Source organism: Nitrospirota bacterium (assembly GCA_016212215.1).
In the GTDB taxonomy this organism is placed as follows: Bacteria; Nitrospirota; 9FT-COMBO-42-15; order HDB-SIOI813; family HDB-SIOI813; genus JACRGV01.
This window is the reverse complement of the sequence record JACRGV010000047.1, coordinates 1-57,671: the sequence shown is the minus strand read 5'-3', so window position 1 is coordinate 57,671 and position 57,671 is coordinate 1. Positions and strand designations below refer to the sequence as shown.

47 protein-coding genes are annotated in these 57,671 nt (G+C 41.8%); 19 read left to right on the top strand and 28 right to left on the bottom strand.

Annotated features, from left to right (window positions below; translation table 11 throughout):
* Positions 1–35 precede the first annotated feature (35 nt).
* The 11 genes from HZA08_04445 to HZA08_04395 all read right to left on the bottom strand — a co-directional run bounded on the left by HZA08_04445 (position 36) and on the right by HZA08_04395 (position 22,518).
* Complete coding sequence (locus tag HZA08_04445) at positions 36–776, bottom strand: tetratricopeptide repeat protein (GenBank protein MBI5192679.1); 741 nt, start codon at positions 774–776, stop codon at positions 36–38.
* A gap of 20 nt (positions 777–796) precedes the next feature.
* Positions 797–2,923, bottom strand: coding sequence for a tetratricopeptide repeat protein (locus HZA08_04440; protein MBI5192678.1), 2,127 nt, complete (start codon positions 2,921–2,923; stop codon positions 797–799).
* Positions 2,924–3,045: 122 nt separating this feature from the next.
* The gene (locus HZA08_04435) at positions 3,046–5,106 is read right to left on the bottom strand and encodes a tetratricopeptide repeat protein (protein MBI5192677.1); all 2,061 of its coding nucleotides are present in this window, start codon (positions 5,104–5,106) and stop codon (positions 3,046–3,048) included.
* Between the two features lie 533 nt (positions 5,107–5,639).
* Positions 5,640–7,865: a tetratricopeptide repeat protein gene (locus tag HZA08_04430; protein ID MBI5192676.1), complete on the bottom strand. Its 2,226-nt coding sequence runs from the start codon at positions 7,863–7,865 to the stop codon at positions 5,640–5,642.
* A 10-nt stretch (positions 7,866–7,875) separates the two neighbouring features.
* A complete protein-coding gene (locus tag HZA08_04425; GenBank protein MBI5192675.1) occupies positions 7,876–10,116 on the bottom strand; it encodes a tetratricopeptide repeat protein in 2,241 nt (746 codons plus the stop codon).
* Between the two features lie 745 nt (positions 10,117–10,861).
* Entirely contained in the window at positions 10,862–14,032 is a 3,171-nt protein-coding gene (locus HZA08_04420) for a tetratricopeptide repeat protein (GenBank protein ID MBI5192674.1), read from the bottom strand.
* 186 nt (positions 14,033–14,218) lie between these two features.
* Entirely contained in the window at positions 14,219–15,496 is a 1,278-nt protein-coding gene (locus HZA08_04415; protein MBI5192673.1) for a hypothetical protein, read from the bottom strand.
* A gap of 463 nt (positions 15,497–15,959) precedes the next feature.
* Positions 15,960–17,042 carry a hypothetical protein gene (locus HZA08_04410; GenBank protein ID MBI5192672.1) on the bottom strand — a complete coding sequence of 361 codons (1,083 nt, stop codon included), beginning with the start codon at positions 17,040–17,042 and terminating at the stop codon, positions 15,960–15,962.
* The gene (locus HZA08_04405; protein MBI5192671.1) at positions 17,011–17,319 is read right to left on the bottom strand and encodes a four helix bundle protein; all 309 of its coding nucleotides are present in this window, start codon (positions 17,317–17,319) and stop codon (positions 17,011–17,013) included. The genes HZA08_04410 and HZA08_04405 overlap by 32 nt, the downstream gene beginning before the upstream one ends.
* Positions 17,320–17,513: 194 nt before the next feature.
* Positions 17,514–20,765, bottom strand: a complete 3,252-nt coding sequence (locus HZA08_04400; protein ID MBI5192670.1) for an MMPL family transporter — start codon at positions 20,763–20,765, stop codon at positions 17,514–17,516.
* Between the two features lie 124 nt (positions 20,766–20,889).
* Positions 20,890–22,518 (bottom strand): hypothetical protein, encoded by a 1,629-nt coding sequence (locus tag HZA08_04395; protein ID MBI5192669.1) that lies wholly within the window; start codon positions 22,516–22,518, stop codon positions 20,890–20,892.
* On the opposite strand from HZA08_04395, the gene HZA08_04390 reads away from it, so the two are divergent.
* Positions 22,517–22,801, top strand: coding sequence for a hypothetical protein (locus HZA08_04390; protein ID MBI5192668.1), 285 nt, complete (start codon positions 22,517–22,519; stop codon positions 22,799–22,801). The two genes, HZA08_04395 and HZA08_04390, sit on opposite strands and share 2 nt — an antisense overlap.
* Here HZA08_04390 and HZA08_04385 read toward each other — a convergent pair.
* The 11 genes from HZA08_04385 to moaA form a co-directional block, all read right to left on the bottom strand.
* Positions 22,702–23,508, bottom strand: coding sequence for an outer membrane lipoprotein-sorting protein (locus HZA08_04385; GenBank protein ID MBI5192667.1), 807 nt, complete (start codon positions 23,506–23,508; stop codon positions 22,702–22,704). The genes HZA08_04390 and HZA08_04385 overlap by 100 nt on opposite strands.
* Before the next feature lie 87 nt (positions 23,509–23,595).
* Positions 23,596–24,621, bottom strand: a complete 1,026-nt coding sequence (locus tag HZA08_04380) for a hypothetical protein (protein ID MBI5192666.1) — start codon at positions 24,619–24,621, stop codon at positions 23,596–23,598.
* A gap of 132 nt (positions 24,622–24,753) precedes the next feature.
* Positions 24,754–25,107: a hypothetical protein gene (locus HZA08_04375; protein ID MBI5192665.1), complete on the bottom strand. Its 354-nt coding sequence runs from the start codon at positions 25,105–25,107 to the stop codon at positions 24,754–24,756.
* 117 nt (positions 25,108–25,224) lie between these two features.
* Positions 25,225–25,854, bottom strand: a complete 630-nt coding sequence (locus HZA08_04370) for a histidine phosphatase family protein (protein MBI5192664.1) — start codon at positions 25,852–25,854, stop codon at positions 25,225–25,227.
* Positions 25,844–26,479, bottom strand: coding sequence for a TraR/DksA C4-type zinc finger protein (locus HZA08_04365; protein ID MBI5192663.1), 636 nt, complete (start codon positions 26,477–26,479; stop codon positions 25,844–25,846). Before HZA08_04365 ends, HZA08_04370 begins: the two co-directional genes overlap by 11 nt.
* An 89-nt stretch (positions 26,480–26,568) precedes the next feature.
* Positions 26,569–27,348, bottom strand: coding sequence for a hypothetical protein (locus tag HZA08_04360; protein MBI5192662.1), 780 nt, complete (start codon positions 27,346–27,348; stop codon positions 26,569–26,571).
* A 64-nt stretch (positions 27,349–27,412) separates the two neighbouring features.
* Positions 27,413–28,090 carry a MoaD family protein gene (locus HZA08_04355; GenBank protein ID MBI5192661.1) on the bottom strand — a complete coding sequence of 226 codons (678 nt, stop codon included), beginning with the start codon at positions 28,088–28,090 and terminating at the stop codon, positions 27,413–27,415.
* 79 nt (positions 28,091–28,169) lie between these two features.
* Positions 28,170–28,937: an ABC transporter permease gene (locus HZA08_04350; protein MBI5192660.1), complete on the bottom strand. Its 768-nt coding sequence runs from the start codon at positions 28,935–28,937 to the stop codon at positions 28,170–28,172.
* Positions 28,934–30,346, bottom strand: a complete 1,413-nt coding sequence (locus HZA08_04345) for an ATP-binding cassette domain-containing protein (GenBank protein ID MBI5192659.1) — start codon at positions 30,344–30,346, stop codon at positions 28,934–28,936. The genes HZA08_04350 and HZA08_04345 overlap by 4 nt, the downstream gene beginning before the upstream one ends.
* A 31-nt stretch (positions 30,347–30,377) precedes the next feature.
* Complete coding sequence (gene moaC, locus HZA08_04340; GenBank protein MBI5192658.1) at positions 30,378–30,872, bottom strand: cyclic pyranopterin monophosphate synthase MoaC; 495 nt, start codon at positions 30,870–30,872, stop codon at positions 30,378–30,380.
* Between the two features lie 220 nt (positions 30,873–31,092).
* On the bottom strand, positions 31,093–32,106 hold the full coding sequence (gene moaA / locus HZA08_04335) for a GTP 3',8-cyclase MoaA (protein MBI5192657.1): 1,014 nt from the start codon (positions 32,104–32,106) through the stop codon (positions 31,093–31,095).
* Positions 32,107–32,617: 511 nt separating this feature from the next.
* Between moaA and HZA08_04330 the strand changes: the two genes are divergently transcribed.
* The 18 genes from HZA08_04330 (at position 32,618) to gspN (ending at position 52,065) form a co-directional block, all read left to right on the top strand.
* A complete protein-coding gene (locus HZA08_04330) occupies positions 32,618–33,049 on the top strand; it encodes a hypothetical protein (GenBank protein MBI5192656.1) in 432 nt (143 codons plus the stop codon).
* A 24-nt stretch (positions 33,050–33,073) separates the two neighbouring features.
* Complete coding sequence (locus tag HZA08_04325; protein ID MBI5192655.1) at positions 33,074–33,739, top strand: rhomboid family intramembrane serine protease; 666 nt, start codon at positions 33,074–33,076, stop codon at positions 33,737–33,739.
* Between the two features lie 133 nt (positions 33,740–33,872).
* Entirely contained in the window at positions 33,873–34,739 is an 867-nt protein-coding gene (locus HZA08_04320; protein MBI5192654.1) for a hypothetical protein, read from the top strand.
* Positions 34,740–34,810: 71 nt separating this feature from the next.
* A complete protein-coding gene (locus HZA08_04315) occupies positions 34,811–35,896 on the top strand; it encodes a hypothetical protein (protein MBI5192653.1) in 1,086 nt (361 codons plus the stop codon).
* Between the two features lie 271 nt (positions 35,897–36,167).
* Positions 36,168–37,070, top strand: a complete 903-nt coding sequence (locus HZA08_04310) for a hypothetical protein (protein ID MBI5192652.1) — start codon at positions 36,168–36,170, stop codon at positions 37,068–37,070.
* Between the two features lie 139 nt (positions 37,071–37,209).
* Positions 37,210–39,201 carry a type II secretion system secretin GspD gene (gene gspD / locus HZA08_04305; protein ID MBI5192651.1) on the top strand — a complete coding sequence of 664 codons (1,992 nt, stop codon included), beginning with the start codon at positions 37,210–37,212 and terminating at the stop codon, positions 39,199–39,201.
* Positions 39,198–40,910, top strand: a complete 1,713-nt coding sequence (gspE, locus tag HZA08_04300) for a type II secretion system ATPase GspE (protein ID MBI5192650.1) — start codon at positions 39,198–39,200, stop codon at positions 40,908–40,910. The genes gspD and gspE overlap by 4 nt, the downstream gene beginning before the upstream one ends.
* 127 nt (positions 40,911–41,037) lie before the next feature.
* Positions 41,038–42,258 carry a type II secretion system inner membrane protein GspF gene (gene gspF / locus HZA08_04295; GenBank protein MBI5192649.1) on the top strand — a complete coding sequence of 407 codons (1,221 nt, stop codon included), beginning with the start codon at positions 41,038–41,040 and terminating at the stop codon, positions 42,256–42,258.
* Positions 42,259–42,508: 250 nt separating this feature from the next.
* Entirely contained in the window at positions 42,509–42,934 is a 426-nt protein-coding gene (gspG, locus tag HZA08_04290) for a type II secretion system major pseudopilin GspG (protein MBI5192648.1), read from the top strand.
* Complete coding sequence (locus tag HZA08_04285) at positions 42,903–43,487, top strand: hypothetical protein (protein MBI5192647.1); 585 nt, start codon at positions 42,903–42,905, stop codon at positions 43,485–43,487. Before gspG ends, HZA08_04285 begins: the two co-directional genes overlap by 32 nt.
* On the top strand, positions 43,465–43,932 hold the full coding sequence (gene gspI / locus HZA08_04280) for a type II secretion system minor pseudopilin GspI (GenBank protein ID MBI5192646.1): 468 nt from the start codon (positions 43,465–43,467) through the stop codon (positions 43,930–43,932). The genes HZA08_04285 and gspI overlap by 23 nt, the downstream gene beginning before the upstream one ends.
* Positions 43,929–44,588 carry a prepilin-type N-terminal cleavage/methylation domain-containing protein gene (locus HZA08_04275; GenBank protein ID MBI5192645.1) on the top strand — a complete coding sequence of 220 codons (660 nt, stop codon included), beginning with the start codon at positions 43,929–43,931 and terminating at the stop codon, positions 44,586–44,588. The genes gspI and HZA08_04275 overlap by 4 nt, the downstream gene beginning before the upstream one ends.
* Before the next feature lie 132 nt (positions 44,589–44,720).
* Positions 44,721–45,683 (top strand): type II secretion system minor pseudopilin GspK, encoded by a 963-nt coding sequence (gene gspK / locus HZA08_04270; protein MBI5192644.1) that lies wholly within the window; start codon positions 44,721–44,723, stop codon positions 45,681–45,683.
* Positions 45,684–45,796: 113 nt separating this feature from the next.
* A complete protein-coding gene (locus HZA08_04265) occupies positions 45,797–46,465 on the top strand; it encodes a carboxypeptidase regulatory-like domain-containing protein (protein ID MBI5192643.1) in 669 nt (222 codons plus the stop codon).
* Positions 46,465–48,825, top strand: a complete 2,361-nt coding sequence (locus tag HZA08_04260) for a hypothetical protein (GenBank protein MBI5192642.1) — start codon at positions 46,465–46,467, stop codon at positions 48,823–48,825. Before HZA08_04265 ends, HZA08_04260 begins: the two co-directional genes overlap by 1 nt.
* 6 nt (positions 48,826–48,831) lie before the next feature.
* Entirely contained in the window at positions 48,832–50,466 is a 1,635-nt protein-coding gene (gene pilM, locus HZA08_04255; protein ID MBI5192641.1) for a pilus assembly protein PilM, read from the top strand.
* Between the two features lie 39 nt (positions 50,467–50,505).
* Positions 50,506–51,072, top strand: a complete 567-nt coding sequence (locus HZA08_04250) for a hypothetical protein (GenBank protein MBI5192640.1) — start codon at positions 50,506–50,508, stop codon at positions 51,070–51,072.
* Positions 51,073–51,192: 120 nt separating this feature from the next.
* Positions 51,193–52,065 carry a type II secretion system protein GspN gene (gspN, locus tag HZA08_04245; protein ID MBI5192639.1) on the top strand — a complete coding sequence of 291 codons (873 nt, stop codon included), beginning with the start codon at positions 51,193–51,195 and terminating at the stop codon, positions 52,063–52,065.
* Between the two features lie 429 nt (positions 52,066–52,494).
* Here the strand turns inward: gspN and HZA08_04240 are convergent, their stop codons facing one another.
* From HZA08_04240 to HZA08_04215, 6 genes are all read right to left on the bottom strand, one after another.
* Entirely contained in the window at positions 52,495–53,862 is a 1,368-nt protein-coding gene (locus tag HZA08_04240) for an RtcB family protein (GenBank protein ID MBI5192638.1), read from the bottom strand.
* A gap of 272 nt (positions 53,863–54,134) precedes the next feature.
* The gene (locus tag HZA08_04235; GenBank protein MBI5192637.1) at positions 54,135–54,548 is read right to left on the bottom strand and encodes an archease; all 414 of its coding nucleotides are present in this window, start codon (positions 54,546–54,548) and stop codon (positions 54,135–54,137) included.
* Entirely contained in the window at positions 54,535–55,569 is a 1,035-nt protein-coding gene (gene amrS / locus HZA08_04230) for an AmmeMemoRadiSam system radical SAM enzyme (protein ID MBI5192636.1), read from the bottom strand. The genes HZA08_04235 and amrS overlap by 14 nt, the downstream gene beginning before the upstream one ends.
* A 129-nt stretch (positions 55,570–55,698) precedes the next feature.
* Entirely contained in the window at positions 55,699–55,911 is a 213-nt protein-coding gene (locus HZA08_04225; GenBank protein MBI5192635.1) for a type II toxin-antitoxin system HicA family toxin, read from the bottom strand.
* Positions 55,908–56,153 carry a type II toxin-antitoxin system HicB family antitoxin gene (locus HZA08_04220; GenBank protein ID MBI5192634.1) on the bottom strand — a complete coding sequence of 82 codons (246 nt, stop codon included), beginning with the start codon at positions 56,151–56,153 and terminating at the stop codon, positions 55,908–55,910. The genes HZA08_04225 and HZA08_04220 overlap by 4 nt, the downstream gene beginning before the upstream one ends.
* Positions 56,154–56,401: 248 nt before the next feature.
* The coding region (locus HZA08_04215) for a hypothetical protein (protein MBI5192633.1) at positions 56,402–57,671 on the bottom strand (1,270 nt) is incomplete at its 5' end.

Genomic DNA, 57,671 nt, shown 5'->3' with positions numbered 1-57,671 from the left:
TATATAGTTAATATAGCAATTTACATGCCATATTATTACTTCTTAATATTTTTTAATTGTGCTATCCGCTGTTGAGCAGCTTCGGCTACCCCGCTTGTGTCATGCTGTTTCACAGCAATATCTTTCAGATGCTGCAACTCAATTATTGCAAGGTTTATTTTACCTTGCGTTTCATAAGCCTTCGCAAGGTTAAAGTATGCCGGATAGTAATCGGGTTTTATCTTAATGGCATACTGTAAAGACTGATATGCCTTATCAAAGTTTCCCATTTTAACATGAACAACACCAACATTGCTGAACACCTGAACTGCGTTAGGGTCCTTTTTACCTATTATATAATATATCTCTAATGCCTTTTCCAGCCTGCCCATGCGTTGATATGCCACGCCGAGTGAATATAAAATATCCACCCGCTCCGGCCTTATTGTTACAGCTTTTTTCAGATAGGTAGTTGCTTCATCTAACTTTTTGACCTTTAAATAAGTCAGTCCCATACCATAGTATGGTTCAAAACTATCAGGCCGTGCCTTCATAGATTTTGTAAACTCTTCAATAGCCAGGTCAAACATTGCATTATTATAAAACTGTATCCCTGTACTGTAATGTTTCATGTAATATTTAGGGTCAGACCTCTCTAAATAATTCTTTAGATAAAACCCACCTATAATGAGTACACATAACACGCCTATAGCTATTACAATAAGTTTCCATGAAAACCTCTGCTTTTTTGATGAGTTTTGCTGCTGATAGCCGCCTGATTGGCTGTTCTCTCCCATAATCTTTCTCCCCCTAATGTTTATAATTTCATGAGGTTAGCCAGTCTTAGCCCTGCCTCATGTGTTAGTTCTCTATCTTCACTCCCTTTTTGTTTTACTATATAACTGTAATATTCCCGTGCCCCTGCCTTATCTCCAAGTTCTTCTAATAATTCTGCAAGATTAAATCTGGCCTTCACATAATCAGGATATAAAGCGATTGATATATTATATTCCTTTACTGCCTCTTTCAGCATCCCCTTCTCTGTGTATAAAACTCCCAGGTTAAAATGAGGCAGGTAGTCAAGATGGTCAAGCTGTTGTGCCCTTTTATATTGCACCTCTGCAAGGTCTAATTTCCCGATGTTAAAGTATATTGCACCTAAGTCATTACGAAACCCGGAATAATCCGGACGTACCTGAATCATTTTCTCATATTCTATTGCTGCAAGGTCCCATTTTTTCTGAACAATATATATTTTTCCAAGTGCTTCATGGAGAGCAGGGTCTTTACCCCCGCCTAAATCAAAAGCCTTATTTAATGCATCAAGTGCATCATTATACATATTAGCCCTTGTGTAAGCAACCCCTAAGGCTATGTAGAGTTTTGACGATTCAGGATACTTATCAATGGTATCTTTCCATAACCCTACCTCACTATTCCATACCCGATTCCGTGCAACCGTCCCTCCAAAGTAAACCCCAATCAGTATTATCAATATTACAAATGCCGGCTTAGCGGATAGTTTGTTTAAAAAGGTGCTGATCACTATCCCTGTCAGAACAGCAAAACTCACTATAGCAAGATACCCCCGGTTTTCCTGAAAAATCACGTTTAAGGGAATAATAGTGGTAGGTATAATTACAATCAGAAACCAGAACATGAAAAATGAAGATATTCTTGCAAATAATTCATTACGAAGAAAAAGATATACAGCCAATATAAGGTATACAATGACGAAACATGCAGAGAGGACTATTTCGAATGACCAGAGATTATTTCGGACTCCTATAACGTCGCCGAATGTAAGCCCGGTTGGGAAAAGAAAAAGTCTCCAGTGTTTTACAAGTACAGGCAGTTCAGTATACAACTGTGTCATTACATCTCTCTTGAATGGCGTCAGGACCCCTCCAAGTGAAAAAAACCGCATTAAAAAATATGGGATTACTACTATAAGGATAAAGGGGAGATACGGTATGTATGTCCGCCAGTTTAATATATACCCCGCATTAAGAGGTGAGCGGTGAGCAGTATTGTTATCTGTCTTATCTTCTTGCATCTGACTTCTTACTTCTTGCTTCTTGCTTCTATTGGGCCAATAAATATCATACAACCAGAACACGATTGGCAGTGTAATCACAACCTCTTTGCTCAACATACCTGCGAGAAAGGCAAGGAAGGAAGCAATATAGAAGTAAGAAGTAAGAGGTAAGAAGTTAGAAGAACCTCGCAGGTCTTCTCCTATCTTACTTCTTGCTTCTAACTTCTTGCTTCTTTCTTCTGTCTGTTGGCTTCTAACTTCTGACTTCTGACTTCTAAACTTCACCCAACAGTAAAATCCCAGCAGATAAAAGAATCCGCTCATTACGCTTGACCTTGCTGTAATATAGTTTACAGCCTCGGAATTGAAAGGATGAACAAGGAAAATAAGACCAGAAGCCACGGAGGCAACAAACATCGGGGTTAGAAAACCCCGACTATCTATAGGAGGGACATTCTTGTCCCGCTGGATATCTGCTGACGTCCGACTTCTTGCTTCTAACTTCTTGCTTCTGACTTCTGCCCCAAGCCCCATGCCTTCCAACATGGTCTTCACTATAAGAAATAGCAAAAATGCTGTACCTATATGAAAGATGAGATTTGTCAGATGATAACCAAAGGTATCAAGGCCGCCAAGGGCATAATTAATAGCATAGCTCAACAATACAAGCGGCCGGTAATGACCTGCCTGATGGTCTGAAATAAGTAATCTTGGATTTGTAAAAAACTGAGGCAGATTATTTAATGACCTTATGCTCTTGTTGTAGGTGACGTAAAAATAATCATCATACTGAAACATATTATGCAGGCTATTAAGATATGCCGCTGTACCAAGAAGAACGAACAAACAAAGGACTAATGTCTTACTGCAAATTATAGTTGAGAACCATGAACCCTTTGTATTCATCCGAAAATCCCTTCCGGCAGGGTAAGAAAACCCCGCCTATCCATTTCTACGAGGATAGGCGGGACATTCTTGTCCCGTCATTATCATCATCCTTTGTGAGCGGTACGCTCATGGATGTTTCATTATCTTGCTGCCCTCATCTTCTCAAGCCTGTCAATAGCCTCACGTGCCTCCTGGGCTACGTCTTGTTCATCCTTTGCAGTTACCTGAACTGCCCTGTTGTAATATCTTAATGCCTCATCCTTGTTGCCCATTTCTTCCATCAATGACCCTAAATTAAACCACGATTTCGAATGTGCCGGATTTAATGAAATTACAGTCTTAAAATAATTTATAGCCTCAGAAGATTTTCCACCCCGCCTGCTCAAGATCCCTAGATTATAATAAGGTCTGGAGAATTTTGGATCGTACTTAATAGCCTCCTTAAGCTCCTTTTCCGCTAACTCTATTTTGCCCATTATAAAATAGGCATGACCTAATTCATTATGAGTATCCGATTTATAGGGATACAGTTTTACTGCCTGTTCAAACTCCTTTATAGCAAGGTCATACTTTTCCTGCATAGAATAGATTCTCCCAAGATTGTCATGGATAAAGAAATTATCATTGCCCCCCAGTAAAATAGCCTTATTTGATGCATCTATAGCCATGTTAAACTTTCTTGCCCTTTTGTATTCAACAGCTAATGCTGTGTAAACTGCCGGAGACCTTGGAGACTTCTTCAATGCATCGGTCCAGAGGGCCATCTCACTTTTCCAAACCTTATTCCTTTGTACTGTACAGCCGGCGTAAAAAATAATTAAACCGACCAGAACTGCCATTGAAACCCATTTAATCTTTATCCTCCCCAACTCGCCTATTACTACACCGGCGAGGACTGCAAAACTTACCATTGCAAGGTAACCGCGGTTTTCCTGAAAAATATCATTTAAAGGGATTATAGTTGTGGGTAAGAGAACTATAAAAAACCAGAACATAAAAAAGGAGATAATGCGTAAAGTCCGCCTCTGAACCCGTGAAAGAATAAATGCGATAATTAAATATGCTGTGATAATGACCGTGGATAATAATACAGGGAAAGACCAATAAGTCCTGTATATTTCCACTAAATGAAGGGGAGTGAGGTCAACAGGTATAAAAAACATCTGCCAGTGTTTGACCAGAACCGGAAGCTCTGTAAACAACTGAGTCCATATATCCCTCTGAAAATGGTCAAGCACCTTCCCAAGTGAAAATAATCTTATTAATAAATAAGGCACCGCTACGAGAAGGACAAAAGGAATATATGGGATATAAGTTCGCCAGTTTAAAAGATAGTCAGCAGTAAGCGGTGAGCGGTAAGCAGTTTTATCAGCTAACTGTTCATTGCTAACTGCTGACTGCTTACTGCTTACTGACCTAAACCCATACATATCATACAGCCATAACACGACTATAAGTGTAATCACTACCTCTTTGCTTAACATACCTGCGATAAAGGCGAGGAGGGAAGCTATATAGAAGCAAGAAGCAAGAGGTAAGAAGTTAGAAAAACCTTGCCGGTCTTCCCCTATCTTACTTCTTACTTCTTGCTTCTGACTTCTAAAAAGCACCCAGCAATAAAATGCCAGAAGGTAAAAGAACCCGCTCATTACGCTGGAGAGGGCAGTAACATAGTTCACAGCCTCTGAGTTAAACGGATGGACAAGAAAAATCAGACCGGAAGCCATTGAGGCAACAAACATCGGGGTTAGAAAACCCCGGCTATCTACAAACGTAGGCGTTAGAAAAACCCGGCTATCTATAGGCGGGACATTCTTGTCCCGATGGGCGTCATCTGACTGCTGAATGCTGCCTAACATAGCCTTCACTATAAGAAATATCAAAAACGCCGACCCCACGTGGAAGAAAAAGTTGAATAGATGATAGGCTACAGGATTTAATTGAGTGAACGCATAGCTGACAGCATAAGAAGTAAGCACAAGAGGACGATAATGCCCACCCGGCATCAGATCCGAAAACATCATCTTAGGATTTATAAAGAAATACGGGATATTTTTTAGAGAGGTGACATTCCTATTATAAACAATGACCATTTCATCATCATAATGAAAACTATTACCAAAGCTATTCCAATACGTCAGAATCCCTATGAGCAAGAAGATAATAAAAATTACATATCGCTTATCCAACCAATCTTTCATCCGAAAATCCCTTCCGGCGGGGTAAGAAAACCCCGCCTATCCATTTCTATAAGGATAGGCGGGACTTTCTTGTCCCGCTGATTTTCATGGCCCTTTGTGAACCCTCGGTTCATGGGAGTTCATCCGAAAATCAACCCCATCCCCACCCTAACCCTCCCCTTGAAGAGGAGGGGATAAAAACTAAGCACCCTCTCCCTCAGGGAGAGGGTCCGGGTGAGGGTGGGGTTGTTTCATCCTGAGCCTCATTTTCATGTACCTTTGTGAGCCGAAGGCTCATGAGGGTTCATCCGAAAATCTCCATAGCTCACCCTCCCCCTAACCCCCTCCCGTCAAGGGAGAGGAATAAACGTCAGCCTCCCTCTCCCCCGGCGGGAGAGTTACAATTAAATTTCTACCAAATCCTCCCCCCTCCTTTACGGGGGGAGAGGCAGGAGGGGGGCCGGGTGGGGGGGCCTCATTTTCATCAACATTTGTGAGCCGAAGGCTCATGACGGTTCATAACTACCAATCTCTTTCTGATTATATTTCAAACTTCATTGTTTATTCCCGAGTTTTTGCCTGGCCATACTTACAATCCGATCCACGATTCTTTTATCCTGGTCATACAACAGTTCTACAGTAGCGGTATCAGGTGAGCCATACCTGATAATTTCATTGTACTGTTCTCTTGCCATGTCTAACCTGCCGGTTTTTTCATAGACTTCACCTAATTCATACCTTGCACGAAGATATGCCGGATAAATGGCAATAGCCTCCTGAAACTCCGTCACGGCCTCTGATAATTTTCCACGTCCTACAAGCACCACGCCCAAATTGTAGTGAAGAGGGGGCAGACTATACCATTTCCGGACTGCCTTCTTCAAGAATATCTCAGTTTGTTCAATATCTCCTTTTTTAACGTAAAGTGTTGCAAGCTCATTCATTGAAACCGCATCATTAGGATCAATTCTTAAAGCATTTTCATATTCCTGTATGGACTTGTCAACATCTCCTGAAAGAAAGTAGTCACGCCCGAGATTAAGGTGTAAATAGTAATTGTCCGGTTCCGCATTAAGCCCCCTTTTTGCTGTTTCAATTGAAAGAAACATGTCTCCCCTCTCTCTATATACTGCAGATAAACCGGCGTATGCTATTCCGGAACCTGGCGCAATCTCTACCGCATCCTTCCAAAGCCTGATACTGTCTCCCCATACAAAATTCCTTTTGACTGTAATTACTCCGTAGATAATAAACAAAATAACAGTAATGCTTATAACTGTTGTCCTGTTGACCCTCTTACCGAGTTCCATTAGTACAACCCCGATTAATAAAGAGAATGATACAACTGCAAGGTATCCCCGGTTTTCCTGAAAGATCGCATTTAAAGGCATAATCGTTGTTGGAAGGAGTACAATTAAGAACCACATCATACTGAAAGATACAACCCGCAGGTATCTACTACCGGACAAAAAAAGATATAGAGTAATTACCAAGTACAAAATAAATAATACGATTGAAACCATCAACAACAACGTCATACCATGAAAAATGTCCACATCATGTACCAGACTAAAACCCTTTGGGATAAAAAACATCTGCCAGTGTTTAAATAAAACCGGTACCTCAGTAAGTATTTGAGTTACTATGTCCCTTTGAAACTTGTCCAGCACCTTCCCAAGGGAAAAGAGACGCATAAGCAGATACGGTATTGCTACAAGAAGAACAAAAGGGAGATATAGAACATAGTTACGCCAGTTTAAAAGATAGTCAGCAGTAAGCAGTGAGCGGTGAGCAGATTCGGAGGGGCATTGTGTGTTACTTCCTTCTGTCTGTTTACTGCTTACTGCTAACTGTTTACTGCTTACTGACTTAAACCCATACAAATCATACAGCCACAACATTACCGGCAAAGTTATCACCACTTCTTTACTTAACATACCGGCGATAAAGGCGAGGAGGGAAAAAAGATAGAAGTAAGAGGTAAGAGGTAAGGGGTAAGATGCAAGAGGTAAGAAGTTAGAAGTTAGATTTAAATAATTAGAAGAACCACGATGGTCTTCTCCTATCTTACTTCTTACTTCTTGCTTCTGACTTCTAAAAAGCACCCAGCAATAAAACCCCAGCAAATAGAAGAACCCGCTCATTATACTCGAACGGGCTGTTATATAATTTACAGCCTCAGAATTAAATGGATGGACAAGGAAGATAAGACCAGAAGCCACTGAGGCAACAAACATCGGGGTTAGAAAACCCCGGCTATCTACAAACGTAGGCGTTAGAAAACCCCGACTATCTATAGGCGGGACATTCTTGTCCCGCTGGATGTCTGCTGTCGTCTGACTTCTTGCTTCTAACTTCTGTTTGTTTTCTGCTATCTGCTCACTGCTTACTGCTGACTGCTTCCTGTCTTCTAACATTGCCTTCATTATAAGAAATATCAAAAACGCAGAACCAATATGAATCGCCAGATTAACAACATGATACCCGAATGGGTTTAATCCCCCGATAGCATAATTAACCGCATAACTTGCATAAACAATAGGTCTGTAATGTCCTGCATACAGAGGATTACTTTCAGACAGTCTTGGGTTTATAAAAAAAAGCGGGATATTTTTAACATCTTTAATATTAGTATTCTTAACAACCACGCCGTCATCATCATACTGGAAAGGATTACTTAAGCAATTCCAATAGATGAGCAGACCTGCAAATAAAAAGATACAAAAGACTATGAGATACCGGTGACACCCTTTTCTGAACCCGAACATATCTTCTTTCATACATTAAAACTTACTGATTAAACTTCTGCTCCGCCTTTGCTATAATTTCCCCTGCTATTTTTTCATCTAACCCATACCTGTAATTCAAATTTTTAAGATTAATTGTTTTATATTTAATAATCTCTCTGTACTGTTCCTTTGCCTGATCTATCTTATTAAGTTTTTCATAAGCCTCTCCCATGTCATACCTCACAGTAAGGTAATCCGGATACAATTTTACTGCTGTTTCATAGTGGCTAATAGCATTAACAAAATCTCCGCGCATTATATCTATCCTGCCCAGATTATAGTAAAGAGGAGGCAAATCCTTCCAAACCTTTATCCCATTTTTTAAGCACTGCTCCGCACGTTCAAGGTTGTTTTTTTCTATATACAAAACTGCAAGGTCATTCCATACATTACCGAAACCTGCATCTATATTAAGCGCATTTTCATATTCTTTAGCGGCCTCATCCATTTGACCAAGTGCCTGAAAATCTGCTCCTATAAGCATATGGAGATAATAGCTATCAGGTTCTACAGAAATTCCCTTTTTCGCAGTTTCAATTGAGAGAAATGTATCACCACTGTTCTTATAGGCAAGAGATAATCCTGCAAAGGAAATCCCGGATTGCGGAGACTTCTCTAATGCGTCCTTCCATAACTTAATATCATCCCCCCATACAATGTTTCTCTGCATCGTAATACTTCCATAAACCGCCAATAATAATAACAGCACGATAACCTTCAATACTACACTTTTTTTATAATTAAACAAAGTCTCAATTGCAATCCCTGCCGGTACTGCAAAACTTAACAAGGCCATGTAACCCCGGTTTTCCTGAAAGATTGCATTAAGTGGAATAATTGTTGTTGGAAGCAGTACAATAAAAAACCACAGCATAAAAAAAGATATAATACGCCAACGGCCTTTTCCATACAAAAATAGATACACAATACCACACAGATATAATATCAATATTACAACTGAAACCATAAACAACCATGTCATGCCATGGAATACATCCACATCGTGAACCAGGCTAAAGCCCTTTGGGATAAAAAACATCTGCCAATGTCTCACAAGAACAGGCAACTCTGTGAACAGTTGTGTAATAAAACCCCTCTGAAACTTATCAAGCACCCTGCCGAGTGAAAAGAGACGTACTAGCAGATACGGTATCGCTACAAGAAGAACAAAAGGGAGATAGGGGATATAGGTACGCAAATCAAATACTGCATACTTATTTATTACTGTGTTATCTTCTTGATTCTTACTTCTTGCTTCTAACTTCTTGCTTCTGCTAAACCCATACAAATCATACAACCACAACATTACCGGCAAAGTTATCACCACTTCTTTACTTAACATACCGGCGATAAAGGCGAGGAGGGAAAAAAGATAGAAGTAAGAGGTAAGAGGTAAGAAGTTAGAAAAACCTTGCCGGTCTTCCCCTATCTTACTTCTTACTTCTGCCTTCTTACTTCTTTCTTCTGCCTGTTGACTTCTAACTTCTTGTTTCTGACTTCTTTCTTCTGAAATCTTACTTCTTGCTTCTAACTTCTTGCTTCTTGCTTCTTTCTTCTGACTTCTAAAAAGCACCCAGCAATAAAACCCCAACAAATAGAAGAACCCGCTCATTATACTCGAACGGGCTGTTATATAATTTACAGCCTCTGAATTAAATGGATGGACAAGGAAAATAAGACCAGAAGCCACTGAGGCAACAAACATCGGGGTTAGAAAACCCCGACTATCTACAAACGTAGGCGTTAGAAAACCCCGACTATCTATAGGCGGGACATTCTTGTCCCGCTGGATGTCTGCTGTCGTCTGACTTCTTGCTTCTAACTTCTGTTTGTTTTCTGCTATCTGCTCACTGCTTACTGCTACCTGCTTACTGTCTTCCAACATTCCCTTCACTATGAGGAAAACTAAAAACGCTGTCCCAATGTGAAAAGCCAGATTAACTATATGATAGCCAAGGGTATTCAACCCGCCTATAGCATAATTGATTGCATAACTTGTAAATAAAATAGGCCTGTAGTGTCCGGCGGCCATTGGATTGTTGGCTCCGAATCTTGGATTAATAAAAAAGTAGGGTATATTCTTTATTTCTTGTATCTTGAAATTATTAACTACTACATTAAAATCATCAAATTGAAATGGATTATTAAGGGAATTCAAATATATCAAGGTACCAATTGATGCAAAAAGGATAAAGGCTATATATGGATGTGATAAGGTATTAGGTAATTTATTTCTACTCACTTTGTTATTGCATTCTTGCAATAACTATGCCATAGAACCGTCATGAGGGGCGACCACAAAGGGCAATGAAAACCCCACCCTCACCCTGATCCCCCCTCCTGCCTCCCCCCGCAAAAGAGGGGGGAGGGATTTGGAAGGAATTTAATTGCAGCTCTCCCTGAGGGAGAGGGGGCTATGTTGATTCCCGCCCCTTCAAGGGGAGGGGTAGGGTGGGGATGGGGTTGATTTTCGGATGAACCCTCATGAGCGGGGCGCTCACAAAGGGGGATGAAAATTCTGTACAATGGTTTTCGTAGCGTTGGGGTTTATCCCCAACGTCTCAGAAGGCTAACTTGGAGGTCTACGGTAGATGAGCTTTAGACGTCGGGGATAAACCCCGACGCTACATTTCTCAGAATGACAGCCAAGGTGTCATGGTGAGCCTGTCGAACCATGACGGGCAATTAGCGGAGATTTTCGGGTGAACTGTCATGAAACGGAGGTTTCACAAAGGAGGATGAAAACCACCCCCCCAAGCCCCCCCTTGTTAAGGGGGGGGAAAGTTCCTTTGGTGCTCAATGGCCAACGGCAATCCCCCCCTTTGTTCAAGGGGGGGCATGGGGGGGTTATTTTCGGATGAACCCTCATGAGCGGGGCGCTCACAAAGGGCCATGAAAATCAACGGGACAAGAATATCCCGCCTATCCTCATAGATATGGGTAGGCGGGGTTTTCTTACCCCGCCGGAAGGGATTTTCGGATGAACGCTAAAAGCGAACGCTTAATGATAAACCTGCATTGTGTGCAGTATATCCTCCCCCGCCGCCGACTGTTGGAAGTGGGGTAGACAGGAGGTCCTTCAGTTGTTGCTGTTCTTCCGCCGTTAACGGCGCAAGGTTTGTACGATTTATTGCATAGGAAAAAGTATAGCTGAAAGACAATGAAACATCTTCTGAAAAAGAGACGCTAAGCCCCCCATTCATTCCCTCACTTACATTACTGCGGTATCTCTGAAAAAGTGTTGTTGAATCCGGGTTACTGTAGTTTATAAAGCTTCTTGAGTAGCTGAGGCTCAGGTTTAAAAAAGAAAAAAAGTGGTGGCCGTAACTTAAAGAAACAGCATGCGTCCTGTTTGCATAATTACTGCCTATGGGATCAAGATTTTGATATATGCTGAATCCATAACTACCGGTTAATGAATCCCGTGCAGACATTTTTTGTGAGAGTGACAGATTCAGATTATGTTGGTTTGCATTACTTAATTTATTTACAAAAGACCTTGTGTTGGAAAAAGAATATGCAAGGGTAGCTGACGATGGTATTCCTCCCGGATTTGTCCCTGCATTTCCAGAGAAATGAGTCGAGACAACAGTCGGTTTCCCTTCAAAAAAGGATGCGCTATATGTTCCGGAGCCTGATAAGGTATATTTATCCAGAAAATTACGGGTTCCGTTTAAGGCAGCGGAGTATGAATTCCCCTTAAATTGGCTTTCATAATAAATGGCTTCACTACCGGATAGTACAGTAGATATATTCCAATTTTTTCGGCGAAGCATTGTATAGCTCAACCCAAGGTTATAATTGGAGTTTGCACTTGACTGTGCCTTAGAGCGGAAGGCTATGTTTGAATTGTAGCTGTGACTCATAGAAAAACTACCCCACCATGCCTTCAGATTTTTAAGTCGTTCCCCGGCTGTTGCCGCCTCCGGAGAATCTTTATTAATTAGGATCGCCTGCTCATAGTTGTTTCTTGCCTCTTCATATTCGCCCTCCTGCATCAACATATCCCCAAGTTGAAGATATATCGCCGCAAATTTTGGATTAATAGCGATAACCTTCTTAAAAGCCGCCTTAGCCTCATCTATAATCCCTGACCTATTCAGAATAATACCGAGATAATAATATCCCATATAGTTGGATGGATGAGTGACTAATAGAGACTCAATAGACTTCCTCGCATTATCCCATTCCCTTTTTTCCATAAAACCTATTGCTTCCTTTAGGCGTAAGGTTAATTCCTCGTTTTCCTTCAGAGAATTGATCCTATCCTGTGCTATCTTTGCCTCTTTACCCTCTTTGTCAATCTCTATGACTTTACGTAATGCATCTCTTGCCTCATCAAACTTCCTCATCTTTTCATAAACTAATCCAAGTTGAAAGTAGGCTATTGTATAATCAGGAACAATGGTAACTGCCTTTTTTAGAGATGACACTGCCTCGTCAGGACTATTTAGACGGTCATAAAGAACACCCATATTGAAAAGTGCAAGCGGCTCATCAGGAGAAACATCAAGGACTGCCTTCATTTCTATCAGGGATGCCTCATAATTCCCTGATAGAAGATACTTTTTACCACGGTCATAATGTACCTGTAATGTTAATCTCTGCACCTTCTCCTCTGCCTTTTTTCCCTTTGGTGTCTCTTTATCCTGATCTGCCAATATGCGGTATTGATCTAATGCCTTTTCATACTCCCTCATCAATTCATAAGTATTTGCAAGGAAGAAACGAGCCTTTATATCCTTTGGAGATAAACTCAACAGTTTTTCCAGGGTAGAGGCAACATCCTGATAACGATTTGCACGCTGATATAAAGCAGCGAGGGTCATCAGGAGTTTTGTATCCCCCTTCTTCCTCATTAAAAAACCTTCTATCTCTTTTATGGCACTGTCAACATCTTTGTTTTTAAGAAGCTCCTTAACCTCGTTGGCTACCTCCTCCTCTACATTCACAGAATTAATGAGTTCAATACGCTCCCTTGCCTTAGTAGCCTCTTCTGCCTTTTCATCTATAGCAATAGTCTTTTCATACTCCTCAACCGCTTCCTTATATTTCGCCATATCATCATATACAACCCCAAGCTGGTAGTATGCCTTTTGAAGTTTTGGGTCAGCATCAATCGCATGTTTTAATGCCTCGATAGCCTGGTCATTCTGTTTAAGTTTATAATGGATTAAACCAAGATTGAAATGTGCATCCGGATTATCAGGCTCTGCCTCCAACACCTTCTTTGCCTCAGCGAGGGCCTCTGTCCAGAGTTCTTTGCGTATCAATTCTGCCGTCGCCTCAAAATGGCCGCGGGCCTTAAATCGTTTTTCATCTTCTGCGAGCCTTTTCTCAGCCTCCTTTGCCTGAGTAGAATTAGGTGAGAACGAAATAAGCTCTTTAAAAGTCTTTATTGCATTTTCATAGTCACCCTGAGACTCATACACAATCGCAAGTTGTAAACGTGCATTAACATGGTTTGGATTATTTTCTAAAGCCTTCTTAAAGAAATACACAGCCTCTTTAGGTTTTTTTAAAAATACAGAGACCATTCCGGAAGAAAAAAGTGCCTCAGCATCTTCAGGCGTAAGGGATAAGACTATATCCAGTTCCTTAAGCGCCTCTTCATATTGTTTTCCGATAAAAAGCTGGGATGCCTTCTTGAAATGTTCCTTTGATGTAATCCTGTTCAGCCTTTCCCTTGCCTCTTTAACATACTCATTTTCTACACCTGTTTCAATAAGGTCGGTATAAACTTCCCTTGCATTGTTAATCCTCCCCACGTCTTCAAACAGCATACCTATCCTGAGCAGGGCAGGCGGCATGTTAGGCTGAAGATTTAATGCCTTGTTTAATGCATTAAGGGCCGGGGCGAACTGCCGTTTAATATGATACGCAACACCTGAATAGTAAAAGGGTAAGGGGTCCGTCGGATTTACGGATGAAGCCTCTTCAAAGGCCTTTAATGCCTCATCAGGTTTCTTTTCATTCAGAAGCCGGATGCCCCTTTCAAGCGGAGAAGAGACAGTGGGCTGTGCCTCCTCTGCATAGGCGTAGTTATTGCCGGACAGAGATAAGAAGCAAGAAGTAAGAAGCAAGAAGTAAGAAGTAAGAGAAAAAAAGGCAAGAATCAGAACACGAATAAAGCTATTTCTAATTTTTAAGAATATCATAAAGACGTTGAATATATCGGAAATAACCTTTCCAGTCAAAGTTTATCTCATTGTCTCTACCTCCTTTCTTGCTTCTTCCTTCTTGCTTCTAACTTCTTACTTCTCACCTTGTCTTACTCAAAAAAAAGGCCCTTGTTTCCAAGGGCCTTAATATAATCACTATCATGATTACAAGTTAATTCAGAATTATGGATCCGGATGGGTGTGATCACCTTTTGTAAAGGTCTTGTCAATCGTACCATGGGAACCATCATAGTTGTAGATGTAGTCAAACTTCTGACCTGCTCCATCATTGAACCATGAGCTGTATCCCTGAGCTACGCCTTCGCCGCCATTCTTATCAACTGCATGAGGGTCAGCAACTAAAGCACCATCTGCCTTGTGTACCCAATCCCATACATCTGATACTACCCACTGATCAAGTTTCCATGCAGTCATTCCATCAGCCCGAGCTGCAAATGAACCTACACCTTCACCAAGATGTGCACCGGTTAAAGTGTCATCAGCCTGTGCATAGTCACACTGAACGTTTCCACCTGGTCTGTGTGCACCACCTTCGGTAAATCCTGCACCGCTGGCGCAAGCTTGTGTACCGGTAACTCTACCTGCCAACTGGAATATCATGGTCAACTTACCATAGATACCTGTAGTCTCGTCCTTAGCTGACTGACCTACTGTTCCATGATATGAGGTAGACCAATCAGCGATATCCTGGTCTAATGTATCAGCGATGTTAAAATGACGTCCGTATGTGGTAACATCAGTTGTACCGGCCATAACAGTCATGTTATGTCCCTGTGCATTTCCGTTTAAGAAGAGCTGATCTAACCACTGATCGAATGTCCTGTTTGCTATTGAACCGCCTGAAACTGTATCCGTCTTGCTGTCATCAGCACCGACTGCCTGGTATAGGTCATCTAACACAATACCATCCCATGCAATTGCGTCATTACCTGAACCTGGTTCAGTCTGAGGATCAACTGCATAAGCGTTTGCCGGACATGTTCCTTTAGGACCAAACCAATCCGGACATGGCTGTGTATAACGAGGAGCCATCAACGGATAATCAGTAATACCTACTAAACCTGCCTGAAATGGATTTGCATTGGTTGTATAACCAACTGAACCGTCGGCTGCCTCCCAACCAGGAATTGAATCCATTGCAACGCTCTTCAGAATAGAAGAACTAATCTGATATCCACCACTGCCGCCGCCATGTCTGCCTTGTTCTAACATATCAGTTTTCTTGTAGTGGTTACCAGGTGTAGTTGTGTTTTCAATAGTTGTTACAGTACCACCAACATAGCTATTTTGATATGCATGATTTTCTTCAAAGGATGCAGTTCTGGTAGCGCTTGTTGCCATTGCCTGAGCTGCTGTAAATGCAACAGCCCCTGCTACTAATAGAGGAAGTATAAATTTTCTCATTTTTTCTCCTTTTGTCTTAATTGTTATTTTTTTCATTATTACGTTTCACCTCCTTTCATTGTCAGTTTCGCTGTTTTTATTCAGCGTACACGAATAAGGATATTGCAAGGGGTATGCCATAAAACAGTGAATAGTGAATAGTGAATAGTGAATAAATAAAACAAAGCTGTAAAATCAAGAGGTTAGAAAAAATATAGAGAAGCAAGAAGCAAGAAGCAAGAAGCAAGAAAATAGAACATAGTATGTGAATATGTATCAACTTATAACCTAATACCTTTAACAGTGTATATCTTTTATACAAACATAGCCTGCTATAACCATAAATACCATCATAACTCATTGTTTTTATTATAATTATATTAGGTGTGCATAAATGTTACATATAAAAATTTGAAGTGTATAACCTGTAACCTGATATGCGGGAATAACCTGATGGCTGGTGTTGTTATCTTCTTACTTCTTACTTCTTACTTCTTACTTCAGCCTAATCACCTTTCTTCTAAAAATAAAACCTTACCTGCCCCTTTATATCCACTCCCTCTAAGTTTATAAACAATGGGGCAACGCGGCCAACCTTTAGATCTGTATATGTAACCTTATCCCCTGGTTTAATAATATCTTTCTCCAGAGGGTCTACTGTAAAGTACCTGGCATATTTTATCTTTGAGACACCGCCTATAGTATAATCCGCATCCAAGCCTAATGACATCCATTTCTTTATGAAGTATTCCCCGCCTATACCTATGAAGGTTGCATATCCGTATCCCTGTGACAGAGTTTCCGTAACCTTATAGAAATCAAAACCCTCCTCAGGGGCGTAAACATGCAACCACACGTCTGTAGTAAGATATGCCCTTGTTACAGCAAGCACCCCCATCTCCACATAAAGCTTTGAGGCAGGCTTCTCTTCTGCCTTCTTACTTCTATCTTCTTGCTTCTGACTTTCTTCTTGTTTCTGACTTCTTGCTTCTTGCTTCTTGCTTCCGTCTTCTTCCTTCTTACTTCTTGCTTCTTGCCTCTTGCTTCTTTCTTCTGGCTTCCCCTTTTCCTCAAATATCCAGTTCCTCTTAACCCCTATCCATAGTTGATTCAATGAAAGGGAAAACCTTGTTACACGGTCAGAAGGTATTGAAAAACCCACAAAGAATGACCTCACGTCTCTTTTCTCGGAATCATAAGTAGCAACACTATTTCCAATAAACACAGAATACCTGGGATTAATATCAACCTGAAATTGGAGTCCGAACTTTGGGGACTTAGGACTCATCTTAGGCATACCTTCAGGGCTATAGCCCTGATATATGACAGGATATGGTGAGGGTTTTGCTTCTGTATTACGGGGGCCAAGCTCAACCTCTCTATATTTTAAAATATAGTTCAACTCATCAAGCCTCGGCATATAATAACCTGTTACAATAGAAAGGCTGGGCTGAAGGGCAGCGTAGGCAGGGCGGGGAGCTAAAATAGAAGTAAGAAGTAAGAAGTAAGAAGTAAGAAGTAAGAAACGGGAAACAAGACGCAAGAAGATAGAAGCAAGAAAGGATTTCGACTTAATAGGTTTGCCAGTTTTCAAGTAGGCCATTTAACATTTTTCCAACTTCTTTATAATTTTCAGATAATTTCAAATGATTATTGTTGTCAATATACTTACAGTCTAATGCAAAATCTAACCATACTATAGTTTCGCATGTTGAGCCTATTGCATCAACAAGGTGCCGTTTGAAAATATTCTCGTATATTCGCTTTGCCCACCCTTCAGCAATATTTGCAGGTATCGACCTTGAGGAGTTCCTAATCTGGCTGCTCAAGGAATACATTTCCTCTTTTGGAAAACGTAATGTTATATGAAATACCTCCATAGCGAGGCTATATGAAAGTGAGTATACATTTAAATCCCTATAACTCCGTATCGCCATCTTGCCTCTAAAGTCTTATGTCTTATGTCTTATGTCTAACTTCTTACTTCTTACTTCTATCTTCTTACTTCTATCTTCTTACTTCTTACTTCTTACTTCTTGCCTCTTGCTTCTTACTTCTTACTTCTCTCCATGGCTTACCTATAGATAAACCTCGGCCTCACCAAAGCCACCACCGCAGGTAATACAATCAATGTTGACAAAGAGCTTGTAAACATGGCAAGTGGAACTAAAAAACCTTCCATGTGCAAATAATATCCAGTGAACAGAAGCGTAATACCGCCGACGCTCATTGCTGCGGCTACAAAAACAATAGCTTTACCTGCAGTTAAGAGTGTCCTTTTAATTGCCTCATCAATATCTTCTTTCTTACTTCTTGCTTCTTGCTTCTGACTTCTTACTTCTGACTTCTCTTCTTTTTCTTCTTGCTTCTTGCTTCTTGCTTCTTCCCTAAGCCGGTACACCATATAAATCGAATAATCAGCCCCGAAACCGACTGCCATTGCAGAGATGGCCGCAGTACCCACACCAAGCCCTATTCCTGCTATTCCAAGTACCCCAAAGTTCACAAGTACCGCTACACCAAGCGGCAGAAGCACAAGGATACCCCCAATCACAGACCTGAGAACAATGGCGGATATAACAAACACAATCCCTGCTATCTGCAGGATATTCCATATCTTACCTGCCACCATCGTCTGATTGAGCGCCATCATAACAGGGATACTGCCGGCAACACCAACCTTGATGCCGGGAGGGAAGCGATCCCCCCCACCCTGACCCTCCCCCGCAAGGGGGGAGGGAACCGTTGTTTCTTGCGTCTTACTTCTTACTTCTGCTTTTTCATTTCTGACTTCAGCCTTCAGCCTTCCACCTTCAGCCTCATCCTTTCTTACTTCTTGCTTCTTACTTCTTGCTTCTACTCCCCCCCCATATTTATTAACTATATCAATCAACCTCTGCCCTAACACCGTGCTGTCATCCCTTAAAAATACCCAGATAACACTCTTCTGATACTGGTAATCAAGAAACCTGTCCATCTCTCCCTGTGACCCTGAGATAGTAAACAGAAAGAGATATTCTGAAATTGTCTGCTGGTCAGCAGGAATAACACGATATGCAGGGTCTCCGCCATGCATACTCTGATTCATTGATTTAACATAGTCAACAAACGACTGGGTCTTACCGACCTCAGGTACGCTCTCTATCTCTTTCTGAAGGCTCTCTATAGCACGCAGCACTTCAGGATTTTTCAGACTGTCTTCCTTGTCACCTTCTAAATAAACATAAAAAGTCGCAGTTCCCCCGAAGCTCTTATTTAATGCCGCATCATCCTTCCTGAATTGTGTTGATTCAAAGAAAAGCCCTTTCAGGCTATTTATGATAGTTAAGTGTTCAATCCCGTAAACAGAAAAGGCAATAACAACCAAAAGACCAACCCATACAAACCCGCTTCGATGAGTAACAAGACGTGAAATGGAGAGCATAAAGCGGTCGAGTAGCCCACCCCCACCCCGACCCTCCCCCGTCAAGGGGGAGGGAGTTCCTGCTAACTGCTTACTGCTAACTGCTAACTGTCTTTTAGGTGGCTTCATCAACGACCTCGCCGCCGGAATAAATGTCATCTCAAGAATCAGTGCACTCAGGATTCCGAAGGCTGTGAATATACCAAAAGACTGGAATGTCTTTAACTTAAATGTAACAAGTGACGCAAAGCTCGCCGCTGCTACAAGACCTGCTGTTATCATAACAGGCCCTATCTTAGATAGAGAATCCACAACAGCCTTACGGGAGGCGATAACGCCCCAGTGGCGATCATCCTCACCCCCACGCTCCCCCTCACCCTTACCCTCTCCCCAATGGGGAGAGGGATGGGTGAGGGGGGCATTTCCAAGTTCCTCATAGTATCTTTTCAAAATCTGCACAGAATGTCCTGCGGCAACAGCAAGGATTAAGATAGGGGTCATCATATTCCATGGATCAAGAGCTATCTTAAATACACCCATTAACCCTACAGCCCATACCACGCTTAAAAGTGCACAAACTATCGGCAGGATCATCCCCTGTATACTCTGGAATGCAAAATATAGAACTATCATTATCACTATCAGGGCAAGCGGATACACATACTTCGTCATCCTCAATGAATCTGCCTCAAGGAAAGAAAGTGCTATCGGCAAACCGCCAACATATATATCAGTATTTGCGTCTTTATATTTATCAACAATCTCAAGTATCTTTTTATGAATAGTAGAGTCACTTACATACCACTGCTCCCAATTTGCCTCACCACCGCCGGCTCCGCCCCAACCGCCTTCACCGCCACCAGCAGGCCACTTCCCTTGCTCACCCCCACCCTTACCCTCCCCCGTCGAGGGGGAGGGGATTTGTGATGTTGTGCCCTCTCCCGTCGAGGGGGAGGGAGTCTGTGGTGTTGTGCCTTCCCCTGTCGAAGGGGAGGAAGGTGTTTCAGTGTTGCCTCCTTCTTGCTTCTTGCTTCCTGCTTCAGCCTTCAGCCTTCCGCCTTCAGCCTCTTGTTTTCCTGCTTCTTGCTTCTGCTCTGCCCCCCCGCCTTTTTGCCATTTCTTCCAATCTTCCTGCGCATAAGCAGAGGCAACGAGACCACCCCCACCCTTACCCTCCCCCGTCAAGGGGGAGGGGAAAAAGGATAGAGACCCTCCCCCATGGGTGGAACTGGTCTCTTGCTTCTCATTTCTTACTTCAGCCTTCAGCCTTCCGCCTTCAGCCTCATCATTTCTTACTTCTTGCTTCTTGCTTCTAACTTCTGACTGATTACTGCTGACTTCTTGCTTCTGACTTCTTACTTCTGTTTTCTGCTCCCCCCCTGCCTTCTGCTGCCAGTCACTCGCACCACCTTTAAAATCCAGAATAATTGCAGCAACTTTCCCGTCTGCGGAAACTAGGCTGTTTATAAATGCAGGGTTTGAATATACCCTCTCCTTTAATTCTTTCATCCCTTCATCTGTATATTCAATCCCTTCAAGTACACCCTTTATATCAAGTGAATTACCCTCTGCCTTTACATACTTCACCTTTTTGTCTGCAATGCTGACGACATTATTTTCCAGAATACCCGGTATCTTTTTTACTTCTTCATTTATACGCCTTATCTTTTCTATGTCTGAAGGATTGAATATATCTCCATCCTTTGATGCCAGACCTATTAAGACAACACGGCTCCCCCCGAATTGTTTCTCTATCTCATTATTAAGTTTCACATAAGGATGTTCCTGCGGAAGCAGTGCCTTAGGATCCAGTACCATAAACAGGCTTTTGAACTGGTACCCAAAAAACAACGTCGCAAAAATAGTAAGTAAAATAATAGTAACCGGAAAGCGTACAATACGTTGAATATGCTTTTGTAACATTGTCATACTCCTTACTAAATAAAGGGTTCAAGGGGGCAAGGATTCGATTGCACCCTTTTTCTTACTTCTAACTTCTTGCTTCTTGCTTCTAACTTCTTACTTCTAACTTCTTACTTCTTGCTTCTCAAAAGCTGTACTTAACCTCCATATAGGCACGGTCATCATCATCAAAATATCCGAAGAAGTTCAACCTTCCGGGATCAGGCCCTGCGTCACCGGAGAAAATATCAAGCCCAAAAAGGAATGTTATCTTATCTGAATATCTCCATTCAAGTTTAGGTCTGAATAAATACTCATGACGATTAATAAGGGAAATCGCAAGAAGCTGAGGTACCATTGTTCCATAGCGGATCTCCTTCCTTGCAAAAAGAGAGGCTGCATCTTCATGTCTTTTTTGCTGTATATCTTTATGATGATTCAGGATTATATCCTGTGAAAAATTTACAGAAATATCCGCCCCAAAAAGAACTGTTTTCACCCCCATAACATGTTTCCAATAATCCCTTTGAAGCTCGCCGAATGTTCCTCCGGTTGGAGTGCATCCTGTGCACGTTCCCCAATACTTTCCATCCACATAAGCTACTTCGCCTTCAAGGACTATTTTCCCAAAACTCTTTGCAAGCCCAAGCCCGTATTCAGTATTCCTCCTGTATCTTGGGGTAAAATCAACTGTCGGAGAAATGCCGATATTACCGAGACCAAGCCCTGCAACTGACCTGAAGGCAGTCGGGAAGTCATCCCATGTATAAAAATATGTCAATGCAAATTCATACCCACCCAACATACCTGAAGTTCGTAAGCCGCCCTCACTGTTTTTAATAGTCCTCGGGATCCTTACCAGACCGGGAAGTTTCTGAAACTGAGACCATTCGGAACGGAGCGGTGCAGGTTCATGCCCCTTTAAATCTGGAATCCATAAGCCTTCAATAGTAATCGGACCGACATAATAATCGGCCTTTAACATCCACAAAGGTATGTATCTGTCGGAAACATCCCGCAATATATGTTCCTTAAAATCAAGCGGGTTCACATCGTCAAGTATACGCCAGCCTTCTACAATGCCCCACCTGATAATCTGCTTCCCTACCCTGAAGTCCATACTTCCGAAGAAAAGGTCGAAGTAAATCTCCTTGAGGTCAATACCATATTTATCCGTCTGAATCGTCCTAAGGTTTTCTATCTTAGGTTCTGCCCCTCCCGCACCCGGCGGCTGGATGAATGTAAATGCCTTAATTGGTGCAATATTCCCCACATCCTGTATATCATAAGCAAGGTCGTAATAGACCCATGCCCTCGCACTTAGCTTGATACTTGAATTAAACGAATAAGAAGGTTCAACCTGAAGTATATTTAAAATCTTCGCAAATGCAGATGGACTCACATATCTGTAGGCAGTTTCATTCTTAAGGTATCCTCTTACCTCAATATCCTTCAACACCTCTTCATTGAGCCATGTTAATATACCACGGGGAGGTGAAGGAGGTACGGTTTCTTCCATAATCCCCTGAACTGTACCTTCAGCAGGCGGCAATGCAGGGGCTTCTATTTGAGGGCCGGGCTGTGGTGGTATTTCTTCATTTGCAGAAGGCTTGACCTCTGTTGTACCGGCCGGTATAGAAGTGCCTTCTTGTACAGGAAGAGGTGCCTCCTCAGTCTTTATACTTTCAGATGAAGGCGGCTCCTCTCCCCTCACGAACACTGGGTTATAAAACAGGATACTACCTATTAAAGCTATTGCAAGGAAAAAGTTCATGAGTAGATCGCTCACGAAGGGCGGTGAAAATGAGTGGGACAAGAATGTCCCACCTATCCTTGATATATCTCCGGATAGGCGGGGTTTTCTTACCCCGCCGGAGGGATTTTTGAATGACGATGATAACAATATTTTCATGCTGCATAGAATAAATGAAATTATAAGAAATCGTCTGTTAATATTCTATGGTCCCTCCCCGCGTTTCAGCATCCTCTCTGAAAACAGGTCGTCTTTAAATCCATTGTTAACCTTCAGATCACTTATCTCAAATATAGTAGAATGACCTGTCTGCGTATTTTTTACAGTAGCGGCCTTCCATACCCATAGATTGCCGCTCTTCTGCCATGTTATATTCTGAACCTTCAGCGGCTCTTTTTTCTGATCAAAGTACTCTATTTTCACTGTCCTCCAGTCATCCTTCAGTATCCAGAAAATCCTTTTACTGTAAGCTGACCCCTGTTCCTTAGGTCTGCTTTCAACAACATAACATGTCTGCCCATCGCAAGGCTTCTCACCGACAAAATCATGGGTATCCTCATTAAGACGCCTTTGCCCCATATCTGCAAACGTAAGGTCTGACCCCATAAAGGCATCATCCTGACTCCTTGTAGATATTACGCTTACCTTTCTAAGGGCAGGAAGATAAAGCCAGAGGCCGTCAACCTTTCCCTCTTCTGCATAATCCCAGATCAGAAAGCCTGTACCTTTTGAATCCGGGGGATGGGTTGTAAAAAATATTGTCTTACTGTAAAATCCATCTTTTCCCCTGTTATTTTTCCAGTACCTCTTTGTAATAATCTTCTTCTCCTGTCCCTGTGCAGAGATAAGTGTAAGGGTAACTGTAGACTTCTGGTCATCTCCAGCCGGGAGATCTTCTACCTTTTTCATGATATCCAAACCGGTCATTGCAGCATAAGCTGTAGAAGAAAGCAGTATTGAAACTGCAAATAAAAAAAGAAGCCTGATAAAGAAGGATTTGTTTCTGAACATAATCTAATCTCCTTTCCGGTCAAAAAAAACGGATAGATTTACCTATCCGTTTACTATTCACTAAGCACTAATCACTATTCACTGTTGTTATGGTTTTGTTGCAGTCAGAACTCTAAAAGGACTCGGCTGGGTGAGTTTCTTAAATTCAATCCCCCTGAAGCCCGCCTCTTCAAGCCAATCTGTTATTTCTTTTTCAGAATAGGCCGCTCCAGCCGGGGTATGAATAAGCTGATTTACACCGATTAATGCTGAAAGTTCAGGTCCGGTCTTGTCTGCATTAAGCATCTGCTCCTGTAAAATCAAAATACCGCCGCTTACCATTGAGTCATAAGCCTTCTTAAATGTCTTTTTGTTTACATCAGGAGATTCCTGGTTCATCATTGAGGAAAGTAACACTACATCATGACCTGAACCAAAATTGTCTTTTAGGTAGTCACCTTCCATGGTCGTCACCTGGTCTTCGGAATTGTATCTTTTTATAATCTCTCTTGTAATCTTCAGCGTTTGCGGCAGGTCAAAAACGATTCCCTTCATGCCCGGAGTCTTTTTACATAAGAAGATTGTAAATTGCCCCGGCCCGCCGGCAATATCAAGCATCTGCTTCTTACCTTTTAAATCTACTGTATCAGCCAGCAGGTATGCCTGCCCGACACCTCTGTCATGCATGCCCATTATATAATTTCTTGTAGCCTCTTCGCTTATATCATGCGGCTTCTGGATAGCAGGTTTGCCTGTAACCACTGATTCGGGCAATCCAAGCCAAGGTGTGTACCAGTCATCAAACATTGATACAATACCGCCCTGATACCGTTCCCTGCCCTTAACAAGGAAGTAATCAGAAACCTCTGTATTGCTGTACTTTCCATCTTTACGATTTAACAAACCAAGTCCGGTACAGGCTATCAGCAGAATATCCAAGCCACGTTTATCAGCATTACACTGAGCTGCAAGCTCTTCTACTGTTGCCTCCCTGCCGTCAAGTTTCGAAAATACATCCAGCCGGTTTGCTGTATGCAATACCCTTGAACTCCAGTAAGCAGAGGCAATCTTCATAACAAACATGAAGTCAGGGCCGCTGCCCCAAGACCCTTGCGGTTTTTGATCTTCCCCCATTAACACCCCCCTCTCTTTTTTTAGTGGTTAGTGGTTAGTGACGAGTGGTTAGTTAGTTGTAAACAACTTACTATTACTTCGTATTTTTTATACTCCACTAACCACTAACCACTATTCACTAACCACTGTCTTTTAGTGTGCATGTCCATGCGCATGACCGTGTTCGTGGCCCGGTACATGTTCATGTTCATCTTCATCCCCATTGCTTTCAAACTTTTCCCTCTGGGCAACATCAATCTCAGCGATAAGCTCCATCAGCATTGCGGCATGTTCTTTTTCATCCTCAAGCAGGTGTTCAAGGGTATGTACCACCTCACCAGCCGCCGGGAAATCAGCACCACTCATTACCGCCTTCTGGTATTCGAATTTATTTATTAAACCTAAAACCTCTGTCAGGTCATTCCTTAAATCGGCACAAGCCTTTTCAGCCTCCGATAATGTCCCATGAGAATGACCGTGTCCTGCTCCTGATCCTGTTCCACACATGTTGTAATCTCCTTTCTAAAAAAAGTTAAATCTTCTTACTTCTTACGTCTTGCTTCTAACTTCTTACTTCTTGTCACTATTCACTATTTACTATTCACTATTTACTATTCACTGTCTTTACGGTTTGTTCCCCCCCGGCAGCATCCCAAGATAAAAAAGGTTTGCAGCCGTTATACCATAATCAATCCTTGTAGCTGAGCAGGGGCGTATCTGTAGATGCCGGTAGTTAATTAAAGGTATTTGCAATGCCTGTGTCACAGCTACCCTTATAGGCCCCATGTGAGCAACTACCACTACCTTCTTTCTTTTAAACTCATTAACTACTCTCTCAACAATATTATTAACCCGTTTTTGAAGATCTACTATTGATTCACCTCCTTCGGGTGTATAACTAATCGGGTCTTCCTTCCACTTTTTAAGTCCTTCCGGATACTGATTCTCTATCTCACTAAAGGTAAGCCCTTCCCATATACCGAAATCTCGTTCCTTTAGCTCGTCCATAATCTTATACTCTAAATTAAGTGATTTTACAATAGGAGTTGCTGTTTCAATAGTCCTTTTTGATGGGCTTACAAGTACTGCAACAATATCCTCTCCCTTAATCCATTCTCCCAGCTTTTGTGCATATAAGAGCCCCTCCTTATTAAGCTGAGGGCCGTTATCTCCTTTATAAACCTGGTCTTCAGGAAAATCAGTACTACCATGCCTTATAAAGATAATAGTTGTAGCAGGTTCCTTAACACGCATGATAGTAACTTGTACCTTCTCCGCAAGATTTACAAACTATCTTCCCGTCTTTTACCATCTCCTTCCGGCCATTAACAGTCTCCCCGCATATCTCGCATTTAACCTTATATTTCTCTTTATCATTAGCAGGAATATCAACCTTCACATTCTGAATTATGAACAATTCATCTTCAGGCATAACCTTGTAGGCCGCAACCTCTCTTGCTGTCCTGCCGTCCTTATCATTACTGAATTCCCCGGTAACGTATTTATCTATATGGTCCTTTGAAGAGTCCGGGCAGAGAATCCTGATGGCCTTACCGTTTTTAACATTCACGAATGTGGCTGCAACCTTGCCCCAGTCAAGAAATTTAAGGTTCTTCCTGCTGATTCTGCACCCTGTTACTATTGATATGGCATCAACAGGACAGCGGTCTGTTTCAACATAAACAATCATATCTTTTCTCTGAGAACCGGTTGGGTCTGTAATACCAATCTCCCTCATACCCACAAGCCCCATCCTTGTACCAATGACCGTCCCTGCACAGAGATGTCCATGAAAAGCCGCTGTCTTCTCAATGTTATATTCCAAAGTCCTGTCTATCATTCCTGTCTTAAATCTTTTGTTACCTATAATTACTGCCATACAAATCCACCCCTCTATATTTTTTCTTGCTTCTTATTTCTTGCTTCTGTTTTTTCTGCTTACTGCTTACCGCTTACTGTTTACTGTAGTTACGGCCATTGTGCCCGCCATTGAGCTTCGTTATCATTAGTACACCCGGAGGTACACGTTGATGATGTAAATGAATTAGACTCGCTTGTAAATGTTCCGGTAACAGTATACCTGTAAAAAACACCCGGATTATTAGGGTTCATCTCTGTTATTTCCTTAGCATACTCACCGGCTGCAGTACCTGTCATATCACCAGTCGTACTTGATTGTGTTGAGTCTACAGTAATATTAGGAACAGAAAATTTTAAATAATACGGCTCAAGGGGGTCTGTTTTCTTATCCACCACCACCTCAAAACCGAACTCATTATGCTGTGCCCGTAGATTACCGGAAGGTCCTGAGGTTACTCCGGAAGTTGCAGTAGTATTTGCCGCTGATGGGGCATTAAAATAATTAAGTTTAAAGTGAGGCTCACTTACTGTTGTTGTGGTGGTCTGTCCAAGTGATGCACTGCTGCCGCCTGGAGTTACATTATTTCCTTTCTGAGTATCAAGAGCAGGGTCTGCAAACCATGGTGTGGAAGTACTTCCCCATGAACATTCACCTTGGTCTATCCACCCATTACCATTAGCATCTACGCAAACAATTGTAGTAGGGTCGAATCCCTTTGTAGCCCTGTCATTATATGTCCCTTTTTGTATTGTTGTTTCCTGATAATTATCAGGGCTGCCCCCTGCAGTATAATTACCAGCACAAAAAGCATTTGAACTAAAAAAGAGCATTCCCGCTAATAAAGAACAGATGCCCAAATTTCCTTTTAGAAACTGTTTTTTAGTCATAATGTTCTTTCCTCTTCTTACTTCTTACTTCTTGCATCTAACCACTTGCCACTATCCACTATCTTTAGGGATGTTCCTCCACCCATATCTCACCTTCCGGTGTTGTCTCTTTTTTCCATATTGGTGTGATACGCTTCAGTTCATCTATACACCATTTGCATGCCTTAAACGCATCAGCCCTATGAGAGGCACCTACAACTATCAATACTATATTCTCTCCCACTGCTATTTCACTAATTCTGTGGACTATGTTCACCTCTTTTATATCATAGTCCTTTAATGCCTGTTCCCTGATCTCATTAAGTTTTTTCTCAGCCATTCCAGGATAATGTTCGAAATCGAGTTTATCTATAGTGCGTCCCCGTGAGGTACCCCTTCCTATTCCAAGAAATACTACTATCCCGCCTATATCTCCGGTAGTTGCTTTGACCCTGTTGATCTCTTCATCAACTGAGAAGTCTTCCTTTTGAATCCTCACCATCGGCGAACCCTCTGCACCTCCTGCAAAAGGCGGAAGAACTGCTATTTCATCACCATCTTTAATCGCCATGTCATCACTCCCGATTTCATGGTTTACAGAGATAAGCACCTTTTTGTTGCGTATCATCTCCCCAACCTTAGGAAATTCCTTATCTATCATCTGCGCAAGATCTTTTAACACAAGCCCATTACCAACCTCAAACTGGGCATCCTCCTTACCTGCCAAATTCTTTAGGATCGCAAAAAATTTTACTTTTACCATATTTCCCTCCTGTTTTTCCCTATCTTATTTCTTACTTCTTAATTCTTAATTCTTAATTCTTAATTCTTAATTCTATCTTCTACTCTCCCTGATTTATAAACATCTCCGTTGCCCATGAAACAGAAGCCAGTGCAAAGACTATTAAAAATACTATTTGTATCAATATGGCCTCTGAAGTAATTACTCCGGCATAAAACGATCTCGTAGCCTCTACTGCATAGTCAATTGGGTTTATCATTGTTATTACACGTATCCATCCCGGCATAAAACTCTTTGGCACCATTGCAGATGAAAAAAACATCAACGGCAACGTCATCATATTTCCAATTACTACGAGAGGTTCTTCTCTCTTCAACCAGATTGCAAGCCCGTTTGAAATCCCTGAAAATCCTACTGAAAGAAGAAACACAATAAAAAGACTCAAAAGTGCCCCGCTGACCCCGGATACCTTCACACCGAAGATCAGTGCAATTATGAGTATAATAAGACATTGTACAATAACAGTAACGGCAGCGTGTATGACACGGCTCATTACTATAGCAATTCTTGAAACAGGTGTAACAAGCATCTTTTCTACAGTACCGAAGTTTATCTCCCTTAATAAGCTGACCCCAGACCATGATGTCCCAAACAAAACCGTCATTATAATTGCGCCCGGCATGAAAAAGTCCATATAGCGTCCTGATGGGAAACCAGGCAGTGATGCCATATTCTTAAATAATTGCCCAAATATGAGAAGCCATATAAGAGGTTGAACAATCGTAAACAATGCCCACATTGGCATTCTTAAAGTAATCCGTAAATATTTATTAAATAAAAACCATGTATCATTTAAGAGAAGGATCATCCTTTACTACCCCCCTTGCCCCACCACGCCTTCATCTCTTCTTCAGACCATTTCTTCCAAGGCTCTTCCTTATTCCCATTATCACCTGACACAACCGGTGTTTCTTCCGTTTCTTCTGACTCTTCTGTTTCTTCTGACTTCTTGCTTCTGACTTCTTGCTTCTCTTCTGTCCCTTCTAACTTCTCACTTCTTGCTTCTGACCTCTGCGTTTCTTCTTGCTTCTGGTTTTCTTCTTGCTTCTCCTCTGCTGCCTGTTCACTGCTGCCTGCTCCCTGCCCTCCCTGACTCCACCACGCCTTCATTTCCTCTTCAGTCCATTGCCCATTCTGCCAATCTCCGCCCTCACCTTCAGCCTGCCCCTCTTGATCACCTTCATGGCCGCCTTCCTTATTCCACTCGCCGCCTTTCCAGTTTTTACCCCATCCCTTCTTGGCCCACTGTGCCCACCAGGGATTAGAGTCTCCTTCACCGTCGCCCTCTTTGAAACTGGCGCCGCTGTACTTTAGATAGACGTCATCAAGCGTAGGCCTTGAAATAGAAAGGGATTCTATGTCAATATTATTCTGACCCAGGAATTTGATTAATCCGGGTATTGCCTCACTTCCATTGTTTACATAAACTCTTACATTCTCATCCTCTAATAAAATATCTTTAACAACAGAATTGTTTTTTAGTAATGCAATAGCCTTTTGCTTAACCTTTCCTTTTAAGGAAAAATTAACAGAGTCTCCTTTGATGCTATCTTTCAAAGCCTCCGGTGTATCCACAATCTTCATACTTCCTTTGTGGAGTATACCGATCCTGTTAGAAAGTTTATCCGCCTCATCAAGATAATGAGTAGTAAGAAAGATTGTTACTTTGAGGTCTTTGTTTAAGATACGGATATAATTCCATAATGAGGAACGGCTGTGCGGGTCCAAACCTAATGTGGGTTCATCAAGAAAGATTATACTCGGATTGTGTATCAATGCAGTGGCAATATCGAGCTTCCTTCTCATGCCGCCTGAAAATGTTGAAACCAGTGCGTCAGCACTCTCTTTTAATTCGAATAATTCCAGAAGCTCATCCACTCTGGAATTGATAGCCTTCTTTTCCATCCTGTACATCCTGCCCTGTAGAACGAGGTTCTCACGACCGGTGAGGAAATAATCAACCCCTGCCTCTTGTGCTACATACCCTATAGAACCTCTTACCTTATTCGGTTCAGTAATAACATTATAACCATTTACCCATGCGGCTCCGGAGGAAGGATGTGACAATGTAGTGAGTATTTTTATGGTTGTGCTCTTGCCTGCACCATTAGGTCCAAGGAACCCGAATATCTCTCCGGCTTCAACGCTGATACTGAGATTACTCAGTGCCTTTGTGCCTGAAGAGTATTCTTTTGAAAGACTTTCTGTTTTTATCATTGTGATGTTTTCGGCTTTTATTTTTTAATTCTTATTTTTTTCTCGTGTAGGTGCCTGATTTGCCGCCGGTCTTTTCTTCAAGGCAGATTTCGCTTAGGATCATCCCTTTATCTATAGCCTTACACATATCATAAATTGTCAGTGCTGCAATAGCTACTGCTGTCAGTCCTTCCATTTCAACACCGGTTTGCCCGCCGACCTTTACTGTGGCAGAGATACCGACAGAACACAAACCATTCTCATCAGGCTCAGGATACTCAGTAAATGATATGTCTACCCCTGTCAGCAGAAGAGGATGACACATAGGAATAATATCCGGGGTTTTTTTCGCCCCCATTATCCCTGCTACCTGTGCAACGGCAAGCACATCTCCCTTTGCAATCTTTCCTTCCTGGATCCTTTTTAATGTCTCCGGCTGCATATAAACTTTTCCTGAGGCAATAGCGGTCCTCTGCGTTACAGACTTCTCAGTTACATCAACCATCTTTGCCCTGCCATCTACATTAAAATGCGTAAGCTCTGACATCTGCACCTCCTTAATTCAGTTTAAAGATTCAAGGTTAAAAAAATATTAAAAGTTCATATTTAAAAAATTGCATAGATTATATCAGATTTAAAAGAAACTACAAAACAATTTATTTAATTGAAATTAAACAAAAAAATGGCAGATGATACATCAGCTCATCTGCCATTTTTAAGTTTCTAAAGTTGAAATTCAAGGTTGATATTGTAACTTTCAATAATACTTATCCGCCGATAGATGTCATGGAGTGCAGGTACTTCTGTGAACCTGCATTCATATCTATGTTGTGTGCCTCCGGCTTGGTATCCATGACTGAAACAAGGAGTCTCTCGATTTCGCTGTCTTCACAGCCGTTCCTCATCGGTTCCTTGAAATCTATATATGACTCTGAGAATAAACAGTGTTTAATCCTGCCGTCTGCTCCGAGACGTATCCTGTTACATGTATCACAGAAATGCTCACTTATTGCACTTATAAAACCTACCATCCCCTTGGCGCCGTGCAATCTGTAGTTCTTTGCAGGACCTGCCGTATCCTTCCCCTCAACAACCGGTTCCAGTTTTCCAAGTGCAGCCTCTATTTTCGCCATCATATCAGCCTTGGATATAAATGACTTCTTCCAGCCCTCCCAATCATCAACAGGCATAAACTCTATGAACCTGACCTGAAAGGGTTTAGTTAATGTCAGCTTTGCAAAATCAACCAGTTCGTTATCATTAACTCCTCTGGAAGGGACTACATTCAATTTAATAGGATCAAAGCCTACACGCTCCGCCTCTATAATACCTTCCCACACCCTGTCAAAACAATCACCTTTTGTAATTGCCAGAAACTTCTTTGGGTCAAATGTATCAAGGCTTATGTTAAGCCTCTTTAAACCGGCCTTCTTAAGGGATTGTGCATAATTCTTCAACAAGACCCCGTTAGTTGTCATTGCAATATCTCTAATCCCATCTATCTTACTGACTGCTGAAATAAATTCAACAACTCCCCTTCTTACAAGAGGTTCACCCCCTGTTATCCTTATCTTATTAAGCCCCATCTTTGCTGCTACTTTTACAAGGCGGTGCATCTCTTCAAATGTCATTAGCTCATTGGACGGAAGATTGCTTATTGTACCGCAGGATGGAACACAGTAAACACATCTGAGGTTACATCGGTCTGTTACCGAAATCCTCATATATGTTATTTTACGATTGAAAGCATCTACTAATTGTGATTTGGGTAATTGGGACATGGGAACCTCCTTGATTCCGGTTAAATTTATAAAACTTATGTTATTTTTAAGATTGCAAATTCCATACCATTTAACACTTAATACCCATTTAAACCATTAGTACCTGCAAAAACATTACTATCATGCATCCCATTTTAATGCCATACTATTTGAATTTCAAGGAAAATCTTCAAAAATCTACAAAACATGTGAAACTTGAGACGATTAAACCTTATTCACTATTCACTATTCACTCTTGATGAAGATTTTCATGAAATTCTGTTGATATTGTGCAATGATTACACAACACGTTTAAATATTTATGTTCCCGATAATGTAACTCCTTAATTTATAAAGAAAATATAGTGTATATTTTTTATACAAAAAAGAGGACTTGCGGGAAATAATAGATTATGTTATCGTGCCATTTTAAAAATAGTGGTTAGTGGTTAGTGGTTAGTGAATAGTTAATGGTTGAAGTGTTACTTACTCAACCTACTCAAACAATTAGCCCAAAATAGGGAGGAGGAATATGAGGTCAATAAAGTCTATTGCGATTATTTTAATTGTTGTCATGGCATCAGTAATCACAGTCTCATCCTATGCAACTGCAGAAGATAGGTATATGTCGGCGTATCCATATTCAAGGGGAGACAGCAACGGGATGAAGACGATCTTTATGGATACATTTTACGGGATGGCAGCAGGGGCATTAATAGCTACTGCTATATCATCAACACAGAGCAGCCCAAATTGGGGTAAGAATATAGGTACTGGAGCCGCAATTGGTGGAATAGCAGGTGCAGCATTTGGCGTTATAACAGAAATGCATTATCTCTCTAGTGTTGAGAACGGCAAAGTTTATGTAGGTATTCCTACTATTGGGGTTACTACAGATAAAACAGTTAAACCCGTTGAAAAAGATGTGATGTATACTGCAGGACTGTTCCGTTATAAGTTTTAATGGGCTTCTTCATAATGATTAAAGATGATTCCGTTAAAAGACGATAATCCAACAAACACATATCCTTATGTAACAATTAGTATTATAATCATTAATATTCTTGTTTTCTTCTTTGAAATCTCTCTTGGATCAAGTATTTCATTGTTTCTGAACAGATACGGGGCTAAACCCCTGTTTGTGCTTAATATGACATCTCCTATAGGTTATCCATCACCTTTAATAACAATATTTTCATCTATGTTTCTTCACGGGGGGCTATTGCATGTTGGAGGTAACATGCTATACCTATGGATATTTGGAAATAACATCGAAGACTCTATGGGACATCTTAGGTTTGTTATCTTTTATCTTTTAAGCGGAATAATTGCAGTTTATGCATTTTCAGTGGTTAACCCACAATCCCTAATACCTATGGTAGGGGCAAGCGGTGCGGTCTCTGGTGTACTGGGTGCATATCTGATATTATTCCCGCGTGCAAAAGTCCTGACATTGGTTCCATTAGGATTTTATATGCAAATGATAAAGGTTCCTGCTATATTTGTGTTGGGCATGTGGATTGTAGTTCAAATTATAAACGGTTCAGTAAGCCGTGGCGGCGGGGGAGGTGTTGCATGGTTTGCACATATAGGCGGGTTTGTGGCAGGGATGGCCTTAATCAGTTTGTTTAAGAAGAGTGAGGTAAGAGGTTAGAAGGAAGATGCAAGAAGTTAGATATAAGAAGCAAGAATAAGCGGAAGGAGGTGAGCTTGGAGTTTCTGTAATTTCCGGCTTCATTTTTTATTTTGGTACTAATTAAAAAAATTAATTAAGGGAGGGCTGTTATATGAATTATATTAGAACCCTAAGCATCACATTAGTTGTAGCGTCTTTTCTCTTAGCAGGCTGTGGAGAGAATATGTTTAAGAATCAGGCGAAAACCGATTCCGAGACAGCACAAAAGGAGGATGCAAAGATAGCACTGGATACAGGGGATTATACACAGGCAATTACTATACTGGAGAAAATGTGTGGAGGTATTAGTACCGCCGTATCTGATCTATCGTGCGATAAAGACTCAAAGGTGGACCTTGCCTCTGCTTATATAGCTGAGGCTACAGGACTGGATGTGTTGAAGCTCATTGCCGCTGCTGAAGGCACATTGGCTAAACCTAAGGTATTGTATAGCCCGGCAGCAGAAGATGACTTCAAAAAGATTTCCGAGCTGATAGATATAAGTAAAATCAGTGACTGTATAAACGAATTAACAACAAGCAATACATGTGAAATGAAACAACAACTTACCAGGGCAATTGATATATTAGATTTTCTGCTTATTACTAACCCAACCCCAGCTCAAATAGCTTCATTATCCAGCGAAGATAAAAATCTCTACCTGCAACTCGGGATCGCATCAGCAGTTGACCTTGTTATCTCGGTTGGGGTTGTAAGCGGCGGCTTCTGCCCCACTGATTATTTACCAACAACAATTCCAACAAGCGATTCGCATAATATGGTAGCAGATATTAACCGGGATCTTGGAACAATCGAAAAGGGGCTGGGTACATCGGGGATACTTCCAGATAATCTTGATATAAGCAATGTAATAAATAAAATCAAAAAATCGTTAGACACGAATTCTAATGGTTCCATTGATTTCACTGAATTAAAGGCTTACATTACCGGCTTGATAGTGTCTTCACCACATTGCTAATAATAATGTTGAACGTGAAAAAATAAAAACCTTTAATTTAATTATAACTAATTTATTTTATGGAGGAGATTATGGACTATAAAAAGAGGATTTGGAAATATGGCCTTATTCTTCTGGTATTCTTTGGAACTGTAATTAAAGTCCATGCCGGAGAATTCCCCACCCTCTACAAGGGTATAAGACCGCTCGGCATGGGCAATGCGTTTACAACAGTGTCGGATGATGAGAATGCACTTTTCTATAACCCGGCAGGGCTCAATGATGTGCAGGGATTCGGCGGAATTGAAATATTAAACCCAACTATTGAACTATCTCAGACAGGTTTGGATGTGTCTAAAGATTTCAAAGATATTAATACTGATAATGTAACTGAGGTAACTGACCTATTGGGGAAATATATAGGAAAGCAATTCTCCTTACGTACATCTGTTTTCCCAAATATCATATTTCATAATTTTGGGTTAGGAGTTTTAGGACAGGGGTCTGTCAGTGGTGAAATACGAAACAGGGTTAACCCGAATGTAGCTGTAGATTTAAAGACAGATGTGGGCGGGGTAGTAGGATTTGCACACGGATTCTGGGATCAAAAGCTTCAGGCAGGTATAGCAATAAAATTCATACAAAGAAATCGTTTCCAACAAACATATTATGCTATTGACATTGCTGATGCCAAATTCGACCCAACCGCAGACTTTAATGACAATAAAAAAACCGGTTCAGGAATCACCGGTGATATCGGATTAAAGTTTAATCCATCATTACCGCTGAGACCTACTCTTGGGGCGGTTTTGCAGAATGTTGGTGATCTGAATCTTAAAGATGCAGGTAAACTACCGCACCAGCTTAATGTAGGCATTTCCGTACACCCTGATTTCTGGATATTCAGGAATACACTTGCTTTAGATATGGTAGATGTCACAAAGAATATAAAAGAGGAAAAGGACACATACAAACGTATCCACATGGGGGCAGAGATTAAGCTTCCATACATACTTTCCTTCAGAGTAGGTTCAAACCAGGGTTATACTACTTATGGTGCCACTGTTGACCTATGGCTTGTAAAGGTTGCGTATGCATATTATAAAGAGGAGTTAGGGGCTTACGCAGGACAAAAAGAGGATGCAAGGCATGTAATACAGGCTGCTATCGGATTTTAACTTCCCAGATAATATGTCTGGTATTTGTCCGGCGGAGTTACCAACTTCGCCGGACATTTCTAATATGTCTTGACTTTAAATCTTCGGCTACTATAATAACTTTGACATTTTTTGATGAACTCACATGAACCGAGGGTTCACAAAGGGCAATGAAAACCCCACCCTCACCCTAACCCTCTCCCTGAGGGAGAGGGGGCTACGTTGATTCCCTCCCCTTCAAGGGGAGGGGGAGGGTGAGCTATGGTTTTTTTCAGATGATTGGTTGGGATAAGTGTATCAGAATTTACTAAAAAATTATTTTATACCTTTAAACCTTTTAATACTGGGAACGGGCACTTTTTTTCTTGCACAGATACTCACATTTCAAATTGCAGGAAAAATTGCCACTCCTTATACAACCGGTTTTTCAGGGAGTGTTGAAAGTTCTGCACAAAGGGAAACAGTGCCCTTTGAGGCATACAAGCTGATATTGGAACGAAATATCTTTAATTCAAAACCTATTTTCGTTCCACCGCCTGCGGTAACTGTTGCCCCTGTTGCCCCTGTCCGGGAGGAAAAACCGCCGGTACCTATAAAATTAATCGGGACTGTCGCCGGTAGTGAAACTTATTCTTATGCAATTATTGAAGACCCCTTTCAGAAGACCAATAAGATATTCAGGGTTAGCGATTCTATCGCCCCCGGTATTAAGCTCTTAGAAATAACAAGAAACAGAATAACTATTTCAAGGGATGGGAGAAAGGAAGATGTTGAACCTGGAGACCAGAATACACCTGCTCAGTCACAACCTCGTCCGCCGGTACATCAGCCCCCTCCTATCTCACCTATGTCTCCAGAGGCATCTCAATCCCCGCCGGCTACCGTTGTAGTTGCAAGGGAAGAGCTTGAGGAGGCAACACAGGATATGAATAAACTCCTCACTCAAGCCAGGCTTGTACCGAATTTTACAGGCGGCGCTGCTGATGGATTCAGGATATTTTCGATTGTGCCGAGCAGCCTCTTTGAGAAAGTGGGACTTAGAAATGGTGATATTTTACACGGCATAAATGGTGTAGAACTGAAAGATCCGGAAAAGGCATTGCAGGTTTACCAGTTGCTGAAAGATAATGACAGATTCGTGATAGACCTAATGCGGGCAGGGCAGAAGATGACGGTTAATTATGAAGTCAGGTGAGAAGGCAGTGAATAGTGAATGGTAAATAGTGAACAGGAAACAAAAATATTTGGATTATGATATTTAATTTTTAATTTTTAATTTTCCGGGGGGGTGTAAACTGAGAAAACAAAAAATCTTCGTTTTGGTGGTAAGTCTTGTGAGTGTTCTGATATTGTTACCGGTTGATATTCTGTTTGCACAGTTTACTCCTCCAATGCCTCCAATGAGTGATGAGAACAAGGTTATGGGATCGGAAGGAACAATGCTGCCTGGCAATGAAGGTACTGTTCAGGTCAGCACACCTTTGAAAACAACTTCTCCTGTGCAGGTAAGAACAGGGAGGGAGACATCACCTCCGGTTCCGGTAAGAACTCCAAAGCCTGTAGTATCAGCCCCCCCTCTGCCTAATCAGGAATTCGTAACCCCTCAACCGCCTTCTCCTGCAAGAAACCAACAACCGGCAATGCCGCCACCTGCCGGTGGACCGACGGCATCAGGAAAAGCCGGCGACAGGATGGTAACACTTGATTTTAATAATGTTGACCTTCAGACATTTGTGAAATTTATAAGTGAACTGACAGGGAAAAACTTTGTAATTGATGAAAAGGTTCAGGGAAAGGTCACTGTTATATCTCCGACAAAAATATCGGTTGATGAGGCATATCAGGTGTTTTTAACAGTGCTCGACATGAAAGGATTTACCGCTGTAACAGAAAATAAGGTTATTAAAATCTTCCCTTCAAGGGAAGCAAAACAAAGCGGGGTAAGCATAGTAACTGAAGAAAAGAAACTCCCGCCGGATGAGAATTATGAAACACGGATACTCAGATTAAAGTATATAGGCACCACTGAACTATCCAGGCTTATAGCCCCATTAATATCCAAGGACGGGTCAAGCATACCATACGCTTCAACCAATGTATTAATAATTACCGACATAAAGAGCAATATGGATAAGCTCCTTGAACTTATTGACGAACTGGATACCGAGCCTCCAAAAGGCAAAGGCGGCATTTATGTGTATTATCTTCAGAATGCCGGTGCTGAAGACATGGCTAAGGTACTCTCCAGCCTTGTAAGCAAGGTGCCTCCACGACCGGCGGGCGGTGCCCAACCCCCTCAGGAATCTGTTGTACATTTCGAAGGCGGGATTTCTGTAACTGCAGATAAGGCAACAAACTCATTAATAATCATGGCCTCACCTGAGGATTATGAACGTGTCAAATCAATTATTGAACGGCTTGATGTAAAGAGAAAACAGGTATATGTAGAGGCCGCTATTATAGAAATGAGCCTCGATAAGACAAGAGAACTTGGGATGGAATGGCGGACAACTGAAGACGTTAATGCTAATGGTTTTACCTTTGCCGGCGGAACACTTCTTTCCCCGCCTGGAGCCGGTATATCAACCTTTGCTGCAAACCCGTTGGGTGTAAGCGGCCTTTCGATAGCAGCAATAAAGGGTACCGTTACAGTTGGAAAAGACACCATCCTGAACGTAGGCGCATTGCTCAGGGCATTCCAGGCGGACTCTGATGTCAACATACTTTCAACTCCTAATATACTCACATTGGATAATCAGGAGGCCAAAATCGTGGTAGGCCAGAATGTCCCTTTTATTACTGGGGTTAGTCAGACGACAGGAGGAAATTCACAGGCTACAATAGAACGTAAGGACGTAGGTATCCAGCTTAAAATAACCCCGCACACAACCGACAGTGACCTTGTCAAACTTGACATCTATCAGGAGATTTCAAGCCTCGGTGGAAGTGTGCCGGTTGGTACTAATCAGGAAGTGCCTATCACCAATAAGAGGTCTGCAGAAACATCTGTTGTAGTAACAGATAATGAAACTGTGGCAATAGGCGGACTCATAAAAGATGACATAATCATGACTGAAAGAAAGGTTCCCTTCCTTGGTGATATTCCTATTTTGGGATACCTGTTCAAATATCAGAGCAGACAAAAATCAAAAAATAATCTCGTCATATTCCTTACCCCTCATATAATAAGAGACGCTGATGCACTTGGAAAGATAAGCTCTGACAGGAGAAGAAAGGCTGAATCGTTCAGGAAGAGATATAAATTTGATTTGAAAGAGGACTTTATCCTGAATCCACCGGCAGAATCCGGCAATAAGCCCAAATGAATATAATACCAGGAAAGAGAGAACTATTAGGGCAGGTACTTCAAAGAATATCCTCAATCGGGGACAAGGAGATACAGGAGTGCCTCGATATTCAGCGTGAAAAGGGGGGGCGCATCGGTGATATACTTGTTCGGACAAAACATATCAGAGAAACAGACCTTCTCAAGGCATTAAGCACCCAGTTTCAGATACCCTATCTTCAGAATATAACCGAAGAGGAGATAGATAAGGAACTGGTCTCATCCATTCCGATCAACTTCTTAAAAAAGCACATTATTCTTCCGTTCAGCCGAGGCAAAGGCATGGTTAAGGTCGCAATATCCGACCCCCTTAATTTAACCCCTATTGATGACCTCAAGGTATTTTTAAACTCAGACACAGAACTATTTCTCGCAGAATCCATCACAATACTTAATGCTGTGAACATGGCTTATGAGACACACAAAGAGGCCGCTGAACAGGTCATTGAAGATATGGGAGATGAATCATTAACCGCAGGTCTTGATGAACCTATTGACATTATTGATGCAGTTGATGAAGCACCCATAATAAAACTCATTAACTCACTGCTGTTCAGATCAGTCAAGGACAGGGCAAGCGACATACATTTTGAACCCTTTGAGAGGGACATTGTAGTCAGGTTCAGGGTAGACGGCGTTCTCCACAACATACTTACTCTTCCAAAGAGATTTCAGCCAAGCATCACATCAAGAATAAAGATTATGGCATCACTGAATATCGCAGAAAAACGTCTGCCACAGGACGGAAGGATAGGCTTAAAGATAGCAGGAAAGGAAATAGATATTCGTGTTTCTCTTATTCCCACATCATTTGGAGAGCGTGTTGTATTGAGACTGCTTGATAAATCAGGTTACCTCCTCAGGCTTACTGACATCGGACTTTCCGTATCCATGCAGTCTGTATTAAACAGGTTAATCAGACTGCCTCACGGTATCGTCCTTGTAACAGGGCCGACAGGGAGCGGAAAAACTACTACCCTTTATGCATCTCTGACAGAAATAAATTCCCCAGGAAAAAATATCATTACAATTGAAGACCCTGTAGAATATCAGATAAAAGGGATAGGACAGGTACAGATTAACCCTAAGATCGAGCTGACATTTGCACGGGGACTCAGGTCAATTCTGCGTCAGGACCCTGATGTAATAATGGTCGGTGAGGTCAGAGACCTTGAAACCGCTGAGATTGCCATTCAGGCATCTTTAACAGGCCATCTTGTATTCAGCACCCTTCATACAAATGACTCATCAGGGGCAATCACAAGATTAATAGACATGGGCATTGAACCCTTCCTTGTATCATCCTCTGTAGTGGCCATAATCGCACAGAGATTAGTGAGAAATCTTTGTCCCCATTGCAAGAAAGAACATACACCTGCACTTCCTGAATTAAAGGAATTAGGGCTTACCCCTTCTCAGGCAAAGGGCTGCATTGTCTACCTGCCTGTCGGATGTGATAAGTGCTTGCAGACAGGATACAGGGGGCGTACCGGCATATATGAACTTCTCCTGATAAATGATGAGATAAGGAACCTTGTACTCCAGAATATTAACTCCCAGATTATCAAAACTAAGGCTGTTGAGTGCGGCATGACCACATTAAGGGCAGACGGGGCTGAAAAAGTTCTTGCAGGCGTAACCAGCATAGAAGAAGTGCTCCGTGTAACACAGGAAGACATAGTAGAATAATAAATCTACATAGACATCCCCTCCCCATTGACGGGGGAGGGTTAGGGTGGGGGTGAAAGATTTATGCAAGAGCCTCCTTAGAACTTTAATTTTTTATTTTTACATTTTTATTTTTAATTTAAACTTTATGCCGGTATTTGAATACAAGGGACTGACAGCAGAAGGAAAAGATACAAAGGGGTTTATTGATGCCGATAGTCTGCAAAACGCCAAAACAAAACTGAGAAAAACAGGTATCTTCACAGTTGAGATTTCAGAAGAGACTGCTAAGAAGGTAGAGGCAGGACATTCTTCTTTAAGTAGTTTACTTAGAGGCGTAAAAAAACAGGAGATCACAGTATTAACAAGGCAATTGGCAACTCTGATTGCAGCGGGTCTCCCGCTCATGGATTCCCTCACAGCGGCAATTGACCACGTTGATGATCCCTTATTAAAAAGGAGTATCACAAGGGTCAGGGAAGATGTTCGCGAGGGAAAGTCTCTTGCAGATGCAATGAGAAGCCATCCCAGGATATTTACAGGGCTGTATACAAACATGATCCAGGCCGGTGAGGCAAGCGGTGCACTTGATGTGGTTATGGCGCGTCTTGCAGATTTTCAGGAAAGCCAGGTTAGATTGAAGAATAAACTCTGGGCTGCAATGACCTATCCTATACTAATGCTTTTTATAGGTATAGGTGTACTCGCATTCCTTTTCAGTTTTGTTATACCGCAGGTTACCAAGGTATTTGAAGATACAGGCCAGGCGCTTCCAGTACCGACATTGATGCTGATTTCCATCAGCAATTTTTTCAGGTTCTACTGGTGGATATTGGCAGGTATTCTAATTGCCGTATCTCTCTTATTTTCCAAATACATAAAGACTCCACAGGGAAGGGAGATGTATGATAGAATAATCCTGAAGGTACCTATGTTCGGTAAGATGATAAAGTTGATTGCAGTCTCAAGGTTCGCAAGGACACTCAGCACCTTGCTTGCAAGCGGCGTCCCTCTCATCACTGCAATAGACATTGTAAAGGCCGTAGTAAATAATACGGTTTTATCAAAGATTCTTGAGGATGCTAAAGATAGGGTACGTGAAGGAGAATCCCTATCCGAACCGTTGAAGAGGAGCGGCGTTTTCCCATCAATGGTTATTCAGATGATTACAGTAGGAGAGAGGAGCGGAGAGCTTGAAAGTATGCTATCCAAGGTAGCTGAGGCTTATGACGACGAGGTTGATACAACCGTGGCAGGGCTGACATCACTTATCGAACCTTTAATGATCCTGTTTATGGGTGTGGTTGTAATGTTTGTTGTACTCTCAATCCTCCTGCCTATATTTGAGATGAGCCAGGTGGTGAGGTAAACGATAAGTCCCCTCCCCTTCAAGGGGAGGGTTAGGGTGGGGATGGGGTTATTTTCGGATGAACCGCCATGAACCGCGGGTTCACAAAGGGCCATGAAAATCGGCGGGGTAAGAAAACCCCGCCTATCCTCGTTGATTTGGATAGGCGGGGTTTCCCCCCATTATGTGGATAGGCGGGGTTTTCTTACCCCGCCGGAAGGGATTTCGGATAAATATGAATAAATCAGATGGGGGAGATATGAAACGTATAATGAAGGAAAACAAAGGCTTTACCCTTATAGAAATCATGGTGGTGCTTATCATCATCGGACTGCTGGCGGGTATCGTTGTACCTAAGCTGATGGGACGTACAGAAGAGGCAAAGCATACAAAGACTATGGTTCAGATAAAGAATATTCAATCAGCACTTGACCTTTACAAACTCGATAGCGGTTCTTACCCGACCACTGACCAGGGTTTGCAGGCTTTGATTGAAAAACCCGCTGTAGGAGAAATTCCAAAAAGGTGGAAGGATGGCGGCTATATGGACAAATTACCAAAGGATGCATGGATGAATAATTATGTTTATATAAGCCCAGGGGTTCATGGAGAATATGATCTTTACTCTTATGGAGCAGATGGAGAAGAAGGCGGCGAAGGTAAAGATGCCGATATCCAGAGCTGGAACCTCGAATAACTCAAATAGCGGATACACCCTCATAGAGTTATCTATTATCCTAATCCTGCTGGGAATAATGCTGCTCTTTGCTGTTCCTAAACTCGGTAACAGAGAGGATATTAGTTTACGCAGTACCGCAAGGGAATTAGCAGGTACTATCCAATCCCTGTTTGATGAATCTATACTTAACAAGACATCTTACCAACTGGTATTTGAGATTACAGAAAACAGGTACCTGATTATTGAAAAAAAACAGGACAAAGAATCTCTAAAGCCGGAAGAACCTGAAGATGTTACAAAATCTTCTGAGCAATCTGATGTATCAGAAGTAATTGATGTAACCAACAGATACAAAAAACTTCCTGAAAAGATATTTATAAAAGATATAACAACAGAAACAATTAATAAGGCTGTTGAGGGGCGTGTTACCTTAGAATTCTTTCCTGATGGTTTTATGGATAAGGGTATTATACACATATCAAACGGTAAAAAAGATTACACACTGACCACAACACCACTTACAGGAAAGGTTAAGGTGTTGGAGGGATATGTTGACACCTATGAAGACTGAAGGCCGAAGGCTGAAGGCTGAAGGAATAAAATGCAATCAGCAATCCACGCTGCACTCACCACTCACCACTCGTCACTCGTCACTAACAGAGGGTTTTACTTTGCTTGAGGTAATGATTGCACTGCTTATCATTGGTACTTCATTTGTGGTGCTCCTCCATTCGAGGAATCAGAGTGTTGTGGCTGCTGAATATGCAAGACGGGCTACAGTTGCTACTCTCCTTGCATCTGAGAAAATGGGTGAGATTGAGCACGGAGACATAAGTGCGTCCGGCGGGGACTCCGGCGGATTTGAAGAATATCCCGGATTCTCATGGAAAAGCACTATTTCTGAAACAGCTTATGAACACATGAAAGAGGTAAAGGTAGAAGTAATGTGGGGAGATGGAATCGGCAGGAGGAGTGTTGACCTGGTAAATTATGTAAGGGAAAAGGAACAGAAGTGAGGAGAATACCTTTACGGAAACGGATTACGGGCACAGACAACGGCTTCACCCTTATGGAGGTTCTGATAGCCATTGCTATCCTTGCAATTGTGCTTTCAACAGTCTACGGGAGCTTTGTCCAGACACGTAAGGTAATCGGTAAGGCTGAGGCATCTATAGAAGAACTCAGGGGTGTACGCGCAGCATTTACAAGGATTCTGCAGGATGTAAGCATGGCCTTTATTGTAAAGGATAATGATAATACCTTTTTTACAGGCACTGATGATTATTCAGAAGGCTATGCAACAGACAGCATAGATTTTACCTCCTACTCCAACAGGATACGCAATAACGATTCCAAAGAATCAGATCAGATAGAGGTCGGATATTCCATGAAAAGAGGCAACGAAGGCAAGGCTGTCCTGATAAAAAGAATAAAAAAACGGATTGATGATAATCCCGGATACGGCGGGGATACTTTTGAAATTTCAGAGGACATCGTTGGACTTAATTTCCGGTACCTTGATGATGATAATGCATGGGTTGACAGTTGGGACTCAAGGGTAAACAAAACCATCCCCCATGCAGTAGAAATAACAATCATTGTGAAAGACAACAGCGGTAATGAAAGGACGTATAAAGGCATTGCGGATGTACCCCTCGGGAAAAAGCAATGAGCAGAAGTAAGAAACAAGAAGTTAGAAGTAAGATGATAGAAGCAAGAAAGAATTTCCCCCTCCCTTGACAGGAGGGGGGTAGGGGGATTCTCATAATTCCCTCCCCCTTGAGGGGGGAGGGTCAGGGTGGGGGTGAGCTATGGAGATTTTCAATTGAATAATAAAGGCATCGCACTCATAATCACACTGCTTGTACTAACCCTTCTCCTTACTATGATCCTTGAGTTCAGTATGGACATGCGCGTTGAGGCAAGGGCGGCGGCTAATTTCAGGGATGAGGTGCAGGCATATTATCTTGCAAGGTCAGGGGTAACATTTGCAATTGCAGTCTTAGAAGAAGACCTGAGTGAAGACAGCAAGAATGAGGATAAAACAGATACTTTGAATGAATTATGGGCAAAGAAGATACCACCGGTTCCTGTAGGAAGCGGGACTGTTACAGTGGCAATAACTGATGAGGACAGCAAGATAAATATCAACAAACTGGATAAGGGCAACCCTCCTGTAACAGGTGCTAATATGCGGGCACTCATGACAAACTTTCTCAAGCAATTTGAACTTAAAGAAGGGCTAAAAGAAGAGATCCCTGATGCAATAGCAGACTTTATTGATGACAATAGTGATGAGATCAGTTTTAACAGTGCGGAAAGCAGTTATTACGAAGGACTGGAAGAACACTATACTGCAAAGAACAAACCCCTTTATTCATTGCAGGAATTACGGATGATAAAAGGGATAGACGGCGCCTTGTTCAACAAAATAAATAAATTTCTTACAGTCAACTCTGACGGTAAATTAAACATAAATACCGTAAGTAAAGAGGTATTATTGTCACTACCTGGAGAGCTTTCCGAAGACGTGGTTGATGAAATAATTGCATTCAGGGCAGAAACCCCTTTTCAGAAAAATATAGAACTTAGAGACCATATCCAGGATCCAGAGGTATTTAACAATATCTCCAGGTATATAGATGTCAGAAGCAACTTCTTCTCCATAACATCTACCGGAAATGTAAATAACAGCAGAAAGACCATTACAGCAATAGTAAACAGGAAGGAAAAAAATAGCGAGATTTTATATTGGAGAATAGATTAGTGAGCAGTGAGCAGTGAGCAGTAAGCAGTAAGCAGAAGTAAGAAGTAAGATGTAAGATGTAAGAAAAACGAAAGAAATTCCCCCTCCCTTGACGGGAGGGGGGCAGGGGGAGGGTGAGCCATGGAGATTTTTTGGTGAAGCTAATATGTCTTCATTTAATAACAATAATGCTATTATCAACAGCCTTTTTCTCCATGAACTGCCATGCTTCTCAAAGAACAACAGACACAAGAAAAGGCATTTACGGACATGTACAGGATAAGAATGGCTCTCCTGTGGATAATGCTGATGTGACTGTCTTTGACGGGTTTACGCTTAATAATTTTAAAACCGATATTAAAGGAGAATTTAACATCTCTGACATCCCCGTATCAAAAAACAATTATCTTGTTATCTTTTTTACAAAAGAAGGGTTTATCCCCAGGGCTGAAAATATAAAAGCAGGAGAGGAAAATACTATTAATCTTGATGTTGTAATAGATAAAATCAGGACAGACGATTCCGGCTTTATCATAGGTGTTGTATATCAACCTATAAGGGGCGGAAAGCTTCAATATAATAACGGCATAAAGGGCTTTAGTAAAAATAGTGCTATTCTACTTGAAGCTAATGAAAAAGTTATGAATAAAAAGACTGACCTGAATGGTCATTACACCTTTGAAGTACCAGCAGGCAGATATTATTTGAGCAAAGAAGGAGGCAGAGAGAAACTTGAGATTGAAGTCACCCAGGGCAAGACCCTCATAAAAAATCTCAGGTCCGGTTTTGTTCTTATTGACTGATGAAAACTAAATTTACATTTTGTTTTAGTCTCTTTTTTGCATTGTCAGCCTACCTTATGTTATCTCCGGCAATTACAAATGCGAGAGACCTCACAAGCATTGAGCTTATAGATAACGCTTACAGAAGCGGCCGGCTTACATACAGAGATGCACTAAATTACAAGGTCTCTGCTGTCATACGGCAAGACAGTTTGCCGGAAGAATTTAAATCGAGAGTCCCGATTAAATCAGCAACCGGTATTATGATGGAGGCACGCTCAAACAGGCACCTGCTCTCCTCTAATAATTCAGCGTATCTTTCAGGAATAAGGAGTAATGCCGTTTCCGCACTTTATAATAATAGGGAACATAAAGGTATCTTAAGCAGAGATTTGAAAGATGACGGTGCACCTCTTTATGAAAACATTACAATACTACAAAGTATTGTAAGCCCGGCTAGACACTTCAGGATTCATTATACAACTGACAACACAAACTGCGACCCGAATACTAGCGGGAGCTGTGATGCTGTTCCATCTGCTGATAACAATAACAATAATATTCCTGATTATGTAGATAATTTTGCAATCATCCTTGACAATGTATGGAAAAAGGAGATAGAAGAGTTGGGGTATGATGCCCCCCCTTCAGACGGTACAGAAGGCGGGGACTGCCTGCTTGATGTCTATCTCGCAGACTTGAATGCTTATGGCTACACCCAGCTTGATGCAAATATGCCTGTATCTTCAGTTTATCTAATCCTTGAAAATGACTTTTATGGCTTTTCATCTTCGCAAATAAATTCTATGATGGTGACAGCGGCCCATGAATTCTTCCACACCATTCAATTTCAAATTACAGATAATATTGACCTCTATGGATGGTGGATGGAGGCATCTGCCACGTGGATGGAGGATGAGATATATCCTGATGTAAATGATTATGTAAACTATTTAGACCGGTGGTTTCAGAATCCCGGACTACCGTTATATACTTACGAGTATGATGTATTCCAGTACGGCACCTCAGTCTGGATAAAACATCTGACGGAAAAGTACGGATCAAAATTCGTGTATGATGTTTGGAATAATATTAAGAATGGAGACTCTGCAATAACAGGGATAGAAAAGGTACTGAGTGATAGTAAGAACAACTCTTCCCTTGAAGAAGAGTTAAAAGAATTACGTGTTGCCAATCTGACTTATACTTACGACGACGGACAAATTTACAAGTCATCAGGGAGTGCAGGCAACCCTGTTGCAGTTCTATTCAATCCAGATCCCCCTTTTTACACCTTTGACCCTCCTCAAACCTTATTTGAAAATTTCTCGGGTACTGAAAATATAGACGGCACTTTAGACCCTTTGTCTGCAACATACTACAAGTTCACAGCCCCGGCAGGTAGCGGCTCATTGAAAATAGAATTTGACGGCAGCAGTGATATAAGCGTAATGGTCGTAGGATTCAAATCTTACGATTCGGTATATGATGTCACTGAATTATTAACCGACACATCAACTAATGCAGGCTCCATCTCAATAAAGGGATTCAGCAGCAGCGGGCCTTATACTGAGGTCGTTGTTATCCCGCTAACCGCCGATTTCAATACATCAGTCGTTCACTATAGGAGTTATCTTATAACGGCATCATATACATCCGCATCATATAATACATCATCTATCTTAATAAGACCTGGCGCCGCTTCCATAGTTACAGAAAATACCGGATACGGTAAAAAGGGGAAGCAACAGTATTACGTCATTATGAAGGACAATAATAACCAGATACTCGAAAACGGTTTTGTATGGTCATCAGATTCTCCTTATGCAGTTATTAACAGCAATGGCTTTCTGGCTGCTTCAGACGCCGTGACATCAACGATAACCGCATCGCTTGGAAATCTTATACCAACAGCATCTCTAACTGCGAGTAATCCTGTAACAATGAATCCAGGCACTGAACGGATTTGTGATGCAACTAACCTTTCAAACAGCACTTCAGTCATCTCTAATAAAGTCAGCACAAATAAAAGTGATAAAAGGTGTTTTATTGCAACCGCTGCCTTTGGTTCCCCACTGCACCCGTATGTAAATATTTTAAGAGAATTTCGTGACAGATACTTATTAACAAATTTCCCCGGCAGATACTTTGTTTCCACATATTATTATTACAGCCCCTATCTTGCAAAAACAATAGAAAAAAATACTACATTAAAATCAATAGTGAAGATTAGTCTTATACCTGCTATAATGTTCAGCAGTTTTATGGTAAAAACAACAGTGGCAGGAAAGATTGCCTCGGTTGGCGTTTTATTTATATTGATAGTCATTTCATTTTTTCTGTATTCCCGTTTGCACGGGAATGACAGCAGGAAAATATAAAAGTATATGGCACGTAAAATTGTCGGCTTAGACATAGGCAGTCATTCAATAAAGGTAGTCACAGGAAGAGAACGCTTCGGCAAGGTTGAGATACTGGAGGTCTATGAAAGACCTGTGAATGGCGAAGGCGTGCATGAGCTTATAAAATCAATGGTCAGTGACCGGCGTATCAGGCCTGATATTGTTGTCAGCTCTATTCCAGGAAGCAGTGTATCAGTACATTATCTCAACATACCATTTACAGATGAAACTAAGATTGGACAGGTTGTCCCTTATGAAGTTGAAGGATTGATCCCTTTTCCCCTTGATGAAATGGTCATAGACCAGTTTATCCTTTCAAAAAATAACGGCAACGGAGGCAGCGGCAGTAATGGAAAAGGCCCGCATGGGTCTTCTGTGTGCGTTGCACTTATTAACAAAAATATACTCAAGGATCATTTAGACACCCTTAGATCTGCGCATATTGAACCAGGGGTCATAGAGCTTGAACCCCTTGCCCTTTATCAAACATTAATGGAATGGCACAAGACGGATGACACCGTTGCCGTACTTGATATAGGCGCTTCAAGGAGTAATCTATGTATTGTTTCAAAAGGTAAACCGGTTAGTCTGAGGACATTTAACAGGGGCGGAAATGTTGTAACGTATACAGTTCAGGAATCACTTGGAATTACTTATGAAGAAGCAGAGCAGAGAAAGATTGCCGCAGAAATATTGAACTACGAGGTAGCAGTAAGCCGTGAGCAGGCAGCAGGAGCGAAGTCAGAAGATGAAACTGAGACTCTATCAAATGCCATTAAGAAGGGCCTGCAACCCATTATCATAGAACTAAACCAGACCCTTCATGCCTTTGAAATCCAGAATAATAATCCGGTAACAATATTATATATCACCGGCGGCGGGGCAAGGGTGGGGAATATAAAGAATTATCTGAGCAATATTCTTGGAAGGGATGTGGAATATCTGAGCATTCCTACTGAAGTTGCTGAACGGCTTGGTGGAGGAGAAGGAAGGGGGCCTGAAAACACAAGGTTTATTTCTCCGACAGGCATCGGCCTTGTCCTGAGAGGGTCCCGTAAGAAAGAGGCATCGGGACTGAATTTCAGAAAGGGTGAGTATTTCCACAGAAAAGAGATAAAGGAAAACACAGGTAAAATTATCTATTTGATTGTTACTGTTGTAATACTTATCCTCCTCGGCACTATAGACTTCTATTCAATGTATCATTACAGAGAGACCAGATATGAGGCATTAAAATCAGATATACGCAAGGCATACATAGAGACATTCCCTGAATCAAAGAATGTGGTTGATGAATTCCATCAAATGAAAAGCGCTGTGGATGATTTAAGGAAAAAGGTCGTTGCCCTTGGCGGTGGTACAGAGAAAGGGATGTCGCCCCTTGAACTGATGAATATTATGAGTGAGAAGATACCAAAAGAGATTAAGGTTAATATTGATGACCTTCTTATAGACAAGTCAAAGGTAAGACTGCAGGGTGACACTGATAGTTTTGAAAATGTTGAGAAGATTAAAAAAGAATTTGAGGCTGTCCCATTATTTAAGAAGGTTGATGTAGCAGATGCAAAACTCGGGGCAGACCAGAAGAAGGTAAAGTTCAGAATTGTTATTGATATGTGAGAAAAAGGTAACAGGTAAATAGGTAACAGGTTATAGGTCATGGGCATAGAGAATATAACACAAACAGTATTTCAATATTTTAATAAATTAAATGCACGGGAGAAGGCTATTGTTGTATTCGGCCTTGCAGGTGCAATTGTGATTCTTGTATACGGGTCTGTGATTGCCCCTTATGCTGAACGGTATGCAAGCCTGAACAGGATGATAAAGCAGAGAGAGACTCAATATAACGATATACTCAAATTAAGAAGTGATTACTTCTTCCTGAAAAAAGAATATAAGGAACTGGAAAAGGGGGCATCAAAGACAAAAGAAGGCTTCTCCCCTCTTACATTTATGGAGGGTGTCTCAACACAGGCAAAGATTAAAGATAAAATAATCTCAATGAAACCGTCCATTATACCAATGGGAGATGATTACCGTGAGTCATCTATCGAAATAAAGATGGAGCGGGTTGTCCTTGAACACATTATGAGATACCTGCACATTATCGAAGGGTCGGAATATCCATTAAAGATAAAAAACCTTCATGTAAAGAGCAGATTCGATGACCCCGGCCTAATGGATGCATCCCTTACAGTGAGTTTTTTTGAAAAGGTGAGGTAATGACTAATAGATTCGCTCTCACTCAGGGAGAGGGTTTTAAAATTTTCCCCTCCCTTTCAAGGGGAGGGTCAGAGCTTGCCCCCGAAGTAGTAATCGGGGGGTGGGGATGGGGTTCTTAGTATGAAACGATTTATAAAAAATCATTACAAAGCTATTTCAGGCTATACCTTTTTCTGCATAGCTGTTTTCGCATTATCCTTATATTTCCTATTCCCAAAAGAGGCGATTACAAAGAGAATAATCTATGAACTTGAAAAGGGTACATCCACTGAAATTAAGACAAGAGACGACAAATGGACATTTCCGCTCGGAATCTCTTTTAAAAATTTTGAGTTCAGGAAGAAAACAGGAAACATAAGTATCGTTATAGGACATTTAGATAAGTTTTCTATTAATGTCCCGGTTAAAAGTATTCTCTCTTTCAGCCCCGTCTCTGAGATTTCCGCAAACAGCTATGGCGGCTCTATCAACGGCATAATTACACTTCGCAATACCAACAATATAACTCAGGCATCATGGAATAATGTGGATATTGCCCGCATTGAGAAGATAAAGGATATTCCGGCAGAAGTCACAGGGATAATTAGCGGAGATATGGTGCTTAAACTCATAAACAACAATGTCCCTGAAGGCCAGATACGTCTTTCGTTAAAAAATGGAAAACTCGGAAAGATCAAGATTATGGGCTTCCCCCTTCCTGATATTCCGGTTACTGAATTAAACGGGACTATTGATATTAAGGGGCAGAGTCTGGTATTTAAAGACACCCGGTTCAAGAACAACGACCTTAAGGGACTAATCAAGGGTGACATCCAACTTCAAACCGCTTCATCACCGGGAAACATCAATATAGCCATAAAATTTGCACCCGGTGAAAAGATGAAAAAAGAACAGCGAGGAATCCTCTCATTTATTGAAAAGACAAAAGATAAGGAAGGTTATTATACGATACAGATTAAAGGAGATTTGAAGAAACCGTCGGTGAGTATTTAGTTCATCCGAAAATCACTCCGGCGGGACAAGAAAACCCCGCCTATCCCTATCTACGAGGATAGGCGGGACTTTCTTGTCCCGCTGATTTTCATGGCCCTTTGTGAACCCTCGGTTCATGACAGTTCATCCGAAAATCAACCCCATCCCCACCCTAACCCTCCCCTTGAAGGGGAGGGAATCAACATAGCCCCCTCTCCCTCAGGGAGAGCTGCAATTAAATTCCTTCCAAATCCCTCCCCCCTCTTTTGCGGGGGGAGGCAGGAGGGGGGATCAGGGTGAGGGTGGGGTTATCATTGCCCTTTGTGAGCGCCCCGCTCATGACGGTTCATCCGAAAATAACCCCCCTCACCCCCCTTTAACTACAAGGGGGGGATTTCTTGGTTGTCATATCTCCCCCTTTATTTAAAGGGGGATTAAGGGGGTTGATTTTCATCCTTTGACACACGCCATAGGCTTCACCATAGCCACCTTCTTAGCAAGCCCTGCATTATGAGTTGAATCCACCACAGCAGTTACATCTTTATATGCACCGGGGGCCTCTTCCGCTGCCCCTGAATATGAATGTGTCCTGACAATAATCCCTTTTGAGGCGAGGTCTTTCAACAATGCATCTCCTCTCCACTTCTTTTTTGCCTGAGTCCTGCTCAATGCCCTTCCTGCACCATGACATGCAGAGCCGTACGCCAGCTTCATCCCTGATTCAGTGCCGATTAATATATAGGAACATGTACCCATTGTCCCGCCTATTAAAACAGGCTGACCCACTGCCCTGTACTCCTCAGGTATCTCAATTCTTCCTGGACCAAAGGCCCTCGTTGAGCCTTTCCTGTGGATAAAGAGTCTCTTCATCTTTTTTCCTACAATATGTTCTTCTATCTTGCATGTATTATGACTGACATCGTACAGGATGGAGATTCTCGCCTTTGGTATAACATCAGAAAATGCCTCTCGTACTAAGTGAGATATAACCTGCCTGTTTGCAAGGGCACAGTTGATGCCGGCACACACAGCAGAGAAATATCTCCTGCCCTCAGGTGAATTAAGCGGGGCACACACAAGCTCCCTGTCATGAATCGGTATATTGTATTTTATTGAGGCCTCTGCCAGTGTTTTCAGGTAATCTGTGCCTATCTGATGACCCAATGCCCTTGAACCGCAGTGAACAGATACGAGAATATCATCTCTAAAAATACCTAATGCCTGTGCTGCACTTTCATCATATATCTCTGAAACATATTGAATCTCAAGGTAATGATTCCCTGACCCCAATGTCCCAACCTCTTTGAACTGTCTTTTCTTAGCAGTATCAGATACCTGCCCGGGGTCTGCCCCTGCCATCACACCATCTTCTTCGATATATCTCAAATCATCTTTATAACCGTATCCATTTGAAACTGCCCATTTGGCGCCGCCGGTTAATACATCATCAATCTGCTTTTGGTTTAACCGTATCTTTCCTTCAGAACCTACACCTGCAGGGACAATAGCAAACAGGCGGTCAATAAGTTTTCCAAGGTAAGGTTCAATCTCCTCCCTTGTCATACCTGTACGCATAGTCCTGACACCGCATGATATATCAAACCCGATACCGCCCATTGAGATAACACCGCCTTCATCAGGGTCAAAAGCACCTACCCCGCCTATTGGAAAACCATAACCCCAATGGGCATCAGGCATCGCAATAGACGCATCCTGAAGACCCGGAAGAGAGGCAACATTTTTTATCTGCTTTACAACATTATCATCCAATTCTTCAACAAGTTCCGCACCGGCAAATATCCTCCCCGGAACCTTCATATCCCCTTCCACAGGAATCTCCCAGATATAATCAGAAATCTTATGTAATGATTTTATGTCCACATTCACCCTCTTTCATCCGAGAATAACCCCATCCCCACCCTAACCCTCCCCTTGAAGGGGAGGGAATTCCTGTATTTCGGTCACCCTTACCGAAAGAAATGCTACACTAGCTAAATCTTCTTTCTATTCACTCTCTTTCTTCTGACTTCTTACCTCTGACTTCTTGCTTCTAACTATTCACTATTGACTGTTCACTATTCACTGCCTTCTCACACATCTACAATACACTGCGCCACATAAATATCATCTTTCTTCTCAACCTTCAGCGTACTGTATGTAGCGGCCTTCACCTCTGTTAAAATGTGATGACGTTTTTTATCAATCCGCTCACCTATGGCAAGACCCTTTAAACTATTACCGGTTATCTCGACCTTGAAGCCGGAGAATAATTTTCCGGTGAGATGTGCAACTGAAAGGAGGTTGTTCAACCACTCAACAAATAGTGTCTCTGAGTCCGGTGCCTCACAGATTATCTCTTCTGTCTCTGACTGCTTTACCTCACTTATATCCGCCATTACGGAAAACATCGCCATAGCACCATTCTCATAAGCCTCTTCCATGCTCTTTCCAAAGCCGCGCACACCTATATCTGCCCTGTGGTCAAAGGTTTCAAACATTTTCATATTCCCTGTTACTCATCCCAACACCATCTATAACTGCACCGCAAAATGGACATCTTGATTCTCTGACATAGTTTTCAATAATCTCAAAACCAACACGATGTATCAGCGCTGACTTGCAATTATGACAGAATGTGTGCTCCCCTTCATCGCCGGGAATATTCCCTGTATAAACATACCTAAGTCCCGCCTTGAGACCAATCTTCCTAGCCCTTTCTAAAGTGGACGCTGGGGTACGCGGAAGGTCATTCATCTTATACGTCGGGTGAAATGCACTCACATGCCAGGGAATCTCGGCACCGACACCTTTAACAAACTCTGCTATCTGAGTCAATTCCTCGTCAGAGTCATTTTTAGTAGGAATGATAAGTGTTGTTACCTCAACCCATATACCATATCCCTTCATACGTTTTATTGTCTCAAGTACAGGGTCTCTTGATGCACCACATACACGCTTGTGCATCTTTTCATCAAAAAACTTCAGGTCAACATTTGCGGCATCCAGATAAGGCCTGACCATATCAAGCGCCTCTTCTGTCATATAACCGTTTGTTACAAAAATATTCTTCAGCCCCTTTTCATGGGCAAGCCTCGCTGTCTCATATGCAAGTTCAAAAAATATGGTCGGTTCAGTATACGTATACGATATGCTCTCGCATCCGTTCCTATGAGCATTATCAACAATATCCAGCGGCGTCATACTGCTTCCGCTGATAATCTTCTCATCCTTAGGCATCTGCGATATCTCAGAATTCTGGCAGTGGAGACACCTGAAATTACACCCTACTGTAGCAATAGAAAAAGATGTGGACCCTGGCAGGAAGTGAAAAAGAGGCTTCTTCTCAATAGGATCAATATGGGCCGCAATTACCTTGTCATATACAAGTGTATAAAGTGTGCCGCCGAGGTTTTTTCTTACACCGCATATACCGGTTTTACCTTCTGTTAGAAGGCATCTGTGGGCACAGAGGTCGCACCGAACCTTGTTATTCTCTAACTTCTGATATAAAAGGGCTTCTCTCATCTCACCCTCCCTTCTGCTTTTATAGCAATAGTCTAACACCCTGATAAAGGAAGTACAATGATAAATTAAAAATTACAAATGTCAGTTTGGATTACTGCTTCTTGTATCCCGTGCGGTAATATCAGCTATTCATACCTTGAAAAAAGTATCCCATTCAATGCCGAGCTGCTTTATTGCAGCCTTGAGAGTCCCAACCTTGAGATCACGGTTTCCCCAATCCGGCAATATTGTAGCGCACTGAGTCGTGGGGTTGTACCACTTACGGTGAGATCCTCCTCCCCGTCTCGGAAGTTCTTTACAGCCGATGGCAATCAGCTTACGGGTAATTTCACGATAAATCATGAAGTTGCTACCAAAGCTTCGAGCCAAACAGGGCTTGTTGTATCGGAAATCTGAACATTCCTGGGCAGTTGTCGTCCTAAATCCTCATACATTTCAATGGCGGCTACGAGGGCATCGTGAACATTTTCCAATGCTTCTTCAATTGTATTACCCTCTGTAAGCAATTCCGGCAAAAGAGGTGATGTAACGGTAAAACCGCCTTCAGGCTGAGGCGTGAGAACCAACGGAACTTTGTATATCATAAAATCCTCCATACTTTCTTGAATGCTCTTTTAAGTTTATTCAACATTGTGATGGATTATAGAAATTAAAGGTGAGATAGTCAAGAAACGAAATTATAAAACCGTTGAAAATGGAGAGGAGATACAATATAAATGTCTTTCATAATTTAATATAGTGCTGATATTGAACAGTGCATCGCTATAACAGCTAAGGCCCAATACCCTTTTTCAGCATTGGGCCATAGTGTTCTTAAGAGTCTAATAGAAAACTACTGCGCAGTTGAAGTACCGGAAGCCTGTACAGCTGAGTTCCCTGCTGCATCATTTGCCCAAATTTTGTAAGTATACGTAGCATTCGGGACTAAGACATTGCTATTATCCTTACCATCCCATATAACGCTGTTTGGTCCTGAAAGTTTTAGTACATTATTTACAAGAGTTTTTACCAGTGTTGTACCTGAATATATCTTAATGGTTACAAAAGCACTTTCAGATAGTGTAAACCCAATGCTTGTTGTCTGACCTAAATGGTGCTGAAAAGGGTCAGGGGCATCAAACACAAAAGATATCACAGGTTTAACTGTATCAACCGTTCCTGTGAAAACTACTGGATTGGAATATACATTCCCTGCATCTTTGCCGGTCAATGAATAGCAATATTTCCCGTCTGTAACCGTAGCGCCTCCGGTATCTTTGCTATCCCATACCCGAGACAATGAGGTACCAGAGCCGGTAAAGCTCCTGACTAATAATGTACCAGGGCATACCCCCTTCTTTATGTTCAATGTCCAGTTCAGTGGAGTTGTAAAGCCGGCAGTAATAGTTGTGGTGTCCTTGATACCATTAGCATTAGGACTAAACGGATTCGGCATTCCCTTGAAGAGTGTTATCTTTGGAATAACTTTCAGGGTAATCGGAATAATCCTTGTCTGGCCGCCACCTTCTGCTTCAACATATACTGTATAAGTACCAACCGGAGTAGTGGGTGAGGTATCAAGGCTTAACGTAGACGAGACAATACCTGATGAGCTTGGCGTAACAGAGGCCGGTGCAAAGCTCCATGTTGTACCGCTCGGGAGGCCGGACAATACATAAAAAGATACTGTTGTCCCTAATGTATTTGCTCCAATACCTGTTACATCCATAGAATATGTCGCTATATCGCCGCTCCCAACTGTTTTGGTATTTGGAGTAGCTGCAAATGAAAAACCAAAACGTTCAAACTTCTGCACCCTGTGATTAACAAGTTCCGTTACATAAAGAAAGTCACCTGTTGGATCAAAAGCCAGACCCCATGGAGTATTGAGCTGGCCTACGCCATTTCCCACACTCGACCATTTAGAAATAAATCTCCCTGATGGGTTGAACTTCTGAATTCTGTCATTATTCCTATCAGCAACATATATGTTACCAGCACTATCTAATACAACATCATCAGGATTATTAAACTGACCGTTTCCCGTCCCCGCAGTTCCCCACTTGGCTAAGAAGTTTCCTAATGAATCTAACTTCTGAATACGGTGATTATTATAATCACTT

Bases quoted from the DNA above. Each gene is read 5' to 3' on its own strand.
- HZA08_04445 (MBI5192679.1), bottom strand. From the start codon at position 776: ATGGGAGAGAACAGCCAATCAGGCGGCTATCAGCAGCAAAACTCATCA.
- HZA08_04440 (MBI5192678.1), bottom strand. From the start codon at position 2,923: ATGAATACAAAGGGTTCATGGTTCTCAACTATAATTTGCAGTAAGACA.
- HZA08_04435 (MBI5192677.1), bottom strand. From the start codon at position 5,106: ATGAAAGATTGGTTGGATAAGCGATATGTAATTTTTATTATCTTCTTG.
- HZA08_04430 (MBI5192676.1), bottom strand. From the start codon at position 7,865: ATGAAAGAAGATATGTTCGGGTTCAGAAAAGGGTGTCACCGGTATCTC.
- HZA08_04420 (MBI5192674.1), bottom strand. From the start codon at position 14,032: ATGATATTCTTAAAAATTAGAAATAGCTTTATTCGTGTTCTGATTCTT.
- HZA08_04415 (MBI5192673.1), bottom strand. From the start codon at position 15,496: ATGAAAAAAATAACAATTAAGACAAAAGGAGAAAAAATGAGAAAATTT.
- HZA08_04410 (MBI5192672.1), bottom strand. From the start codon at position 17,042: ATGGCCTACTTGAAAACTGGCAAACCTATTAAGTCGAAATCCTTTCTT.
- HZA08_04405 (MBI5192671.1), bottom strand. From the start codon at position 17,319: ATGGAGGTATTTCATATAACATTACGTTTTCCAAAAGAGGAAATGTAT.
- HZA08_04400 (MBI5192670.1), bottom strand. From the start codon at position 20,765: ATGTTACAAAAGCATATTCAACGTATTGTACGCTTTCCGGTTACTATT.
- HZA08_04390 (MBI5192668.1), top strand. From the start codon at position 22,517: ATGAGTAGATCGCTCACGAAGGGCGGTGAAAATGAGTGGGACAAGAAT.
- HZA08_04395 (MBI5192669.1), bottom strand. From the start codon at position 22,518: ATGAACTTTTTCCTTGCAATAGCTTTAATAGGTAGTATCCTGTTTTAT.
- HZA08_04385 (MBI5192667.1), bottom strand. From the start codon at position 23,508: ATGTTCAGAAACAAATCCTTCTTTATCAGGCTTCTTTTTTTATTTGCA.
- HZA08_04380 (MBI5192666.1), bottom strand. From the start codon at position 24,621: ATGGGGGAAGATCAAAAACCGCAAGGGTCTTGGGGCAGCGGCCCTGAC.
- HZA08_04375 (MBI5192665.1), bottom strand. From the start codon at position 25,107: ATGTGTGGAACAGGATCAGGAGCAGGACACGGTCATTCTCATGGGACA.
- HZA08_04370 (MBI5192664.1), bottom strand. From the start codon at position 25,854: ATGCGTGTTAAGGAACCTGCTACAACTATTATCTTTATAAGGCATGGT.
- HZA08_04365 (MBI5192663.1), bottom strand. From the start codon at position 26,479: ATGGCAGTAATTATAGGTAACAAAAGATTTAAGACAGGAATGATAGAC.
- HZA08_04360 (MBI5192662.1), bottom strand. From the start codon at position 27,348: ATGACTAAAAAACAGTTTCTAAAAGGAAATTTGGGCATCTGTTCTTTA.
- HZA08_04355 (MBI5192661.1), bottom strand. From the start codon at position 28,090: ATGGTAAAAGTAAAATTTTTTGCGATCCTAAAGAATTTGGCAGGTAAG.
- HZA08_04350 (MBI5192660.1), bottom strand. From the start codon at position 28,937: ATGATCCTTCTCTTAAATGATACATGGTTTTTATTTAATAAATATTTA.
- HZA08_04345 (MBI5192659.1), bottom strand. From the start codon at position 30,346: ATGATAAAAACAGAAAGTCTTTCAAAAGAATACTCTTCAGGCACAAAG.
- moaC (MBI5192658.1), bottom strand. From the start codon at position 30,872: ATGTCAGAGCTTACGCATTTTAATGTAGATGGCAGGGCAAAGATGGTT.
- moaA (MBI5192657.1), bottom strand. From the start codon at position 32,106: ATGTCCCAATTACCCAAATCACAATTAGTAGATGCTTTCAATCGTAAA.
- HZA08_04330 (MBI5192656.1), top strand. From the start codon at position 32,618: ATGAGGTCAATAAAGTCTATTGCGATTATTTTAATTGTTGTCATGGCA.
- HZA08_04325 (MBI5192655.1), top strand. From the start codon at position 33,074: ATGATTCCGTTAAAAGACGATAATCCAACAAACACATATCCTTATGTA.
- HZA08_04320 (MBI5192654.1), top strand. From the start codon at position 33,873: ATGAATTATATTAGAACCCTAAGCATCACATTAGTTGTAGCGTCTTTT.
- HZA08_04315 (MBI5192653.1), top strand. From the start codon at position 34,811: ATGGACTATAAAAAGAGGATTTGGAAATATGGCCTTATTCTTCTGGTA.
- gspE (MBI5192650.1), top strand. From the start codon at position 39,198: ATGAATATAATACCAGGAAAGAGAGAACTATTAGGGCAGGTACTTCAA.
- gspF (MBI5192649.1), top strand. From the start codon at position 41,038: ATGCCGGTATTTGAATACAAGGGACTGACAGCAGAAGGAAAAGATACA.
- gspG (MBI5192648.1), top strand. From the start codon at position 42,509: ATGAAGGAAAACAAAGGCTTTACCCTTATAGAAATCATGGTGGTGCTT.
- HZA08_04285 (MBI5192647.1), top strand. From the start codon at position 42,903: ATGCCGATATCCAGAGCTGGAACCTCGAATAACTCAAATAGCGGATAC.
- gspI (MBI5192646.1), top strand. From the start codon at position 43,465: ATGTTGACACCTATGAAGACTGAAGGCCGAAGGCTGAAGGCTGAAGGA.
- HZA08_04260 (MBI5192642.1), top strand. From the start codon at position 46,465: ATGAAAACTAAATTTACATTTTGTTTTAGTCTCTTTTTTGCATTGTCA.
- pilM (MBI5192641.1), top strand. From the start codon at position 48,832: ATGGCACGTAAAATTGTCGGCTTAGACATAGGCAGTCATTCAATAAAG.
- HZA08_04250 (MBI5192640.1), top strand. From the start codon at position 50,506: ATGGGCATAGAGAATATAACACAAACAGTATTTCAATATTTTAATAAA.
- gspN (MBI5192639.1), top strand. From the start codon at position 51,193: ATGAAACGATTTATAAAAAATCATTACAAAGCTATTTCAGGCTATACC.
- HZA08_04240 (MBI5192638.1), bottom strand. From the start codon at position 53,862: ATGAAGGTTCCGGGGAGGATATTTGCCGGTGCGGAACTTGTTGAAGAA.
- HZA08_04235 (MBI5192637.1), bottom strand. From the start codon at position 54,548: ATGAAAATGTTTGAAACCTTTGACCACAGGGCAGATATAGGTGTGCGC.
- amrS (MBI5192636.1), bottom strand. From the start codon at position 55,569: ATGAGAGAAGCCCTTTTATATCAGAAGTTAGAGAATAACAAGGTTCGG.
- HZA08_04225 (MBI5192635.1), bottom strand. From the start codon at position 55,911: ATGATTTATCGTGAAATTACCCGTAAGCTGATTGCCATCGGCTGTAAA.
- HZA08_04220 (MBI5192634.1), bottom strand. From the start codon at position 56,153: ATGATATACAAAGTTCCGTTGGTTCTCACGCCTCAGCCTGAAGGCGGT.